This window comes from Mesorhizobium sp. BR115XR7A (assembly GCF_020165315.1).
Classification (GTDB): Bacteria; Pseudomonadota; Alphaproteobacteria; order Rhizobiales; family Rhizobiaceae; genus Mesorhizobium; species Mesorhizobium australicum.
In genome coordinates this window covers 229019-285631 of sequence record NZ_JAIUHW010000007.1, presented here as the reverse complement: position 1 = coordinate 285631, position 56613 = coordinate 229019, and the positions used below count along the sequence as shown (strand labels likewise).

General features: G+C 59.3%; 54 protein-coding genes (2 of these 54 only partly in view). 25 read left to right on the top strand and 29 right to left on the bottom strand.

What is annotated here, in order from left to right:
• Both LB557_RS17415 and LB557_RS17410 read left to right on the top strand, forming a co-directional pair.
• Positions 1-928, top strand: partial view of an indolepyruvate oxidoreductase subunit beta family protein gene (locus LB557_RS17415; protein WP_140723055.1) — the 3' portion only. Its footprint begins 641 nt before the window's first position; the window shows 928 of its 1569 coding nt (coding positions 642-1569); its start codon lies beyond the left edge, outside the window; it ends in the stop codon at positions 926-928.
• 346 nt (positions 929-1274) lie between these two features.
• Positions 1275-4685 (top strand): acyl-[ACP]--phospholipid O-acyltransferase, encoded by a 3411-nt coding sequence (locus LB557_RS17410; protein ID WP_224643804.1) that lies wholly within the window; start codon positions 1275-1277, stop codon positions 4683-4685.
• 53 nt (positions 4686-4738) lie between these two features.
• Here the strand turns inward: LB557_RS17410 and LB557_RS17405 are convergent, their stop codons facing one another.
• The 9 genes from LB557_RS17405 to LB557_RS17365 all read right to left on the bottom strand — a co-directional run bounded on the left by LB557_RS17405 (position 4739) and on the right by LB557_RS17365 (position 10767).
• Positions 4739-5977, bottom strand: coding sequence for a DUF1501 domain-containing protein (locus LB557_RS17405; protein WP_140714111.1), 1239 nt, complete (start codon positions 5975-5977; stop codon positions 4739-4741).
• A 46-nt stretch (positions 5978-6023) separates the two neighbouring features.
• Complete coding sequence (locus LB557_RS17400) at positions 6024-7538, bottom strand: DUF1800 family protein (RefSeq protein WP_224643803.1); 1515 nt, start codon at positions 7536-7538, stop codon at positions 6024-6026.
• Between the two features lie 118 nt (positions 7539-7656).
• Complete coding sequence (locus LB557_RS17395; protein WP_140787061.1) at positions 7657-7938, bottom strand: GCG_CRPN prefix-to-repeats domain-containing protein; 282 nt, start codon at positions 7936-7938, stop codon at positions 7657-7659.
• 108 nt (positions 7939-8046) lie between these two features.
• Entirely contained in the window at positions 8047-8502 is a 456-nt protein-coding gene (locus LB557_RS17390) for a periplasmic heavy metal sensor (protein ID WP_140787063.1), read from the bottom strand.
• Complete coding sequence (locus tag LB557_RS17385) at positions 8499-8951, bottom strand: hypothetical protein (RefSeq protein ID WP_224643802.1); 453 nt, start codon at positions 8949-8951, stop codon at positions 8499-8501. The genes LB557_RS17390 and LB557_RS17385 overlap by 4 nt, the downstream gene beginning before the upstream one ends.
• 26 nt (positions 8952-8977) lie before the next feature.
• Positions 8978-9520, bottom strand: a complete 543-nt coding sequence (locus LB557_RS17380) for an RNA polymerase sigma factor (RefSeq protein ID WP_140714101.1) — start codon at positions 9518-9520, stop codon at positions 8978-8980.
• 45 nt (positions 9521-9565) lie between these two features.
• A complete protein-coding gene (locus LB557_RS17375; protein ID WP_140660611.1) occupies positions 9566-9988 on the bottom strand; it encodes an EF-hand domain-containing protein in 423 nt (140 codons plus the stop codon).
• 213 nt (positions 9989-10201) lie between these two features.
• Positions 10202-10390 (bottom strand): YodC family protein, encoded by a 189-nt coding sequence (locus LB557_RS17370; RefSeq protein WP_015314066.1) that lies wholly within the window; start codon positions 10388-10390, stop codon positions 10202-10204.
• A 149-nt stretch (positions 10391-10539) separates the two neighbouring features.
• The gene (locus tag LB557_RS17365; RefSeq protein ID WP_140660612.1) at positions 10540-10767 is read right to left on the bottom strand and encodes a hypothetical protein; all 228 of its coding nucleotides are present in this window, start codon (positions 10765-10767) and stop codon (positions 10540-10542) included.
• A gap of 566 nt (positions 10768-11333) precedes the next feature.
• Here LB557_RS17365 and LB557_RS17360 point away from each other — a divergent pair.
• From LB557_RS17360 to LB557_RS17325, 8 genes are all read left to right on the top strand, one after another.
• Positions 11334-12215 carry a hypothetical protein gene (locus LB557_RS17360; RefSeq protein WP_224643801.1) on the top strand — a complete coding sequence of 294 codons (882 nt, stop codon included), beginning with the start codon at positions 11334-11336 and terminating at the stop codon, positions 12213-12215.
• A 107-nt stretch (positions 12216-12322) separates the two neighbouring features.
• Positions 12323-12619: a helix-turn-helix transcriptional regulator gene (locus tag LB557_RS17355; protein ID WP_224643800.1), complete on the top strand. Its 297-nt coding sequence runs from the start codon at positions 12323-12325 to the stop codon at positions 12617-12619.
• 12 nt (positions 12620-12631) lie between these two features.
• Positions 12632-14863 carry a phage/plasmid primase, P4 family gene (locus LB557_RS17350; protein ID WP_224643799.1) on the top strand — a complete coding sequence of 744 codons (2232 nt, stop codon included), beginning with the start codon at positions 12632-12634 and terminating at the stop codon, positions 14861-14863.
• Positions 14864-15353: 490 nt separating this feature from the next.
• Positions 15354-15833 carry a hypothetical protein gene (locus LB557_RS17345; protein ID WP_224713079.1) on the top strand — a complete coding sequence of 160 codons (480 nt, stop codon included), beginning with the start codon at positions 15354-15356 and terminating at the stop codon, positions 15831-15833.
• Positions 15834-15960: 127 nt separating this feature from the next.
• The gene (locus tag LB557_RS17340) at positions 15961-16416 is read left to right on the top strand and encodes a hypothetical protein (RefSeq protein ID WP_224642400.1); all 456 of its coding nucleotides are present in this window, start codon (positions 15961-15963) and stop codon (positions 16414-16416) included.
• An 887-nt stretch (positions 16417-17303) separates the two neighbouring features.
• The gene (locus LB557_RS17335) at positions 17304-17915 is read left to right on the top strand and encodes a hypothetical protein (RefSeq protein WP_224642402.1); all 612 of its coding nucleotides are present in this window, start codon (positions 17304-17306) and stop codon (positions 17913-17915) included.
• Positions 17916-18016: 101 nt separating this feature from the next.
• Positions 18017-18382: a DUF3768 domain-containing protein gene (locus LB557_RS17330; RefSeq protein WP_224642404.1), complete on the top strand. Its 366-nt coding sequence runs from the start codon at positions 18017-18019 to the stop codon at positions 18380-18382.
• 110 nt (positions 18383-18492) lie between these two features.
• Positions 18493-18852 carry a hypothetical protein gene (locus tag LB557_RS17325; RefSeq protein ID WP_224642406.1) on the top strand — a complete coding sequence of 120 codons (360 nt, stop codon included), beginning with the start codon at positions 18493-18495 and terminating at the stop codon, positions 18850-18852.
• On the opposite strand, the gene LB557_RS17320 is transcribed toward LB557_RS17325, so the two are convergent.
• Positions 18794-19048 carry a helix-turn-helix domain-containing protein gene (locus LB557_RS17320; protein WP_224642408.1) on the bottom strand — a complete coding sequence of 85 codons (255 nt, stop codon included), beginning with the start codon at positions 19046-19048 and terminating at the stop codon, positions 18794-18796. The two genes, LB557_RS17325 and LB557_RS17320, sit on opposite strands and share 59 nt — an antisense overlap.
• 82 nt (positions 19049-19130) lie before the next feature.
• Between LB557_RS17320 and LB557_RS17315 the strand changes: the two genes are divergently transcribed.
• Together LB557_RS17315 and LB557_RS17310 are read left to right on the top strand one after the other, a co-directional pair.
• On the top strand, positions 19131-19754 hold the full coding sequence (locus tag LB557_RS17315; RefSeq protein ID WP_224642410.1) for a DUF4339 domain-containing protein: 624 nt from the start codon (positions 19131-19133) through the stop codon (positions 19752-19754).
• Entirely contained in the window at positions 19751-20269 is a 519-nt protein-coding gene (locus LB557_RS17310) for a superinfection immunity protein (RefSeq protein WP_224642412.1), read from the top strand. Before LB557_RS17315 ends, LB557_RS17310 begins: the two co-directional genes overlap by 4 nt.
• A gap of 470 nt (positions 20270-20739) precedes the next feature.
• Here LB557_RS17310 and LB557_RS17305 read toward each other — a convergent pair whose 3' ends face one another.
• The 6 genes from LB557_RS17305 to LB557_RS17280 all read right to left on the bottom strand — a co-directional run bounded on the left by LB557_RS17305 (position 20740) and on the right by LB557_RS17280 (position 25822).
• Complete coding sequence (locus LB557_RS17305) at positions 20740-22761, bottom strand: acyltransferase family protein (protein WP_224642414.1); 2022 nt, start codon at positions 22759-22761, stop codon at positions 20740-20742.
• Between the two features lie 689 nt (positions 22762-23450).
• Positions 23451-23786: a hypothetical protein gene (locus tag LB557_RS17300; RefSeq protein WP_224642416.1), complete on the bottom strand. Its 336-nt coding sequence runs from the start codon at positions 23784-23786 to the stop codon at positions 23451-23453.
• The gene (locus LB557_RS17295; protein WP_224642418.1) at positions 23780-24091 is read right to left on the bottom strand and encodes a hypothetical protein; all 312 of its coding nucleotides are present in this window, start codon (positions 24089-24091) and stop codon (positions 23780-23782) included. Before LB557_RS17295 ends, LB557_RS17300 begins: the two co-directional genes overlap by 7 nt.
• Positions 24085-24807, bottom strand: coding sequence for an excalibur calcium-binding domain-containing protein (locus LB557_RS17290; RefSeq protein ID WP_224642419.1), 723 nt, complete (start codon positions 24805-24807; stop codon positions 24085-24087). The genes LB557_RS17295 and LB557_RS17290 overlap by 7 nt, the downstream gene beginning before the upstream one ends.
• Positions 24808-24918: 111 nt before the next feature.
• A complete protein-coding gene (locus LB557_RS17285) occupies positions 24919-25308 on the bottom strand; it encodes a calcium-binding protein (RefSeq protein WP_224642421.1) in 390 nt (129 codons plus the stop codon).
• 13 nt (positions 25309-25321) lie between these two features.
• The gene (locus tag LB557_RS17280; protein ID WP_224642422.1) at positions 25322-25822 is read right to left on the bottom strand and encodes a hypothetical protein; all 501 of its coding nucleotides are present in this window, start codon (positions 25820-25822) and stop codon (positions 25322-25324) included.
• Between the two features lie 1526 nt (positions 25823-27348).
• On the opposite strand from LB557_RS17280, the gene LB557_RS17275 reads away from it, so the two are divergent.
• Positions 27349-27582, top strand: a complete 234-nt coding sequence (locus LB557_RS17275) for a DUF680 domain-containing protein (protein WP_224642424.1) — start codon at positions 27349-27351, stop codon at positions 27580-27582.
• Between the two features lie 351 nt (positions 27583-27933).
• On the opposite strand, the gene LB557_RS31765 is transcribed toward LB557_RS17275, so the two are convergent.
• Positions 27934-28251 carry an outer membrane protein gene (locus LB557_RS31765; RefSeq protein WP_224713078.1) on the bottom strand — a complete coding sequence of 106 codons (318 nt, stop codon included), beginning with the start codon at positions 28249-28251 and terminating at the stop codon, positions 27934-27936.
• Positions 28252-29208: 957 nt separating this feature from the next.
• On the opposite strand from LB557_RS31765, the gene LB557_RS17265 reads away from it, so the two are divergent.
• Positions 29209-29430: a hypothetical protein gene (locus tag LB557_RS17265; protein WP_224642426.1), complete on the top strand. Its 222-nt coding sequence runs from the start codon at positions 29209-29211 to the stop codon at positions 29428-29430.
• 416 nt (positions 29431-29846) lie between these two features.
• On the top strand, positions 29847-30029 hold the full coding sequence (locus tag LB557_RS17260; RefSeq protein WP_224642428.1) for a hypothetical protein: 183 nt from the start codon (positions 29847-29849) through the stop codon (positions 30027-30029).
• On the opposite strand, the gene LB557_RS17255 is transcribed toward LB557_RS17260, so the two are convergent.
• Complete coding sequence (locus LB557_RS17255; protein ID WP_224642430.1) at positions 30016-30207, bottom strand: hypothetical protein; 192 nt, start codon at positions 30205-30207, stop codon at positions 30016-30018. The genes LB557_RS17260 and LB557_RS17255 overlap by 14 nt on opposite strands.
• A 213-nt stretch (positions 30208-30420) precedes the next feature.
• The gene (locus LB557_RS17250) at positions 30421-30855 is read right to left on the bottom strand and encodes a hypothetical protein (RefSeq protein WP_224642432.1); all 435 of its coding nucleotides are present in this window, start codon (positions 30853-30855) and stop codon (positions 30421-30423) included.
• 123 nt (positions 30856-30978) lie between these two features.
• Here LB557_RS17250 and LB557_RS17245 point away from each other — a divergent pair, with 123 nt between their 5' ends.
• Both LB557_RS17245 and LB557_RS17240 read left to right on the top strand, forming a co-directional pair.
• The gene (locus LB557_RS17245; protein WP_224713077.1) at positions 30979-31842 is read left to right on the top strand and encodes an RNA ligase family protein; all 864 of its coding nucleotides are present in this window, start codon (positions 30979-30981) and stop codon (positions 31840-31842) included.
• A gap of 285 nt (positions 31843-32127) precedes the next feature.
• Positions 32128-32847 carry an SOS response-associated peptidase gene (locus tag LB557_RS17240; RefSeq protein ID WP_224713076.1) on the top strand — a complete coding sequence of 240 codons (720 nt, stop codon included), beginning with the start codon at positions 32128-32130 and terminating at the stop codon, positions 32845-32847.
• 233 nt (positions 32848-33080) lie between these two features.
• Here the strand turns inward: LB557_RS17240 and LB557_RS17235 are convergent, their stop codons facing one another.
• Positions 33081-33287, bottom strand: a complete 207-nt coding sequence (locus tag LB557_RS17235) for a hypothetical protein (RefSeq protein WP_224644102.1) — start codon at positions 33285-33287, stop codon at positions 33081-33083.
• 371 nt (positions 33288-33658) lie between these two features.
• Between LB557_RS17235 and LB557_RS17230 the strand changes: the two genes are divergently transcribed.
• Entirely contained in the window at positions 33659-33841 is a 183-nt protein-coding gene (locus LB557_RS17230; RefSeq protein ID WP_224713075.1) for a hypothetical protein, read from the top strand.
• A gap of 305 nt (positions 33842-34146) precedes the next feature.
• Here the strand turns inward: LB557_RS17230 and LB557_RS17225 are convergent, their stop codons facing one another.
• Positions 34147-34593: a MucR family transcriptional regulator gene (locus LB557_RS17225; protein WP_224641331.1), complete on the bottom strand. Its 447-nt coding sequence runs from the start codon at positions 34591-34593 to the stop codon at positions 34147-34149.
• A gap of 35 nt (positions 34594-34628) precedes the next feature.
• On the bottom strand, positions 34629-35237 hold the full coding sequence (locus LB557_RS17220) for a recombinase family protein (RefSeq protein WP_224641333.1): 609 nt from the start codon (positions 35235-35237) through the stop codon (positions 34629-34631).
• Between the two features lie 159 nt (positions 35238-35396).
• Between LB557_RS17220 and LB557_RS17215 the strand changes: the two genes are divergently transcribed.
• Positions 35397-36149 (top strand): Crp/Fnr family transcriptional regulator, encoded by a 753-nt coding sequence (locus LB557_RS17215; protein ID WP_224641334.1) that lies wholly within the window; start codon positions 35397-35399, stop codon positions 36147-36149.
• 12 nt (positions 36150-36161) lie between these two features.
• Positions 36162-36428 (top strand): DUF6894 family protein, encoded by a 267-nt coding sequence (locus LB557_RS17210; RefSeq protein ID WP_224641336.1) that lies wholly within the window; start codon positions 36162-36164, stop codon positions 36426-36428.
• A gap of 366 nt (positions 36429-36794) precedes the next feature.
• On the opposite strand, the gene LB557_RS17205 is transcribed toward LB557_RS17210, so the two are convergent.
• From LB557_RS17205 to LB557_RS17175, 7 genes are all read right to left on the bottom strand, one after another.
• Entirely contained in the window at positions 36795-37946 is a 1152-nt protein-coding gene (locus tag LB557_RS17205) for a hypothetical protein (protein WP_224641339.1), read from the bottom strand.
• Positions 37947-38097: 151 nt separating this feature from the next.
• On the bottom strand, positions 38098-43686 hold the full coding sequence (locus LB557_RS17200; protein ID WP_224641341.1) for a DEAD/DEAH box helicase: 5589 nt from the start codon (positions 43684-43686) through the stop codon (positions 38098-38100).
• Positions 43683-44753, bottom strand: a complete 1071-nt coding sequence (locus LB557_RS17195; protein ID WP_224641343.1) for a hypothetical protein — start codon at positions 44751-44753, stop codon at positions 43683-43685. Before LB557_RS17195 ends, LB557_RS17200 begins: the two co-directional genes overlap by 4 nt.
• The gene (locus LB557_RS17190) at positions 44753-47497 is read right to left on the bottom strand and encodes a hypothetical protein (protein ID WP_224641345.1); all 2745 of its coding nucleotides are present in this window, start codon (positions 47495-47497) and stop codon (positions 44753-44755) included. Before LB557_RS17190 ends, LB557_RS17195 begins: the two co-directional genes overlap by 1 nt.
• Positions 47498-47528: 31 nt before the next feature.
• Positions 47529-48737, bottom strand: a complete 1209-nt coding sequence (locus tag LB557_RS17185) for a Druantia anti-phage system protein DruA (protein WP_224641346.1) — start codon at positions 48735-48737, stop codon at positions 47529-47531.
• Between the two features lie 314 nt (positions 48738-49051).
• Positions 49052-49771, bottom strand: a complete 720-nt coding sequence (locus LB557_RS17180) for a hypothetical protein (RefSeq protein WP_224641348.1) — start codon at positions 49769-49771, stop codon at positions 49052-49054.
• On the bottom strand, positions 49768-51198 hold the full coding sequence (locus LB557_RS17175; protein ID WP_224641350.1) for an NAD(P)-binding protein: 1431 nt from the start codon (positions 51196-51198) through the stop codon (positions 49768-49770). The genes LB557_RS17180 and LB557_RS17175 overlap by 4 nt, the downstream gene beginning before the upstream one ends.
• 878 nt (positions 51199-52076) lie before the next feature.
• Between LB557_RS17175 and LB557_RS17170 the strand changes: the two genes are divergently transcribed.
• From LB557_RS17170 to LB557_RS17150, 5 genes are all read left to right on the top strand, one after another.
• Positions 52077-53450 carry a tetratricopeptide repeat protein gene (locus tag LB557_RS17170; RefSeq protein WP_224641354.1) on the top strand — a complete coding sequence of 458 codons (1374 nt, stop codon included), beginning with the start codon at positions 52077-52079 and terminating at the stop codon, positions 53448-53450.
• 61 nt (positions 53451-53511) lie between these two features.
• Entirely contained in the window at positions 53512-53877 is a 366-nt protein-coding gene (locus tag LB557_RS17165; RefSeq protein WP_224641357.1) for a YybH family protein, read from the top strand.
• Between the two features lie 58 nt (positions 53878-53935).
• Complete coding sequence (locus LB557_RS17160; protein ID WP_224641359.1) at positions 53936-54523, top strand: hypothetical protein; 588 nt, start codon at positions 53936-53938, stop codon at positions 54521-54523.
• A 445-nt stretch (positions 54524-54968) separates the two neighbouring features.
• Complete coding sequence (locus LB557_RS17155; RefSeq protein WP_224641361.1) at positions 54969-55514, top strand: recombinase family protein; 546 nt, start codon at positions 54969-54971, stop codon at positions 55512-55514.
• Between the two features lie 397 nt (positions 55515-55911).
• Positions 55912-56613 carry the 5' portion of a sensor domain-containing diguanylate cyclase gene (locus LB557_RS17150; RefSeq protein WP_224641362.1) on the top strand. Its footprint extends 195 nt past the window's final position, so 702 of the gene's 897 nt are visible here — the first part of the coding sequence; its start codon is at positions 55912-55914; its stop codon lies off the right edge, out of view.

Below are 56613 nucleotides of genomic sequence, written 5' to 3'. Positions count from 1 at the left end.
TCGTGCGCGCGGCACGGCGGCGCCGACGGCGAACCCGGCGATTGTCGGATCTGCCTTGGGTTCGGGACATGTGAGTGGCCCGCGAAACCTGTTGCAGGGATGGCAGGCGCTTGCCGCTCGCATCGACCTGCTGCCGGTTGCCGTGCGCGACATGGCGCTCAGGGGCCTGAGAAAGGTCGTCGACTACCAGGACATCGCCTATGGGCGCGAATATCTCGACCGGCTGGACAAGGCCGTCGCGATTGACAGCTTGGATCCAACCCATGCGCTGTCAATCGCGGCCGCCAAGCATCTGGCCAACGCCATGTGCTATGACGACATGATCCGCGTCGCCGATCTGAAGACGCGCTCGACCCGCGACAGGCGGGTGCGCAAGGAGGTTGGCGTCAAGGATGGTTCGGTCCTGCAAGTGACCGAGTACTTCCATCCGCGCATCGAGGAGTTCTGCGGCACGCTGCCGGCGAGGCTGGGCAGCTACATCGAGGACCGGCCGAAATTGGCAGCCTTCCTCGACCGCCGCATCAACCGGGGCCGCCGCATCCGCACCGACAGCTTTGCCGGCTTCGCCGCTTTGTGGTTCATCGGCGGCCTGCGCCGCTGGCGCCGCCGCCTGCTGCGCCACAAGGTCGAGACCGCGCATCTTGACCAATGGTACACGCTCGCGCTTGGCTACGTGCCGGCGGATTACGCGCTTGCCGTCGAAATCCTCAATTGCCGCCGGCTGATCAAGGGCTACAGCGACACGCATGTGCGCGCCCACTCGAAATTCGACCGCGTGCTGTCGGCGCTTGATCTGCTCGAGGGCAGGGCCGACGCCGCCGACTGGATCCGCCGCCTGCGCGAGGCGGCGCTGAAGGACGAGAAGGGCGACATGCTCGACGGCGCGTTGAAGACCGTGGCGACCTTGGGCCCGGCAACGGGCAACTGAGCCGCACGTCCCGACAGACTTCACCGGGCCATCGGCCCCGTTGGTATGCTCGAAGCCTCGGAGGGTCACCCCGTGGCGCCCTCGGTCCTGCGAGGGCTGGTTTCGACATTCGGACCATCAACCGGTTTGGTGAACGCTGTTCATTTTTCCCCTTGAACGATGTTCAAAGCGTGATAGAGTGCGATTGTGAACGACGTTCATTTCGCAGCGGCCGAAAGCCGCGGATGGGCAAAAGCGCAGCAAGAAAGTTTAACCAGCTCAGGACTATCACTAAAACTGAACAGCGCCTGCAACCCGCAGGGCCTATCGGCACACTGTCGAAGGGTTCCGCCAGATGGAAATCGCCATGAACACGCATCTCATGCTTTCGCGGCGCTTCGCGCCACTTTTCTGGACGCAGTTCCTGTCCGCCTTCAACGACAATTTCCTCAAGAACACGCTGGTGTTCCTGATCCTCTTCACACTGGCCGCCGATCAGGCGGCCTCGCTGGTCACTTTGGCCGGCGCCGTGTTCATGGCTCCATTCCTGCTCCTGTCGGCGCTGGGCGGCGAGATCGCCGATCGCTTCGACAAGGCGCTCATCGCCCGCCGGCTGAAATTTGCCGAGATCGGCGCCGCTGCCGTCGCGGTCGTCGGCATCGCGCTGTCCTCCATCCCCGTGCTGATGACCGCGCTGTTGATGTTCGGCATCATCTCGGCGCTGTTCGGGCCGATCAAATACGGCATCCTGCCCGATCACCTCGAACGCAAGGAATTGCCGGGCGCCAACGCCTGGATCGAGTCGGCGACTTTCGCCGCCATCCTCGGCGGCACCATCGCCGGGGGCGTCGTCTCGGCCGATGGCATCGGCGTCTCGGTCTTCGGGCCGATCATGATGATGCTCGCCGTCGGCTGCTGGGCCGTCAGCCGCCACATCCCTTCAACCGGTTCCGCGGCGCCCGACCTCGTCATCGACAGGAATGTCTTTCGCTCGACCTGGCGCCAGGTCAGCGAATTGCGCACGGACTCACGGATCTGGCGCGCCGGCCTGATGACGTCCTGGTTCTGGCTGATCGGCGCCATTGTGCTTTCGATCCTGCCGACGCTGGTCAAGGATCAGCTCGGCGGTGGCGAGATCGCGGTCACCGCCTATCTCGCGGTGTTCGCTATCTCGATCGCCATTGGCTCGGCAATCGCCGCGTGGATGTCGCAGGGACGCATCGTGCTCTTGCCCGCACCGGTCGGCACGGCGCTGCTGGCGCTGTTCGGCCTCGAGCTCGCATGGACCATCTGGAGCATGCAGCCTTCGCCCAGATCCGAAACCCTTGGCCTCTTCTTCGCCGGGCCAAACACGATCCGTGTTGCGATCGACCTCGCCGGCATGGCCATTTCCAGCGCCTTCCTTGTAGTGCCGACCTTTGCCGCCGTGCAGGCCTGGTCGCCGGAGGCGCGCCGCGCCCGGGTCGTCGCCGCGGTCAGTATCGTCAACGCCGGCTTCATGACCGTCGGCGGCTTGCTCGTCGCCATCATCCAGGCAGCCGGCGTCTCGACGGGAGGCATCCTGTTCGGCCTCGCCCTGGCCAATGCCGTCGCCGCCTGGCTGATGCTGAAATACCTGCCGACCAATGCCTTCCGCGATTTTGTCTCCATTCTTTTCCGCGCCTTCCATCGGCTGGAAGTCGAAGGCCTGGACAATCTCAAGGCCGCGGGCCCGGCACCCATCCTAGCACTGAACCATGTCAGCTTCCTCGATGGACCGCTGGCTCTGACGCTGACCAATGAGGAGCCGGTCTTCGCCATCGACTACACCATTGCGCAGGCCTGGTGGATGAAGCCGTTTTTAAAGCTGACCCGCGCGCTGCCGCTCAATCCGTCCAAGCCGATGTCGACACGCACGCTGATCAAGATCGTGCAGAACGGCGACCCGCTGGTCATCTTCCCCGAGGGCCGCATCACCGTCACGGGCGGGCTGATGAAGGTCTATGACGGTGCCGCCATGGTGGCCGACAAGACCGGCTCGATGGTGGTGCCGATCCGCATCGAGGGGCTGGAGAAAAGCCCCTTCTCACGGCTGACGGCACAGCACGTGCGCCGCCGCCTGTTCCCGAAGGTCAAGGTGACCATACTGCCGCCGGTCAGGCTCAAGGTCGACGACGAGCTGAAGGGACGCAAGCGGCGCGCCGCCGCCGGCGCCGCGCTCTACCAGGTGATGTCCGACCTCGTCTTCCGCACCCAGCATGTCGACAAGACCGTGCTCGAAAGGATCATCGAGACGGCGACCGAGCGCGGCATGAAGCAACTTGCCGTGCAGGATCCGGTCGCCGGTTCGCTGAGCTACGGCAAGCTGCTCACGGCTGTCGCCGTGCTCGGCGAGAAGTTCGAGACGCTCTATGCCGGACAGGACACGCTCGGCATCATGCTGCCCAATGCCAATGGCGCCTGTGCCGCGCTGCTCGGCGTCATGTCCGCCGGCAAGGTCCCTGCGATGATCAACTTCACCGCCGGTGCCGCCAACATCCTGTCCGCTTGCAAGGCGGCGCAGGTAACCACCATTCTGACCTCGCGGGCCTTTGTCGAGCAGGCCAAGCTTGACGCGATCGTCGAGGAGATCGGCCGCTCGGTCGATATCGTCTGGCTCGATGATCTGCGCGCGACCATCGGCCTCAAGGACAAGCTGCTCGGCCTGCTGCGCAAGAGTACGCCCAGGGTTGCCCGCAAGGCCACCGACGCGGCCGTAATCCTGTTCACCTCGGGCTCCGAAGGGACGCCGAAGGGCGTCGTGCTCACCCACCGCAACATCCTGGCCAACGCCGCGCAAGCCGCCTCGCGCATCGATTTCCATTCGGGCGACAAGGTGTTCAACGTTCTGCCGATCTTCCATTCCTTCGGCCTGACGGCGGGCACGGTGCTGCCGCTGGTGTCCGGCGTTCCGGTCTATTTCTATCCGTCGCCGCTGCACTACCGAATCGTGCCGGAACTGGTCTATGCCTCGAATGCGACGATCATCTTCGGCACCGACACCTTCCTCAGCGGCTATGCGCGTACGGGGCATCCCTATGATTTCCGCTCGGTGCGCTATTGCTTTTCCGGTGCGGAGCCGGTCAAGGCCTCGACCCGCGAAACCTACATGGAGAAGTTCGGCCTGCGCATTCTCGAAGGCTACGGCGTTACCGAGACGGCGCCGGTGATCTCCATCAACACGCCGATGTACAACAAATCGGGCACGGTCGGAAAAATCATGCCCGGCATGGAATATCGTCTGGAACCAGTGATCGGCGTCGAGGGCGGTGGACGGCTGTTCGTGCGCGGCCCCAACGTCATGGCGGGCTATCTCAGGGCCGAAAAGCCGGGTGTGCTCGAACCGCTGCAAGATGGCTGGCACGACACCGGCGACATCGTCAGCATCGACGATGCCGGTTTCGTCAGCATTCGCGGCCGCGCCAAGCGCTTCGCCAAGATCGGCGGCGAGATGATTTCGCTGGCTGCGGTGGAAGCGCTGGCGGGCGAGCTGTGGAAAGGTTCGCTCTCGGCGGTCGCGACCGTACCGGACCCGCGCAAGGGTGAAAAACTCGTTCTCATCACCGAGGCCGAGAAAGCGACGCGCGCCGAGTTTCTGGCGTTCGCCAAGGCAAACGGCGCCATGGACCTGATGGTGCCGGCTGAAGTGCGCGTCGTGACGCATGTGCCGGTGCTTGGCTCGGGCAAGATCGACTTCGTCGGCGTGACCAGGCTGGTACGCGGCGAAGCCTTGCAGGCAGCCAAGGTCGAGGCCGCCTGATCGCCGGCGACAGCGAGACGGCGCCACGGTAGGAGACGCGGCGCCGCCAGCCTTCAGGCGATCAGGTTCATCATCGGCTTCACCGCACCTGAGTCCGGAAACACTTTCTCGCCGAGCACCGAGGCCGAAAGTCCGAACTGGTCGGCGAGCAGGCCTTTCAGCACCGCCCTCACGTCGCTGGTCGGCGCAAGGTCGCGCTGCTGGTAAAGTTGCGCGGGCTTCAGCCCCGGCCAGTCGGCGATGACGCGGCCGCCCTTGATGGCGCCGCCGGCGAGCAGCACCACGGTGCCGGTGCCGTGGTCGGTGCCGACCGTGCCGTTGATCCGCGCGGTGCGGCCGAATTCGGTGATGGTGACGATTGCCGTATTCTTCCAGCGCTCGCCGAGGCCTTTTTTGAATTCCTCGAAGACACCGTCGAGGCCGCCGAGCAGGCTGGCGAGGCGGCCGGTCGCGCCGCCTTCGTTGACATGCGTGTCCCAGCCATCGAAGGCGAGTGCCGCGACACGCGGCCCGTCATCGGCGGCGATCAGCCTGGCGGCGCCTTGCGCGGCCTGCCGCATGCCGGCGGCGCTGTCGAGGCCGCCTTTCGGCTTCATCGTCTTGGCGCCCATCTGGTCGTCAAGCGCCATGCGATCGGCGTCGAGACCTTTTTGCAGCGCGACGGCCAGAACCGGATCGCGATGCTGGTAGAGATCGAGAACGCGCGCCGCGAGGTCGCCGGCCGGCGCCGGCAGCGATTGCGGCGCCCAGCCGAGCACGGGAGCCGCGCCACGGATCACCAGCGGCGTCGACGGTCCGACGGCCAGGCCGCCGAGCGTCGCCACGCGGTCGCCCGCCGGCAGGTTCTCCAGCGCCCGATTGAGCCAGCCGGTGGCGACATGGCCGGGACCGGCAAAGCCGCTTTCCAGCACATCCTGGCCATCGAAATGCGAGCGCTCGCGATAGCCGGTCGCGGCGGCGTGCACGACAGCCGCCTGCTTGTTCTTGAACAGCCGCGCAAACACCGGCATCGCCGGATTGACCGCGAAGAAAGCATCGAGCGGCAGTGCCGCGTGCGGGCCGGTGAGCGACAGGGCGATGTCGCCATGCAGGCCGGCATAGTCGGGATCGCCGACCGGACCGACGGTCGACAGGCCGTCCAGCGCACCGCGCAGCACGATGACGATCAGGCGCGGGTCGCGGTTGTCGGCGGCACGGGCGAAGCGCGGCAGATAGGACCAGGCAAACAGCGCGCCGCCGGTCGTCAGCACGGCGCGGCGGGAAGGGTGAGGGGTTTCGCACAGCAGGCTCATGACTTCGTCTCCATGGGAGTTGTCGACGCCGGACCTATCGTTCGATCTATCGTCGCTGGAATTCGGGCGCCATCAGCAGAAGCGCCAGGCCTTGCTGTTTGGACTCGGCGCGGGCGATCGCTTGGCGTGTTTCGGGCGAGGCGGAGGGACCGATGACCGCGTCGAGCATGCCGTTGGGGTTGCCGACGTCCTTCACTTGCCAGGCGGCCTGCCATGCGATGTCGAGGCGGGTCTTCATGCCTTCCGCCGATGCCCAGCTGTCCGCCTGGTCGGAAAAGCCGTTCGGTCCCGGCGGCCGCCAGAGCGGCTCGCCCAGCGCGTTGAGCCAGTTGAGCGACTGGCCAGGGTCGTTCGTCGGACCAGGGCCGGCCGCTCGGCGGATGGCCGCGATATAGTCGAACGGCGAGCGCATCTTGGCCAATGGCGTCGACCACGCTTCCGGCATGTCGACGAGCGCCGCCGCCAGTGCCCTGAGATTGCCGTCGCTCCTGGTGAACACCTTGGCGAGGCGGGCGACCGCCGCCGACGGCGGGTCGTCGGCTATGAAATGGCGGGCAAGTTGCGTGGCGATGTGTTGCGCGGTCGCCGGATGACGGGCGATGTCATTGAGCGCGGCCTCGGCCTGGCCCATGCCGCCAGCCGGATAGGTCTTGCCGAGCAGCACCGCGTCACCCGGCTCATGCGCATTGGCGTTGAAAACGGAACTGCCGGGTTCGCCCAGCCGTCCTTCCCGTCCGGCCATCATCCAGCCGGTCAGGATGCGCGCGAAGCTGGTCACGTCGGCTTGGCTGTAGCCGCTGCCGACACCGAGCGTGTGCAGTTCCAGGATTTCGCGGGCGAGGTTCTCGTTGAGGCCGCGCTGGCGGTTCTTGCCGGCGCGGGAGTCCGGGCCGATCGACTGCTGGTTGTCGAGATAGAACAGCATGGCCGGATGCCGCTCCACCGCCATGAGCATGTCGGCGAAGCGCCCGAGCACGAAAGGCCGGATGGCCTCCCGTTCGAACGCCCCGGCGCTGGCGCGCACGATGTTGTCCTTGGCGACGGAGACGCAGAAATGGTTCGACCAGAAATAGACCAGGCGCTCGACGAAGCCGGCCTCTGCCTGCATTGCCTTGTCGAAGCGCGCCTGTGCCTCGGCCCGGAACGACATAACCTCGACAGGCGGCACAGCGGCGGGTTTGGCCGCGGCCGCGGCCGGGGCGACGGGCGGCGACATGACCGGTGCGGCGGGTGGAGGCATGACCGAAGCCGCGGCCGACGTGGCCGCTGGCGGCTGCTCCGTCGCCATCCGCTGCCGGTCCCGCTTGCGCTGGAGATTTGCCGCCATGCTGGCCTGGATGGCCGGCGTGCTCCCCTTGAGGTCGGCATAGGCGGGATCGTCGAGCGATATCATGGCGACGTCGGGCCGCCGCAGCTCCGCCTTGAGATAACCGCGAGGGTCGCCGGCCAGTCTTTCGCGATCACCCGGCCGGGCTCCAAGGCCGAAGCGATTGAAGACTATCAAAGCGGGATCTGGCAGGGCGGGATCTGGCGTCATGGGCACTTTGGTCGCGACAGCCATGTCAACGCTCCATCGTTGGATCTCACGCGAGGCGCGCGACGCCCGATCGGCTGTTTCCCCAGCGCAAACCGGGGATAGGCGGCCGGGCAGGCGGATGCCGCCCGGCCCTCCCGCGCGCTTACCAGCGGTGCCAGCGGTGCCAGTGGCGGTGCGGATGCCAGCCGTAGTAGGCCGGGCGGTGCCAATAGCGGTAGCGCGGATACACCACGACACGGTTGGGAACGCAGCGCCCCCAGTGATTGGGATGCCATCCAGGCCCGCAACCCCAGGCCACGTGCTCGATCAGCGCCGGGGCGGCCGGCTGCGCCACCATCGGCATGGCGGCGGAGGTCGCGACGGTCGCGGCGGTTCCGGTGAAGGCGAGAACGGCTGCCGCCGCATACTGTGTCAGACGGTTCATGATGTTACTCCGAATGTTCTCCGAGAATGAAAACCTGTGCGTACCGATTGGTCCGGCAGGCTGCCCTTCCTCTGGTTAAACGGCCTTGCGGTCGTTTTCCGTCGGTGGTCACGGCGATTTTTTCGGCTCTGCCGTCGATGGCGGCCCGGCCCGCCTGGCCAGCCCGTCCGCGAGCACGGCGCGATCCCAGGCCGAACCCACCGTCGCGAACTCGACGATGCGCTGCTCAAGCCGTGTGCGCACGGCGATATCGGCATTGCGCGCCCTTTCCAGCGCGGCCGACAGCGCCGTCGTGTCGAGGACGGGCTGGCGCAGCAGGTCGGCTGCCTCGCGCCTGGCCTGCTGGCCATCGAGGATGACCTGGCGGGATTCGCGCCGCACGTCGCGCAGCGCCTTTCGAAACAGCACGCGCTCCTGGTGGGGAAGCCGGCTCCCGGCGGCTTCCAGCGAATAACCCTGGCCGGGCTTGCCGCTTCTTATCCAGACGGCTCCGCCCGCAAGCGCGCCGGCCAGGAAGACATTCAGCGCCACGGATGCGATCACGAGGTTGCGGCGCGTGCTCATAGGTCCTCCTCGATCGTGTCGCCATCGGACCCGACATCGCCGAACGCCGTCGCATTGGCATCGAGCACATAGCGGTCGGGCTGAAACTCTGGCGTGACGACGCTCACCAAGGCCAATCCGGCGATGGCGCCGGCCAGGCCGATGCCGGCGAGTCCAAGACCCAGCCACCAGGCCCGTCGGCGCCGGCGCTGGACGAGCAGCCGGTCGGCCATTCGCAGGATGCCGCCGTGCAGTGCCGCGCGAGGCGCCATGACGTCATAGCTGTCGAGCAAGGCGTCGAGTTTGCCTGCCTGCCCCAATATGGCCGCGCCCATCTCGGTCCTTGCGAACGTCGCGCCGGTCGTGCGGTTGGCCTGCGGCCACCGCCGCAAGTCGCCGCCATAGGCCGCCGCCAGAGCCGCAAAGCGCTCGGCATCCACTGCCGGTTCGTTCCTGGACCCATCAGACATCAGTCTGTCCTTTGATCGCGGCTTTCTCATTCATCGACACTATCCTTGGCCAGGATCACCTGCAGCGCCCGCCGGCCGCGCGAAAGCAGGCTTTCCAGGGCATCGACGCTGATCTCCAGGATCGCGGCCGCCTCTATGTTGGACATCTCCTGATAGTAGACCAGGAGGATCGCCTCGCGCTGGCGCGGCGCGATTGCCTGCAAGGCCTGCTCGACCCGATGCGCCTCCTTGCCGGGATGGGCATCGGGAAGCGGGGCGGGATCGACAATGTCCGGCAGGTCGTCGGTCACCAGCTCGCGGCGCCGGCGCAGCCGGTCGTAACAAAGGTTTAGCGTCACCCGGTGGATCCAGCTGTCGAAGCGTGCGTTGCCGCGCCGCCAGCCCGATGCGTGACGCCAGATGCGCATAAAGGTTTCCTGCGCGACGTCCTCGGCCTCCGCCGCATCGCCGAGCATGCGCGCGGCCAGCGAAAGGATGCGCGGCAGCTTGCGCGCGACGAGCGTCCGCACCGCCGCGGGGTCGCCGGTGCCGACCCGGCGAACCAGCTCCTCGTCCGGGTCGGGGCTCATGGGTTGGCGCACACCCAATGTCCATCATGCGTCATAGCCTCTTGGTCATTGCTCCGGCTTGGGAGCGGATTTGTGGCCCGGCATCTCGTCGCCCGTCAGAATGCCGTCGCCATTCTTGTCCAGCCTGGCAAAGCGCTTGGCGAATAACGCATCGAGCTCGGCCCGGTCGATGAAGCCGTCATGGTTGGAATCAATGCGCGCGAAGGATTTGGCGGGATCGCCCTTGACGTTGCGCTTGGCCTGAAAGGCCTCCCATTCCAGCAGGCTGATCTTGCCGTCGCCGTCCGTGTCGGCGGCCATGATCGCCTTCTCTCGCCGTTTCTGGAACTTGGCCAGCGTGATGTCGGACTTGGCGGCCGACGATGTCGCGGGGGGCGGTGTGGCGGCCGGTGGCTGTGTCCCTGTCTGGGCCAGAGCCGCGGTGGTCAGCAGGCTCAGGGCAGCGGCAAGGATCGAACGGCGTATCATGCTTCACGTCTCCGGTTGGCGCATTGCCATGGCCCGATGCCATGGTCATGCTTCAACCGTTAAACGTCGTGATCGCAGAAATCCGTCGGTCGCCATGCCTATCACGCCGCTTGCCGGCGGTGATGGACTTTGGCGGCCCAGGGTACGGCAGAACACCTCGTCCGGCGCATCTGAATTGCGCCGGGCCGGCCCGCCCGTTGGCGAAGGCGGGAATTACGTCGATTGGTCGGCGGCTATCAACTGATCCGATTTGAAGCCGGCATGCTGCGGGGTCCACACATCGCCGTCTTTGTTGAACCAGTGGCACAGATACATGCCGGAAGCGGCGCCGTCGCTGACCGTCATTTTCGGGCCTCCCGACCTCAGCTTGACGACGTCTCCGGTCTTGAAAGTGTTGGGCATTTGGACCTCCCATGCTGACACCCGACATTTCATACCAAAACGGGGGTCCCGACAATGGCATATGGGTCTTCTGGGCTACTGTCTTATGCGGCAACGCGGAGGCATCGCCGACGGCATCATCGGGGCGAATCGGGCGACCGCCCAACAGGTCAGTCCACCTCGATCACACGCCTGGCCGGCTTCCCAGTCGGCTCCCGTCGGCGCGCAGGCGGGGCCTTGTCCGCCAATGCCTCCTGCTGCAGTCTCTGCTCCCTCAGGCGGGTTGTCTTGGCGTCCCTTGCGTGACGCTCGGCATCCAGCACCAGCTTCGCTTCGCGGTCCGCTCTTGCCAGCTTTTCCTTGTCGACACGCCTTGGCAATTCAAAACCTCCTGTCATGGAACTGTCGGCAGGAAATGTGCAACCCAAGTGTCTGTTCCAAAAAAATAGAAATGAGAGGCCCATCATTTGTTATTGAGATTTGAAAATCCCGGATTGCGTGCTTTCGCGAGTTTCCAGGCCCGGAGGAAGTCGCGACTTGCCTCGCGGATCTTCGGTCGATCTGCACCGGTCCCGAGTTGTTGTCGATCGGCGGGCAGATCCTTGCATCCATAACAAACGCAAACGGCCGGGATTCGAGCCTCTTCAGCGCGTCCAAGCAGCTTCGACCATCGGTTTGAAAAACTGGTGCCGCTTAGGGGCAACAAATAGGCACCTTATCACGCTGAAAAATTTAATACATAACGCTACATAGTTAGTGAACTACCCCCAAAAATACCCCCACAGACATTCAAAGAGCCATGTTCCTGGTGCACTGGCTATCGCGGCTGTGGTAGGAGTGAGATGCGGTAACTGTTATATGATTGATCCCTGCCATGGATGCACGAAAAAGCGCGGGTGAACTCGGAGACCTATGGCAGAGGTTCATCGGCGAACTGAAGAGACGCCAAGCTCCTGAGCTACCTGTGAGCGAGTTCGACTTTGAGCAGCAGGCATGGCTGAAATTCGATCCAGTCGCGATCGCCGATATTCTTTCGGATAATCGGCGGGCGTTTTTCGGGCTTAAAGAGACCTTGCTGCAAGGTTACAACGCCTGGGTCATAGCCCCCGACAATTCCCGGGCTCGCCGAAATTCCATCGCCTTGGCGGTGATCCAACAGATGGTCCGAGGCGAGTCAAAAGTCACTGCGGATTTTCCGCGGGTTCGGATGGCAGTAGATCTAGTAGCCCGGTATGAAGCGATCGGGATATTCTTTTTCGAACAAATATATTACCCTATTGGCGGGGCGAAAGTATTCTATAGGACAAGCGCCAAGCAGGCAAACGTTCGGCATTTGGAGAAGAACAGAAAAGCCATCAGCAATTTGCTGTACGCAGTAAGGGTTCTTCATTTTGTGGCGGAAAATGTCACGGCCCATGGTGGCCGCCGACCGAGCCTCAACGGTGCGATTTGGGTCATGGAAGAGCTGCGTAAATCTGTGACGGGTAACGAACGGTTACTGCAACAAAGGTCGTTGAAGAGTCATTGGGCGAAACATGCGTCCACGATCGCGATCGCATATGGCGCGGCTTCACTACAGTATGACGACGGACGATCACTGCTCGATGCCATATTCGCGGGCATGAATTTCGCAAACCAAACTGACCTAATTGCCGAATGGATCGGCCGAGCGCGCTTTATTGCAGAGACGGTTCTTTCCAATCTCCGGGACGACTCGCTGGGCCGGAAAGGCGTGGACGAGTTGCCAAGGGTCCTGCCTCGCCCCTTTGTGGCGGAGCGTTTCTCGCACAAAGAGGTACAAATAATCGCGCGGCAGTTTCAAGCCGAGCTTGGAGCCATCACCTAATCCCAGCTGGATTGTGCATTGCTGTCTCGCATGATGCAGCAAGGCATTGCAGAATTGTCTCGCTCAATTCCTGCCGCTAATTCTGTGCGGCAAGAATGGAGCTGAAGATGTCCAACGACGCCGATGACAAAAGATTTGCATTTATGCCGTTGCCGACCGAGGGGTTTGTACGGTTGTCGGCAATAATAGGTCCGGGGCGACCTATTCCGATCTCCAGGTCAGCATTTCTTGCGCGCGTCGATACCGGCGAGTTTCCGCAACCGGTGAAGCTGGGTCCGCGAACAACTGCTTGGCGCGTCCAAGATGTGAGGAGTCTGATCGAAAAATTCTCTACTGATACGCAGACGAACGCAATTGAAACCCCACCGACCTTACCCGGTAAAGTGGTGCGCTCAAGCACGTAGGAGAAGCACAGAATGTTGAAACTTAAGAAGGCTAGGTCCGTTGTGAACGCGCAAGAAAAGGTGACAACGCAAGCAGCAAAAATGCCTTTAAGTCTTGCGAAGAGAGCCTTTGAAGATCTGCCAAAGAAACGCCTCCCTCGGCATTTAGTAAGGGATGCAGCTGTACGCCTTTGGATTGATCGAGAAGGCGCTCCGATCGTCCCTCTGGTGCCTCGTGGCAAAGAGCCTCACGGCGGGTACAGCTCGCGGGCCTACGTTCGCTCTGCCACCGAGGCTGCAGCGTTCTTCCAGGACAACGTGGAAGCGAACTACGGTATCGTAACCGGGACGGTCTCCGGTTTAGTGGTGCTTGACGTGGACGGCCAAACAGGTCGCGCATCACTGGCTAAGCTGGTCAAACAGCATGGCTCCCTTCCGCAAACCGTCACTGTGAACACTGGCCGAGGCGTTCACTATTATTTCTCGCATGCTGGGGCTCCGATTCAGGGCCGCACAGGACACCTCGGTGCAGGGTTAGATGTTCGCGCGGAAGGCAACTATGTTGTCGGTCCCGGCTCGATCCACGAAAACGGTCAGCGCTATGAATACGCTGACGGCGCGCGTTTTCCGAAGGTCCGACCGGCCTCACTTCCGGATTGGTTGCTGTCCCTTATGACTGAGCCGTCCTCGACGCCGACGGGCGAGGGGACGGTGGGCTCAGCCATCCCTGAGGGACAGCGCAACAGGACCTTGACAAGTCTCGCCGGCAAGCTCCGTGCGAGCGGATTTGGTCAGAAGGCCATTCTCGCAGCGCTGAAAGCGGAAAACGCGGAAAATTGTTCGCCGCCGCTTGGCGATCCGGAAGTGGAAAAAATCGCGAATAGTATTGCCCGGTATGCCATCTCTGATGCCGGTAAGGATGCGGCCGAAGCAATTGCCCAGGCATTGCTCGATACCCACTATGCCGGAGGTGGTCATCTCTTGCATGTCGCCGATGGCCAGTTTTGGCGATATGATGGGAAAGTTTGGGAGCCAATTGCCGGCAAGGTGATACAGGGCCAAGCATTAGCAGCGGCGAAAAACCTCAATTCGCAACGAGCCTCTACGGCGTCGTTGATCGGTCAGGTCGAAGCTCTGTTGAAGGCGCAAGTCGCGACCCACGAAGACAAGCTCAGATTCACCGCTGAACCGCCTCCTGTGATCAATTGTCTCAACGGCGAAGTCTGGTTGGGCAAGAATGGAACGCACGGCCTGCGACCGCACACAGCTACGTCTTACCTGCGCCACCATCTACCGGCCGAATACCAGCCTGGTGCCAAATGCCCCGAATTCGACGCCGCCCTTGCCGAGATATTTTCGAAGGCTGCCGACCCCGCCGCAATGGTGAGTTTTTGGCACGAGTTGGCAGGCTATGTCGTTCAGCCCAGCCGCCCAATTCCTCTGATCGTTATCTGTCGCGGCGACGGACGAAACGGTAAAACCAGTTTGGTCGATACGTTGATGCGTTTGGTCGGTCAGAACCAAGTCGCCGCGATGCGCGTGCAGGACATCAACCAGAGCCGCTTTTCGATGGGAGCTCTACTCGGCAAGCTGCTGTTTGTTGACGATGACGTTCGCATGGGCACGCGGCTTCCCGACGGTGATCTGAAGCGCATAAGCGAGGAGAAGCTGATCTCGACGGAACGCAAGTTCGGTGAAACGTACAGTTTCATTGTTCGGACGGTTCCGATGCTCCTTTGCAACAATCCGCCTTCGCTCGCGGACCTCAGCGAGGGCATGCAACGCCGCCTTCTCGTTATTCCGTTTGATCGCACGTTCTCGGAAAAAGAGATCGACCGAGGGCTGTTCAAGCGTATCTGGGCGACCGAGATGTCCGGCATACTCAACGCGGCCCTGGCCGGCTGGGCGCGCTTGCAGCAGCGCGATCTGCGATTCGACCCACCCAAAGATATCGGACAAGCCAAGAGGCTTTGGATGCAGTCAGCGAACCCAGTGCCTGCTTTCCTCGCAGAGATGTGCGTTCGGTCGGGCCAATGCCAGACGCGCATGCTCTACGCGGCCTTTCAAGATTGGTCGAGGGAAAGGGGATACACGCTCACCCAACAGCAGCACAGCTTCAAGAAGAGCCTGGAGAACCTCGGCGTTGGTTTCAAGAAGAACAACGTCGCCGACATCGCCATCAATCTGAACCTGAAAAGCGAGGCTTCGAACCCCGGCCCTCGCGGCGGCCACTGGGTGCCCCCCAGTGGTCGGTGGCGAAAGTGACCGCACCAGGTCACACCCACTACCTACAACCCTCAACCACCCATTTAAAGGGAAAAACCAGTCACTTTGGCCACCGGTAACGGACTTCAACCCGAACACTGATTTCCACCCTCACCCTTGGCGAGGGACCATCACCACCGAGACTTCACCACCATCGCTAACGGACAGGGCGAAACAGCAAGGATCACAGGACTCCACCCGCCAACCCAGCCAACTAAGCCTCCTACACACCCATTCAAGGCAACAACCGCTACAACCACCCCCTTTTAATGTGTTCACCTAACCACGGCATATAGGAGGTAATACCAACCTAAGCGTTCACACCTAACCCACTTCGCTAGGTAGCCCCGGAACCAGGGTCAGCTGCCAGCATAATTCGACTACGGCCCACAGAAACCACCTTCAACAGAACCTGAACATGCCCAACCCGGAATGAGGATTCCGGGCGCGTAAACGGTTTTGCCTAACGCCAACCATAAGGGAAAACGAGATGAAAACTTCCAAGAACCGCGTGCAGGTCCTCGACACTCAAGAAGCCGTTTTCGATTGGCTTGGTGCTCAAGCGAAAATGAAGAAACCCATAGGGCACTTGCCACTCAAAATTATCGAGATGTTCGACGACATGATAAGTCAACTCGGCAAAACTGGCTGGTGGGAATTCGACGGTTCGCCCGACGTGTTTGCCAATCGGATGCTGGATGCCTGCAAATCGGATCAGTGGGGCAAATGCAGCGAAGAGATTATCGAATTTGTGTTCGATATGGCTACCCAAGTACGTGACAGGCGTGGTCCTAATGAACTTCGCACTCACTGCTTATACGCGGCGGTTCGTCTCCTAGCTTTCGTGCCAGCGTCCTCAGACGTCACCTTCTGGGAAGAGGAAGCTGACAGCTTCGGCTACATGACGGGCAAGCGCTTTTCACGCCGCAATCACGTCAGCTTCGATCTGACCATCGGTCCGCGCCAATAGACGACCGCGCTCATTAGTGACCGTCACCGCAGCGTCGCGAATGATGACTGATGAAGCCACGGACGCCTGCCCCGGGCGCGTAAGGGTTTTGCCTAACGCCAAGCCAACATTCTAACGGAGAGAAAACATGTCTAAGACTGCAGTGCGTAAGATCACGGACCCGCTTACATTGTTCGAATGGATTGAGGGACGGGCCGAGGCCGGCGATCCAGAAGGCCGGTTCACGATAGCAAACGTTGAAAATTGGAGGCGTGCGACTATCACTGAAGACCACAATCATAGCTCAGATGAAGACGAATACATAGCGGAGACGGCCGACATTACCGATTACGTGACATCAAATGAATTTCTAATACGTAGGGAGAACGATCGTTGGCTTGAGAAGATCTTCGCCGGTGAGACCATCACAATGGCGCTGGCCATTATATATTTGCTTCCCGCCGCAGGGCTCAGGGAGCTCGTAAAGATGGCAATGGAAAGCGAAGAGACCATGTGCTTCAAGTCCATGCCGCGGCTGACCCGTGAGCTCGGTGTGCGTTTCAAAGTTCGAGTCCCTATGACGTGGTACCTTGAACTGCCATAGGGAGCCATTTCATGGCCTGGATTGTGACTGCAAAGGGCTCGCGTCGTGTCGAACGGTCATCCAGCGAGCCCTCCATGCCGGCTTACCGTCACGAGCGACACCGCTGAGCATCAGCTCCGTAAAGGACTAAGCCTGTCACATCTGACGGGCAAATCCGAATAGCAGCGGACCTGCGTCCGGCCAACATCAACGGACGACTGCGGCGTCGCCCTGATGGTGTGCCCATCCAGCTGCCCAATTTTATCTATCCGGAGAGAGCTATGAAAAAGGTCGCTGCCTTAAGAAGGTCGCATACTCGCCGAAACGCCGAAACGCCGACCCCGGCCCAACGCCAGTTACAGCGTTCGTTGTTCTCAGATTTCGGACCTGGTTGGAGCGCATCTGATACAGATGTCCAAGGGTTCCGTCTCGCTCGTCGAGGTGGTCGAGCTCCTCATCGAGCGGTCTTGTCTTGAAAGTTACCTGGAAACTCAAAAGAGGCGACGCGGGGTCACCGCCAGGAGCCGGCCACCACTCCACCGTGACGAGAGCGAGGTAGCGTCGAATTGGACCATCGATCACCGGCGGCCAGCCAACTTGATCCTCCTCAACACCGTTCGTTCCGATGCCTGAGCCGGTCGAGCCTGGCAAGCTCCAAATGGTTGTCGCTCACCTTGATTTTCAAAAAAATCTTGACAATATGTAGTACTATCGCTATAATGGAGGGTAATGAAGTGGTCGATTTTGGCCGCTGAAGGCCGAAAAGGTGGGCTGTTGAGCATTTTCGCGAATGGGCTTTGTGCCCGGGTTTTGCCGCTAGCGGCGCTGCGCCGACACCGCCGACCATCATCTGAAATCGAAACCAAGGGCCCCATCTTCGGGGCCCTTTCCTTTTTGGGGGAACCTGAATGACGAACGCAGCAGTTTCCAACGGCGCATCGAAGGCTTCCGTTTTGCCCGCCCTCATCGTGCTTGGCCTCGATGACGGCGGCAAGGCGCACGCCTCCTGGTTCGGCGAGGCCCAGGTCGGCATGGCAGAGAAAGCCGCGGGGATGATGGGCATGGCCGCGCTACCTGTCGCCGAGGCCGCCGACTTGAAAGGTCTGGCCGACAAGCTGCCGCAAGGGCGTGTGTTCGAGAGCGGCCGGGCTTTCGTGCCGTTCGTCAAGCGCACGCTGTACGACGCAATCGCCACGCACCTGCCGCCCGGCTACCAGTTTCCTTCCCGCGCTGCCGATGACCGCCCGCCGCCCAAGCCTAAGAAGGCCTCCGGTGGTGCTGCGCCAGAGAGTGGGCCGATGCGACCCGAACCTCATCGACCGACCGGTTGGGACAAGATCGAGGTCGGCAGCCTCGTCCTGGCCACGGAGGGCCTGTACGAGGGCTGGTTCGAGGCAAAGGTCACGAAGATCAGCCCTGAAGGTCTGTTCACCCTGCGTTGGCGCGATTGGCTCGATACGCCAGCGTTCACGCGTAAGCTGACCCAAATCGCCTTGCTTCATCCCGATCATCGGGATTGACCCATCGGCTCAGGCGGCGCTGCAAAGGCTGCCGCCCACCCTCCCAACATTCATTGGTATGAACACGGTCGCGGCAGCGGCCAGGATGAAGGATTCGCTAGATGGCAGTGGAATGCAATTTCAGCGGGACATGTGGACTGGGCAACCGGCAACAGCGTATCGCTGGCTTGAACGACAGCCTGCGTAAAACTGGGCAAGGCGGTCGCGTCGTGTTGACCGTCGGCATCACCGGCCTTCCCGCAGAGATCCGTGCCGCCATCATCGCGGCGGTCTCTAGCTTTGATCAATTCGACCAGGACAACGACACCCACGGCGAGCACGACTGCGCCGTGATCGAAGTCGGCGGCGAGACGGTCATCTGGAAGATCGACTGCTACGAAAAGTACATGCAATTTGGCTCGGATGATCCGGCAGACCCAGCGATCACCACCCGCGTATTGACCATAATGCTGGCGAGCGAATACTGATGCTCGGCCGCGCTCTTTCCCGCCGAGCTCTGCTCAGCGCGTTGCCCGTCGCGATTGTCGCCGCATCAGCATCTGTCCCCGATGGCCATTCAGCGTTACCGGATGCTGACTTGACGGACCCGACCGCTGAGGACGTGTCGCCAGCTCTTATGCGAGCCATTTGCGCGCATTGCGCCGCATACGCCGATCTTCGGCAAATCGCCCGGCAATCCGACGCGGTGGTGATCGGCCGCCCAGCCACTGTCGATGAGTACCGCAGCCTCGACGCAGCGAGCGATTTTGAGCAGCAGTTGCTACTCGCGATTTGTGAGTACCGAGCCGCGAACGATGCAGACCGCCACGACAAGGCGATCTACCTGCTCGGTGTCTTTGAAGGCGACGAACGTGAGCCCGAGTTGGTGACCGCTATTCTTAGGTCGATGACCCGGGAGGCGGCTCGGGCGATTGAGCCTCCTGATCGACCGGCCTGACTAAATCGAGATGGCTGACACCAAGGGCTACCGCAATGGCCTGCAGCGTTTCAATAGTGGGGTTCCGCTTACCGCGCTCGAGGCCGCTCACATACTGTTGGCTTATGTTCGCGCGCTCGGCCACCTGCTCCTGCGTGAGCCCGCTGGCCACGCGCAACCGCGCGAAGTTCTGCCCGACCAGTTTGCGCATCTCCATGCGTCACCAATCGAGGAATTCGAGCATTGAGTTTATCAACTATATTATGTAAATGGACCGGGGGCACAGTACGGGGGGGCAAATGACCGAATGGTACTATGAGCAGGATGGCGCTCATCGGGGTCCGGTAAGTGAAGCCGATCTCAACGTGATGCTGGCCAATCGCCTGATCAACGCAAGCACCAGAGTGTGGACGGCGAGTTTTGGGCAGCAGTGGAAGCCTGCGAAGGAGACGCAGTTGCAGACATCGCAGCCGACTCCGCCACCGCCGCTCCCGCCGGTCTCGGGGCCGCCTCAATTGCCGGGCACGGCCGAAAAGAGACGTGCGAGAACCAGTGCATCGGCAATACCAGAGCCATCCAAGGCCTATGCTTACCTCTTGGCGTTTCTTCCCCTCCTCGGCGCGGTCCTGGTCACCGCGATGGCCGTCGCAGGTGGCTCCGATGACCTGCCTAGGACGATCAACGTCGTCCGGTTTGCTACCTTGATGGTGTCGCTGCTGCTGGTTTTCCTCGACGCCAAAGAGCTGCGGCGGGTGAACATCGTCAGCCCTACCAAGGTTATGCTGCCATTTCTGCTCCTGATCCCAGCGGTCTATTTGCTTCATCGCAGTTTCGTGATGCGCCTGTCTTGGACACCCCTTTGGATTTGGCTGGGCAGTTTCGTGGTTTTGCTTGGCGTCACCGGGGCGCTGATGGAATCATGAAACGGAAATGGGAAATCTGGGGGCGTGGCGTAGTGGCGACCGCGGCCGTGCTGATGTCTGGCAGAGCGTGGGCTGCCACCGACGAAAGCCTCGACGCCGGAATCGCTTTCGCGATCTTCCTGCTCCTGATAGCGCTGGTGTACGAACTGCCAGCCATCATCGCATTCTTTCGCGGCCATCCGAACCGGTGGTTGATCCTCGTGCTATGCACGGCGCTTGGTGGCACTGGCATCGTTTGGCTAGGCTGTCTAGTCTGGGCGTTGAAGGCGGTACACATCACTAAAGATCCCGGCGCAACGAACGGCGGTGAGTCTGGGCTGAACCTTCTCGCCAATGACGTTCAGCGGATTCGGATTGAGAATCCTGCGGCCCTGTTGCAACCACCATCCGCACCGTCCTCGCCGCGGGACGCAGTTGAAAAGCTTGAGCGACTGAAAAAGCTTCTCGACAACGGGGCCATTGATAGGGCGCAGTTCGAGCGCCTGCGCGATCTCATCGCGGGCGGCTGCAATTAGGTTGCAGTTAGCACTTTTCGCTCGCGTAAGTTGCAGGCGCTGAAAATACGACAAATCAACCCGTCGTAACGCCTTGATAGGGGTTTTATAGGCCATACAGGGGCCGCCAGCGCGCGAACACGCCAAGCGGGGGTGTTCGGTCGGTCGGGCCGACGCCTTTCGTCGGGCGACCCTTCGCCAACGCCAATCGAAAATCAGTCAAATCGCAGCTAGGGAACCCCGCCTCATCGATTAACGGTGTTACTGCGCATTAGTGGGTCTGAGTTCGACGTAGGCCGGTTTGGCGGCGCACAATAAAGCGTTTCGCTGCCGAGCTTCATCAACAATCAGTACATGTAATCCGGCTAATCTACGAACAATTCGGAACCGGTCTGGAGTTGCATGGAATCCGAATTTGACACAAGGCAGATTGCATAGCGCCTATGCCGTCCAATGCGAGAGTCGAGCCGTGTTAGAGACCGCAGCCTGAGCTAGGCCTCAGGGGCATCCAAGCTGCCTGTGGTCCACAACTGCCTGCTTTCTTCTGGGGTGAGTACGCCTTTTTTATCGACAGCCTTTTGGATGGTGGCGAGCATTTGCTCCGCGCTGAAGGGTAGCCGCGCAAGATCCTCACGAGACAGTCCATTGATATGAGGGACACCAAAGTGATTGGCGAGTTCGCTGATCTGATGGTCATTTCTGCCAGCGCCGACATTGCTCAAGTGCAGAGCCGAGTCCTGCGACCCTTTCCACGGAAACTCAATCCATCGCCCGGGCGTTTTGACGTAAGTGCTCCCTACGCGACGCCCCATCCAGAACAGCCAGAGATCGTCGCCTTGGGGACAGAGCTTCGTGAACATCTCTTCGTCAACGGCTTCTGGCGATAGCGATTTAGGCCCGTAGAGCACTCCCCCCACGCCGGTCGGGAAAAGCATCCCAGCCGTGTCGGCAACGTCATACTTCCACTTATTGTACGGTGCAATTTGCCCGCCATCGTCGAACGCCACTGCGTGGCCTCGGTGGAAGACTACAGTTCGTTCGTCCGCGCGCTCAACGAGTTTCTCGAGCCACTTTGCGGAATAATAGACATCGTCATCTGCCGTGACGATGTAGGCCGTCGGGAAAGCCAGCAGCGCTGGAACGATCTTTTTGTAAGATCGAATGTCCCGGCAAAATCGAATTTCGAGCCCATTAGATTTCAGGTCTGTTACTGACGCGGGCAATTGGACCGCATCCTCGGCAGTAACCCAGAGGATGATGCGGTCAGGTGCGACCGTCTGGGAGAGAAGACAACGCAGCGTCAAATGCAAGGTCGAAAAGCGCTTCGGATACGACGTTAGTGAGACGATCAAATCCGCAGACAGAGAGTGGGGCCTCCCTTTACGCCTGAGCGGCCATCTTAGGGCGATCAAAGCTTTCGCGACTTCTGGCTTCAGTGAACGGACCGCGTCGGCTCGATATTGTTCGAGCCGCCAGCCGAGCCCATTGCGGACCCACGCAATCGCACGGCCCGGCGCACCGGTACCGGTCCCGAGGAACCATGGTGAGAGCCACGCAGACTGTCTCAACAGCAGGTATATAACGTAAGGGCCAGATACCGCCGCGAGCAAGATAACGGCCTCGTTGCCCACTCCCACACTGCGAAGAGAGAATTGGAAAAATTGATGCAAGAACATGATGACCAACGACGCCTCTCCTAGCCTGGCCAGTGGCGCTGAAATTGCAGCTATAGCTGCTGCTCTCTGCACCAACATGAGTACCGCAAGCGATAGGGCCAGCGCGATCAGGAGACCCAGGACAGGAGGGCCGAAGATCGAATACTTCATGTTGAACTGAATGTCGGCGCCATTGGCTGCTGCGGCGAGCGCGACAACGCCAACTGTTGCCACGAAAAGGGACACGGTGCGAGGTCGGAATTGATGCGTTCGAAGCAGATGACCAAACCAGTAGCAGCACAACGCTATGGGCACCGCCGCGACGGCCCAAGGTGAACGGTTGATCGGCCAGTGGATCTGAATTGCATAACCAAGCACGACGCAGACAACGATAAACCCCACCATCCGCAAAGTGCCTGGACCCTTTGCCCAAGTCGCAGCTTCATTGTAGATGATCTGGGTGAGAAACAAACAAGTCACGAACCAGAATACGCCGAAGTCCTGCCATAGGCGCATACCGCCTAGGATGTCGTTGACCACCATTTCTCGAAGTTCCCAAGGCGCGGGAGCGTTGTGCAGCAAGATTCTACGAGCGATCACCGCAAGCGTCAAAAACGACAAAAAAGCCACGTATGGGATGAGAAGGCTCGTGACTTTCTTCCAAAAGAGCTGACTGCGGTCTGCAGGCTTATAAACGTAGCCAGATATTACGAAGAACAGCGGCATATGAAAAAGCAATACCGCGTTTGCAAAAATGCCGTCCCACCGACTGCTGCCAGCCCCTGCAATGTGGGCGGACACGACAAGGAGTATGCCCACACCTTTCGCAGCATCGAGCCAAACCTCGCGATTGGTCATGTTGAGCTCCAGCCCTGCATAGAGGCAATTCTAGATCAGACCCTTCGCATCCGCAACACGAAATTGTGCGTCGCACCATAGTCGAGAGCGCCTCGAAGACATTTAAACTGACGATCAACTCGCCTCATCGAGTCCTCGGTCACCGGCGCTGGTCGAAAAAGGCTCCTGACGACAGCGACCGGCTTCATGAGATCAAATACGAGGCTACCGGACGGAGCCTTGAGCAAGCCGGGCGAGGCAAGGCCAACCCCAGCGGCCTGCCGATAACCGGTACTGGCCGCCCGGGCTTGGTTAGAAGGACAGGCGAGCGACAATCTTCGCTGGCCTGACTCCTGGTACGGTCGGCACCGCTGTTTCAGGAACCCGGAAGGTCCTCAGATTATGAGCTTTGGTAGTTGACCCCGGTATGGCAGCCTCTGCGGCGGCAACGTCCCTCGCGCTAACCTGAAGTGACTTACATGCCCCTTTCTCGTCCCAGAGATTCTTGGCAACGACACTTCCTACAGCCGCCGTTATCGCCCCGGGCGCGACATCATTAGGTGCCACCTGCCGGGTGCCTATCAAGCCCTTGATTGCCTCGCCAAGGATTGCCGCGGACTCGGCAAAGTCCACGCCCCGGACTTGATCGAACCGGCTCTCAGTGCTGCCGTCCACAATGCAGTGATGCGCAATGAATACCCAGTCGTGAATCATGTAGGCTGGTGCATTCCCCAAGGCGAAAGTCCCTTAAACACCTGGGCTATCTTAGGGATCGAGCCGCCGTCCGTGTACATGAGGCCCGGCTGGATCGTCGCGCCGTGAGCGGCCGGATCAGCCCGATGGAAAATCAAAGCATCCCGGGGGTCCGGCACAAACAGGAAATTGCCGTCGCCGGAACTGTTGCCTTCACCGACCCGCATGACGAACAAGCTTCCAGACAAATCGCCCGTCGCGAGCTTCCGATAGTCGACCGAAGTGCATCCAGCGATGAGAATGGCTATACAAAAACCGATTGCGAATGCCCATCCCTTTGGTTCTTTCAACATCCGGAAATTCCCAGTTCGCGCGCGGCCGCACATCGCATGGCGATCCCATTGCCCTCCGCTGAGAAGATGCGAAACGTCTCGTCGTTGTTGCATGTGGCCGTGATCGACCCGTCGCCGAGGCGGCGCGCATCAACCACAAGGGGACAGACGTCGGGAGAAAAGTTGTCTTGGATGATCTGCTGGGCGACTTCCGTAGGTTCGCCATCGGGCGCTCTACTAAATTGCGCCAAGGCCAGCGAGGGCAACACTACGCTCAGTCCCAAGGCGGCGGCATATGTCGTCATCTTGCGCGAATGTTTCAACATAGGCTTTCGCATGGGATGCCATCCTTGTCCCGGTCGAGCTTGCCGCCCCATGAACAGTTCTGCAGGTACCAGTTCGCTTCCTCACATGAGCTTATTTGCGAACAGGTTCGCCGCGGCTCGCATGTATAGCCGCCGCCTTGCGCGACCAGCTTTCTGGTGACTAGGCCGAGCGGTTGGTTCGTCGGCGCCGTCCCATCTGCATGCGACGCTCGCCAATCCCAAGCCGCTTGGAAGTTGCCGACCCACATCCCGATCTTTGCCGCTTCAGCGGCCGCCTGCTGCTGGGCGTACGCGCCGTGGCTGTAGCGCGGCCAATCCAGTGCCTGGCCGTGCTCGACCATCCAGGCGGCCACGCTAGCACCGTCGGCGCGCCGGCAGTCCCCAACGAAGCGATAGCGATCCCAGCTGACGAACGTGCATTGCACCGGCCTCGAGGCCGCCAGGAATGCGTCCAGCGCGTCCGCCGAGCGGCGCCCGCAAGGGTATTCGATTCCCTTGGCGTCGTTGCAATATTGCCGGCTCTCGGGCGCGTCGATGCCGTTGAAGCGGATGCGCTGCCCGTGGATCTCGATCGTGTCGCCATCGATCACGGAGGCGACGCCCGCGATCGCAGCCGGCTTCGGCCCCATGTTCGACAGGTCAAGATCCGGCAGGCCATCGGTGCGTTGCATGACGAACTGAGTGACAAACAACGCAGCCGCTGCGACCGTGCCCAAAACGAGCCGCTTCGGAACGCTGGCCTGTAAGAGTACGCGCTGGCGCTTGGCGCCGGTCCGCTGGCGCCACTGATCAGACCGATTGTCGTATCGAGACCTCTCCACTTTAAGTCAGCCCTCGCAGCCGATGCCATTATGGTTGCGATCAAGCCCGTTTGGATCGGATGGGCCAACGGCGACCGGGCCTTGCACGACCGGATTGTTCCCCTTGCCGCCCGCGCAGTCCAAATCGACCCGGCTGTTAGGAACCTGGCCCGAAGCAGCCGCACGAGGTGGTACGCCTCGATAGCGTTGAATCACCCCGGCCGAGCGTTGCCCATCGCCCTCGATGTGGGTGTTCTGGCTGTTCGGATTGAACGGGTCCACGGTCTGCAGCAGCATGTTTGAACGATTGGCGTCACCAGCCGCCAGAGTCACCGTGTCGTAGTTGTTGAAATAGTCGGCGCCACAGCCGCTGACCGTGATGGCAATGCCGAGATACAGCGAAATTCTCTCTCGCATGGGCCCGCACCCCTTATACCGGAGCCGGGTTGACGCCGGCTGCCCTCAGCTTCGCGGCAAGCGTTGCACGGGTGGCACAAGCGGCTTTCTCGCCTGCAATGCACTTGTTGTTCGCGTCCGACCAGTCCAGCAATGCCGTATTGATCCAGCTGCCAGGTGCGCGGGCTATCCCGTATGGTGTCGGTGGCGCGCCACTAGCGACAGTTGCGGCGGCTGCAGCTCCCTTACCGTGAGGCGCACGTTTCCACCCATTAATGATCAGACAGTTCTTCATGAATTGATCTTCGGCGGCCAAGTTGCCGAGAGCGTTGCCAATTCCGGCACCCGCCACAAAACCCGGCGATCCGATCGCAATATAGCCTTGATCGGCCGAACCCTTTTGAAGTTCGCATTGAGCATGGGCGACGTCGAAACTTGGCCCATAGCCGATCTGCATATAGTCAGCTTGATTACCCGTCTGGCAGCCGCATAGCACTGCAATGGCACCAAGTGCCATCATTGGATTTATTTTCATCCCCTCGCCGCCCTCCCAAGGCTAAGTGGCAGCATCTATCAAAGTTGATTGTCGTGCAAGCGGCGACAACTACTGTCGTTAAATTCAGGCAGAGTGGAGCTTTTAGCCTCTGCTTTAAGAAGCGCCCAGATATAAGGGGTTATTCTCTGTGGGTGAGGGCGGCCGGGCTGCCGGGGGCGTGCTTAGGTTTGGGGGCCGGCAACCGGGCCATGCCGGTGATCCTCCCGGCAGAAAGGATGATGGCTTAATATTAGCATTGTCGCAAATACGTGCATATATCCAGCCCGCTACAGCGTGGTCAATCGCGCTTCCCAAGCCGATTGCGAAGCCCAGGAGCAAGCTCGCTGCCATCTTCCGGGCAGCGAGCTGTAGCGGCTCCCCTGGCTGTTCTGAGGGGCATTCAAGGTGCTGGCGATATCATCGAAAGCGTATTTCATGTCGAGAATCTAGATCGAATCGGGCGAATGTGAATCCCCGGTTTGTTCAGGGCGGAACTGGAGCCGATGCCCCGTCATTTGAGGATGAAGTAGAGTGGAATCAGAATAGAAAACGCAGCGAGCGCTGTGAGAAATAAGTCTGTGATCATGCCGTCGCCGTGCGCGATGACCCCGACGCGTCGGTATCACGCAGCCCCGCCCCAATATTGCCCTAACTGACCATCGCGTAATCAAGACAGGAGTGCAAGCGAGCATTGTCTAATATCGGTCTACGTTGGGTCGATCCCCACAACCAATTTCGCCGCCACCCTTTCACCTGCGCTGGTTGATCCCAGCGCACTCCTGCACTTGCCCGCTGCCGCAAAGTGGCGGGCTTTTTTGTCGTGTGGTAAAGGGCCGCCTGAAGCGGGCTGGGCATGCGCATATTTATTTTCGCGGCAGTGATCTTGGTGTTTATGGCGGCCGGCTTTTGGCTCACGGCCGAGCTCGTGATTCAATCAGCTTGATGGCTACTCGGCGGGCTCTTTCAAGGGCTGCGGAACATGTGTCAGCGGCCAAGGTTCGGGAGCTGGCCGCACCACTCCTGCGGCCTTCCATCTGACCTCGCCCGCTGGCTCCGGCCGGCGGGCTCTTTCAGCCGGGCCTTCGCATGCGGACATTCTATTCGCAATCGTGGTGCTGCTGTTTATGACGAGCGGCTTTTGGCTGGAGATACTGTGGGAAGGACGACAGAGAAAAGCTCGCAAGCGCCCGCTCTTGTTTTTCATGCACGCGCGAGTGCTGCTCCAAAATCGAACCGATCGGTTCAAGTTATGTTGACGAACCGTGAGCGGATGGTCGACCCCGCTCAGGGAATCGCCGCACCATGCGTTAGAATGTTTCTTATAGCGATCTGATATTAAACGATAAAATACGTTACCATTGATCCTTGGCCGAAGTTCAAGATGTGGATCCGGTGCGTGATGGCACATCTTCGTGATTGGAAGTCGACGAACCAAAAACCCAGATCCAGCCTGTCCGAGCGACGCGAAATTCCTCCCAAGGGCACGCCACTTGACGGACATAACTTTGGAATACGGGAATAGAGAAATGACCAAGATCGCACTTACCGCCGCCGCCATCCTCGTTGCCACGGGCAGCGCGTTCGCCAGCAGCGACCATTATGGTTCGGACAACGTCAACCAGCCGGCTATCACCGCGCCCGCGGGCAATATCGACCACAGCTATACGGCTTCGATCCGCAAGCCGGTCGAGCACCACGGTTTCAAGCTGACGCCCGATTCAAACCAGCCGGAGTCCGGCCAGGGCAATTGGGGCAACTAAGCCAACGCTTAGTCGCGCCACAGCAGTCCTCGACAACAAAGAGCGGTGGGCTTGGCCCGCAATCTTCAGACCGCTGACAAACCCCGTCTATTTCAGGCGGGGTTTTGTTCATACGACTGAACGCGTTTGCGATTTCGGGCGGTTGACAAACCGCGTGGTCGCAAGGCCGTTGCTTGGCGCATTGGGGGTGACAGGGATGCGGCCGCCGTGGCCTCCCTGGTCACCGCCTACTGGCAAGACATCTGGTGTGCGTACTGCGGGGCGGCTGACGAAGCCGCCGTACTTCAATCTGAGACAAGAACAGCGTCAGGGGAGCGATGCTCTCTCCTGACGCCGAAGATCCGAGGTCGACTACTGGCCCATTCCGAACTTGTAGGTCAGCCTGGCCATCACGGCATCGACCTTTGCCTTGGCGCGATAGGTCTCAGGATTTGCACCGACTGTACCATCATCGAACACGTTGTTGCCGGTGCTCGTCTTATGACCCAGGTCGACGTGGATGTAGTCCACGCCAAGCGAGATGCTGTTTGTGAGGGCATAGTCGATGCCGGCGCCAAGCGCATAGCCGCTCTGCCAATCATTCTTCTCGTAGGTCACGAGGGAGTCATTGTCTCGAGCGCGGAAATCCACCTTGCCGCCGGCGCAACCCGCCTTGGCGTAGATCAGCACGCGATCGAAGGCGCGTCCAGGCGAGACTGTTCGCGCCGAGCAACGGCCAGAGCGCGGTTGTTGAGCTCCTCGCCTGTGCACCGTCTCTCGATAGCCGCCTGCAACTTTGCAGCGGCAAGGAGAATGCTGTCCGGTATCGGTTCGGGAGCTGCGCCTTTTCCATAAGCCGTATAACAAATGTGAATCCTGATTGCTCCGGCTGTGCACGGGATCGGCCACGGTATGGTTTCCGGTCAACTAATATGCCGGGGATGAAAAAGCCCGCTGACCGGAGCCAGCGGGCAAGCCACTTGGGAAGGCCGCGGGAGTGGTGCGGCCGGTTCCCGAACCTTCGCCGCTGACACATGTTCCACAGCCCTTGAAAGAGCCCGCCACCAGGGAGGCAGCGGCGGATGGTGAGGATAGACCCTTTTCAGTTAGCCGGCAGGCCCTGTGACCGTGATCGACGAAAAGGTTCCTGCCGTAACAGCGGACGCACGTTCACGCTTGGTCAAAACGGGCTTTTCATAAATCGCGCAGCTCACGTCGCGACCGGACCGGATACGATGATCACCTGGGCTGCGATGCTGCCCAGGCGCTCGCGCTTCTTCAGTTCTGGCTTTTCGTATGTCTTCTTCATAACGGTGCTCCCCGGTTACTGGCACGGAAGGGTTCGCTCCTAAAAGCCCTCAAGTGAGATGCCGCGCCATTAGCCCGCTCAGCTATTGGTTGGCCGGCCCTTATTGTCTGCTTTTGCTCCTGCGTTTGAACGAGGCTGGTCAAAGGCAACAATGCTAGCTTAACCAAGCTGGCGCGGTTGCCAGTTAGGCTCGGTGGTTTGGCAGTCTTGCGCCGCCAAACTACTGAGCCGCCCCGGTAGCGGGCCATAGCCCGAAATCTGGGTTGTTGAAACGTTCTTCCTCTTCAGCGGCTTCAAGTATCAGCGGAACCTAATATCCCCGGGCGGCTTGTGTGGTCATGAGCACTCGGGGCGTCAACTTTCTCGACAAGTGGCTGAGCAGCAACGTGTCAGGTCTGGCTAGCTCAGACGTGATTTCGGTAGCCGAGGCTATTCAAAAGCTTTTCGCCGACGCGAAGGCGATCGGGATCAGCAGCACCGAAATCGAGGAGGAGACCGGCAGCGTATATGAAACGGTGCTCGATGCTATCGTTCACCACGATGCCGGGTTGGCGGACTGACTGGTGTTCCATATGTCGTTTTAATACGCACGTCCTGGCAACTCGGAACTATTTTAGCTCGAACTAATTAAATCGCGGTTGGGTAACAATCGCGAGGGCGTGAATGTTTGAGTATCGAGTTGAGATGATGGCCGGCGGGTCTGTTGTGTCTTCGCAGGTGGTCATGGCCCAGGCGCCATTCAAAGCGGCAGAGGCACACGTCGGCCGGCCGGTCACATTGAGGCACCAAGAAGAAAACTGGCTGCGTGTCACCCAAATAACGGGCGGGAAGCGAACCTTCGCATACGTTTGTCGGATGAGGGCGGCGGAGACCACTCGCGGCAGTCAACTTTTTGGACAAGTGGACCCGGTCTGGTCGGCCGCGTGCGGTTCCTGAAGGCGAGGAGATCACGCCTCTTTGGTGGTATGTTCGTGACATGAGCAAGAAGGCGAACCACAAAGCAAAGCAGGCGATTATTGCACTACCGTTGGATGACGAGCTGCAAACGGAAGCCGCCTACTATGCTCGCCTGTGCGGAATTACCCCGGACGAAGCCTTGCGGATCATCGAAGCAGCCAACGGCCCGAAAGGGCCCAGTGAAGGGCTCACACCCGGGTGATCGTAGGCAATCCTAGCCGTATCCGCTGGCCCTCCGCATAGGACAGGGCGTATTTTTCCAGCGCAAATGCTCGGCTAAGTTCTTGGTCTTGTTCGGTGATGCGGACAACCCATTCGCCACAAGCTTCGGCCAACTCGACACAGGCCACAACACTGCGGAGCGGGACCACGTTATCCATCGTATGCCTCCTCAGAGAGCAAGGGTAACGTCAACGTTTATAAGACCACCGAAATCGTTTGATCAAGTGGGATTCGTAATTTTAGGCCGATGGCCATAGTGCATCACGACGCTGGTCTTCCAGAGTGACGCTCAATGCCGGGTGGCGGAAGTGCTGCGTGTTCGTCAGTTACCCATCCCTTTGTCAGCCGGCCATGCGCTCGCGAAAAATTTGTTATTTCCGCTTTGGGAATTCGATCACCTCCGCCTCGGGCTCCGGCTTTAGCTGCTCGTGACCAGGCACTTCATGCCACATGACCTGGCGCATATCGCGCAAGTCGACCCGTTGCCCACACGCGGGGCAGTCGTAGAAGTGATCGGCCTCGTTGACGGGTTCCGGTCCACGCGCCTTGCCATGTATCGGTTGGCCAAGATCTGACAGCTTCGTCCATGCTGCGGGCTCTGGACGTTCGTCGGGCCCGGCCAAGCCGTACTCATAAATGGCGGCCTGCTCTTCATCGACCACCCGGAACCAATGGTCCTGTAGCGCCCTCGGTGAGACCCTTTGACCAGCCGTAACCTCGGCGGCCTTCATGGGATCGTTCCCCACGACGATGCCCGATGACAGCACCGTGTCGCCTTCGATCTCTTCCACCTGGTACTTCGTCATCGCTGCCTCGTTTCGGGTGGCAACGTGGTGCGCTTAGCTTTGTTGCATCGCGCCTCCTATCTGCGGTTTGGGAACCATTTTAGCTAAAGCTAATTAAATGAATCGGGGTTTTGCGAGTGGTTAATGCGTCTGAAGTTCATTAAGCCGATGGAGCCCGAACTGGTCGACACCCCGCCCCAAGGCGATGAGTGGATCCATGAGATAAAATTCGATGGGTACAGGACCCAGGTCATCAAGGATGACGACGGGATTCGGCTGATCACCAAGAATGGCTACGATTGGACAGGCCGCTATATCCAGCTTGCCGGCGAAGCAGCGGCGATCGAGGCGAAAGACTTCATTATCGACGGCGAGGCGATCACCATCAACGAAGCTGGCCTGTCTGACTTCCACGCACTGCAATCAGCCATCACGAGCCGCAAGCCATCGCGGGACCTATATCTCGTGGCGTTCGATCTCCTGCACCTCAATGGCCACGACTTGCGCGACATGCCGGTGGAAGACCGCCGCGACATCCTTCAGGCATTGATCCCGACCGGTGGTCGCATCCAGTTCAGCGAAGCCATGCCTGGGACCGGCGATGCCGTGTATCACCTTGTCGACCAAGCCGGCCTGGAGGGCATGGTTTCAAAGCGCAAGGACAGCACTTATCGCAGCGGGCCGACGATGAACTGGCGCAAGATCAAGTGCTATGCCGAAAAGGAAATGGACATCATTGGCGTTCAACGCGAGGCGGGCAAACCCGCCATGGTCCTCATGGCCGACAAAGGTCGCTATGCCGGCGGCGCCTTTGTCACTTTCAAGGCTGACAAACGACAAGCGCTATGGGACCGCGTACAGGGGAGGATCGGCGGGCCGGCTCCGATGGGCTTGGCCAAAGGAAAGGCAGAATGGCTAAAGCCTGGTCTGGTCGGCCGCGTGCGATTCCTGAAAGGCGAGGAGAAGCTACGTCACGCCAAGCTGCTGGATTTCCGGGACAAGCAATAGCCAATCCCCCAGCCGGGAACTTAAGACACCGATCGAACTTATCGCCGAAAGGGCACACGCGGCGTGGATTTCCTCTGTCGCTGGATGAGCGAAAATAGACCCGAACACGCTTCCGTCGATCCATGGCCGACGCGATCAAGGCGGGTATCCGACCGCGTGAGATAGATGAGGAGGTCGACAGCGTCTTTGCCGTCTTGGCGGAGGCTGTCAGCAATCAGCAGGGTGGCGCGATCGAATAGCCGTCCCGAAGTAGACTCTTGCTTTTCGGGTCCCTATCTCTGGTGCATGTGCGGCCGAGTTTTCATAAAGACCACAATCCCCGACATGGTTCGCCGGTTCGAATTCGCCCATCCTGGCGAGGTCGAACGGCTTGGCAACAGCTTTCCTCTCTGGAACGGTGCGCCCAGCCTGACCTATCCAATCATCATCCGTGAAGAACTGTCGACCAGCATGGCGGGATTTGTTTCGGCGCGCTGGGGCTTGGTCCCCGGTTGGGCTCGGGATGGTGGCGGGCGGCCGCCACCTGTCAACGCCCGCTGCGAGACCGTCGCCAGCAATGGCTTGTTCCGGAAGGCTTACAATTCGCGCCGCTGCCTGGTGCCGGTCGACGGCTATTTCGAATGGCAGAAGCTGGACGCGTCGGGGAAGAAAAAGCAGCCCTACGCCATCGCGATGAAGTCTGATGAGCCCTTCGCCATGGCGGGCATCTGGGAAGAATATGCTGACAAGGTCACCGGCGAGCTGGTGCGGACCTTTGCCATCGCCACTTGCGAGCCGAACGATCTGATGGCGACGATCCACGACCGCATGCCGGTGATCCTGGCGCCGGCCGACTACATGCGCTGGCTTGGGCCGGAGCAAGACCCTCGCGACCTGATGAAGCCTTTTCCGTCCGATCTGATGAAGATGTGGCCGATCGACAGCAAGGTGGGTTCACCGCGCAACAACACGCCCGACATCATCGACGAGATCGGTCGCGGGCCTACTGATCTGTTCGACGTCTAGATTCCGGGCTTTGCAGTCGGCTGCCATGACACATAGGGCATCTGACCCCTTAGACCCGGCCCGGTGCACTCCGTCGGGCAACACGTGCCGTTTGAGTTCAGCCACTTTGCGCATTGAAAAACCTTGCCGGCACCGAGACATTGCCGACACCCAAACTTCCTAAATCCTGCCAAGTACCACCTGCCCCCTACCTGAGACGGCAAGAACGTCAGGGGCATAAATAGTTTCACCGGCTAATCCACGTCCGAGATTTTGCTGTTCGTGAGGTGCGTCTCGATCTTGCTGAGCGCCTTGCGAATTACGTCGACCGCCTGTTGGTTGATGGCGAAATCGAAATTGCCTTCCGCCGTCTCGAAAATCAGGACGCCGATCTTCGTTTCGTCGTCCCCCAGCATGCCCACGCCGATGCCTGTGGGCATATACGGTGGTCTATCTACCATGGGTTTCCTCCTTCAGAGATAGCGCTCGCGTCGCCTCGGTGCCCGAAACAGAACCAATGCGGCTCTTGGCGAGGCCGAGCAAAACCGAACCCTCCGTGCTTCGCGCAACCCGTGTGCTCGCACATGTGCCCTAGCACTCTGGCGCGCTCGCGCGGCGCGGGCGTGATGCCGTCGGGAAGCCTGATTGGATCGTCGCTCATCTGCGGAAAGATTCCATAAGACCGCTTGACGGGCAAGGAATTTGTTCCTTATTCGTTCTCATGGCGCACGATCCGATCGACACGCTGGGGAAGGCGACCCGGCACAATATGCTTGTGAAGGTGGAATGCAGTTGCGGAAACGTCCGTTACTGCAGATCGGCCGATCTCATGATGGTCTATGGCGGCGGGGTTGATCCTTTGAAGCTGAAATTCGACTGCAACCGGTGCAAGCCATCGGTCAAAATCACGCTCATCGAGGTTCATCCCGAGCACCTTCCCAAGCGCCTGATGATCCACAAGCCGATGAAGGTGGACGGCAAGATCACCTGGTACACCGAACGGTTCCGCGGATGACGAAGACCTTGGCTGATACCCTTGCCGCACGGGAGTCCGTTCACGTCACCTGCAGCCACTCGCTGTGCGGCCGCTCAACCAAACTCGATATTCAGGGACTGATCGATAGGCTTGGGCCGGACCACGGCGCCATGCACCAAGACCTCGTTCGGCTCTTCATCTGCGCTGTTTGCAGGGACGCAGGCCGGGAACGCAGGCCCGTTTTCTTCACGATCGTGCCTGACTACAATGGGATTCAGAAAAGGAATAATCGCTGAGCAGCTAACACTAAATGGAATGAGTAGGAGGACGCCCGCCCACCGATCTTATTTTGCCTTTCGCTTCGCGGGAGCCTTCTTTTCCGGCGCAGCCTTGCGCCCCAGTCCGCTCGCCTTGGCCATTTCAGAGCGCACAGCCGCATAATTCGGCGCAACCATCGGGTAGTCAGCTTTCAAGCCCCACTTGGCCCGGTATTCGTCCGGCGTCAGGTCGTAGTGCACACTCAGGTGGCGCTTGAGCGATTTGAACTTCTTCCCATCTTCAAGACAGATGATGTAGTCGGGGAACACAGACCGCTTCGGGTTCACCGCGGGAGACTGAAGTGGCTTCTCGGGTTCGACCGGATGCCCAATTTTCGACAGTGAGGAATTCACACTTTGAATCAGTTCGGGGAGTGATGCGACCGGTACAGCATTCTTGCTGACATAAGCAGAGACAATATCTGCTGTAAGTTCGAGCAATTGGGTTTGTGGGTTCAAAACGTTGTCTGTCACAAATGGCTCCTAAGGTGCGTAGCTTAGGAGATCCTTTACGCACTTTGCTCTGAAATACCAGTCCGCGCGTGAGCTTTAGCGATGGCAGTTGTTGGCGCGTCGTGTTCAGCCAGGATTCGATAGACCTGCATCCTTGAGCAGTTCACAAGCTTAGCGATCTGCGTCGGGCTGCGACCCTGATCGCGGAGGCTGACCAGCTTGGCTCTATCGAGCCGCTGCTTCCCGCCCTTGTAGGCGCCATCGCGCTTTGCTTGCTCAATTCCTTCACGCTGCCGATCCTTGATGAACCGTCGTTCCATTTGAGCGACCATTCCAAGGACCGTTAGCACGATATGGCCCATTTCGCCCCGCGTTGACACATGCGGGTCGAGCACGCTGACAAACGCGCCTCGTTGCTCGCATTCGTGGATCAAGTTCAGTACATCGCGAGTGTCGCGGCCTAGCCGATCGAGGCGAGTGACCATCAACTCATCACCAGGTCGAAGGAATTCCAGGACCGTTGCCAGTTCCGTGCGACCGTCACGGCTGCCGCCCGACACCTTTTCCGAGCGAATAACCTCGCACCCCTCAGCCTTCAACTTCACCAACTGCGTTTCTAGGTCTTGGTCAGCAGTACTGACACGAGCGTAACCAATGCGAGCCATGGCCTGTCTCCTCAAGGTGTAGGCCTGACGCTACCCTGTCACAAATAGTCGACGTCAAGCTAAATGGTGTCAGCTCACGTCAACTACAGCGCTCTTAGCGCGCGGCTCGGAATCAGGCCGGGAACATTAGCACCTCGCCCAAGTTCGGGACGTAACTCAATGTGGTCACGTAATTTGGCACATGTCCCTTCTCCGAACGTTTTGATCCGCAAGCTCCAGAACATCTCTGATCTCACAAGGTCAGATATCGCGATATTAGAGAGCATCCAATGGCAGAAGCGGGACTATGAGGCCGATCAGGACATTGTGCGCGAGGGAGAGCGGCCAACTTATTCATTTGTCATCCTGGACGGTCTGGTGGGGTCCACCAAGCTTACGGGCGAGGGCAAACGGCAGATCACGTCGTTCTTTGTTCCGGGAGACATTCCTGATCTCCATGGAATGCATCTCTCGGTTTTGGATTGCAGTTTCTCGCCGCTCACGCGAGTCAGTGTGGGCCTCATGCGGCACGATGCCTTGCGAGCCATTTGCGGCCAACATCCTTCTATAGCGACGGTATTTTGGCGCTCGACTGTGATCGACGCAGCGATATATCGAGAGTGGGTCACCAACGTCGGAAGACGCGACGCCTATGCTCGCATGGCTCACATCCTGTGCGAGCTCATCGTCCGCCTTCACTCGATGGGGCTCATCAAGGATCATGTGGCGGAGCTTCCGATCACACAGGCGGAACTGGCCGACGCCTTGGGCTTATCAACCGTGCACGTGAACCGGACGCTCCAGGAACTTCGAGGCGACGGGTTGATCGTCACCGAGGGCTCGCGATTTCACGCTGTTGATTGGCCCGGGCTCGTTCGAGCAGGAGACTTCGATACCAGCTACCTGCACCGAAAGAACGCGACAATGCTGTGAAGAGGCGGCTGGATGGCGCGATATTTCTTTGATACCGGCGACAGCGATGCCGTCATTAGAGATGAGGCAGGCATCGAATGCGATGGGGTTGAGGAGGCACGTCGTGAGGCCATGGAAGGCCTGATCGACTTAGCGAGAGAATTTTTGAATGATTTTGATGGCCAGCAATTATTCGTCCAGGTCCGGGACGAGAAGGGCAATAAACTGGCGAAGCTGAGCCTTTCTCTTCGAATGCAGATAGGGACCGATGAGCTAACCGATCCGCGTCTTCCGGCGTGATTTAGGCATTAACAGCGTACGGATGCCCACCCTATCGCCGGTCAAAACTGCAGTTCGCGCATACCTGTCGGGCTTGTCACATCAGGCTTTAGGTTCGATTGCTGGTTGTCACAAATGACCGCCAGCAGCCCAGATGTTACGCAGGTCAGAGTCGGCGCTGTTACGTCACGCGGGGGTATACCCCCATGATGCACACAGTTCACCTCAGTCCCTGCAAGCAAATTTGCCGTCACCTGCAGAAGACCTAGATGCGGCCTGCGGCCGTCCAACCGGTTCTGGCCGATAGCGCAAGAATGCCGACGCTCAATCTAGCCGCCCGAGTTCCCCCGAACCGATCCTCATACGATCCTGGAAAACGGGCGCATCTCAGAAAGCTACCTGCCCCTGGGGCCTGAAGAAGTCCACCGGACCCACGATTGACCCGTCCCGAAGGAAGCTGATCGCGCTGTAGAAGAAGGCAGGTTCTTCGAGGGGCCGGACCGCCTGCGTACTGCCCGTTCTAGCGGCTTGGCACACTGCGCGGAAGACGTGTTCCTCGATACCGAAGAACGTGCCCGAGGCGTAGTCAAGCCGAAGCGGGTTCTCTGGCAGAAAGACCATCTTCCCATCGCTGACTTGGATCGGTTGAGTGCCGCCGGGGCCAGGAAAGTAGCCCCCAACAAAACGCCGGCCGCGAAAGGGCGGCATGATTAATTCCCATACGATACCTAGAATGATTATTTCTTCGGGCACGAGCCCGCCGGTAGCGAGCGCCGCCGATAGGATCGGTTGACGAAGCTTTGCTGCAATGCCTGCGTAGTGGAGTGTCTTAGCGGTCGCGAGCAGCGAACCGTCATCGCGCAGCGGCCCCTCTCCGCGCGTATTGGGGTCTTCAGCGAAAAGCTTCGAATAGACCTTCGGATTGGCCTCGCAGCAGAACCGCGTAGCGACGATGAAGCCCTTCACGGCCCGCTCAACGTCGGACGCGTCTTTGACAACAATCCGGCCGAATTGCCTCCTCCAACGCTCGAACTCGGCGTTGCCGAAGGAGACTGTGGAGGTTCGCCCCTTTGCTTCCGCAAGAAAAACTTCGCCGGCTCTCCCGGCGCAGAGATAGTCCGGCGTGTCTCCCTTTTGCACGCGCTCAACACGTGCATTGCCAAAGTCCTGCAGTGCCCCGCGGTCAAGCACGTGCTCCATGTGTGCGAAGTAGGTGATGTCGAGATGCTCGTAGAGGAACCAACGACAGAAGGCCTGGCCCAGTTCGTTGGATACGTGTCCCTTGTAGGCTGCATGGCTACCGAACCCCTGGCCGCGAGCGCGGAAATCTTTCGTAGCCGCGAGGAGCTTTAGGTGGTGAAACTGCGCCGCGTCAGGATCGGGCGGGGGGGTGCCTTGCGTATCGAGGTAGAAGTGATGAAAGAGCCGCCCAAGGTCGATCTCCATCTCTTCGGCCGGGGCCGGTGGGCTGGACTGCGCGCAAAGCGAAGGCGGGACCGAGGGAAAGTCCTTGAGAGCTACTTTGATCGTCCTGTTCACATTTCCCTCCTTCTTGAGACACAAATCTTTCAACCGGCTGCCTGCAATCCCTGCCAGGTGGCGAACGTGGATGTGCAAGCGGAGCTAAGCCTTTTGGAGGAACCGGCTGCAGGTAGCGAAGTGATGGAAGTTGGCGAAAGGCCATCAAAGCTCAGCCCATAGCCTTCACAACCTGGTCCACCGCTTCGGGCATATGCCGTCTTAGCTTCAACTCATCGATGACCTCGACCGCGGGAGATGAAGAACCAAAGACGCGAATGTTCATGGCGATGGGCGAGTGCACATCCACGAGCGTCTTCTTCCCGTCAGTTTTCCGGATCAGAACAAGCGGCGCCTCGGCGGCGGACGCGTCATAGTGGCGCTCTACGGTCCAATTCGCGCTGAACAAGTGTTCCAGTTCCTTGGCTAGAAGTTCGAGGGAGGCAGCAGCCCGTCCTTTGGGGAACTGCGGTGCCGTATCGAACATCACGTGACGCAGCAGCTGTGCGCCGACGAAGCGGTCTAGCAGGGCATGATCGAGCTTGTTCCGGAAGGTCCTCAGGCACCGGTAGCAGGAGGCGTCGCAGGGACCGGGGCAATCCTCAAGGATCTCCAAAGCTTTATCAAATAGTTCCTGGGCACGCGGCACCATCTGAGGCGAAAAACCAGCACCGCCCGCCAACGTGTCATAGAGGAAGACTTCTACAAGGACGCCATGCGCCCCACTGTCGTTAAGTGCGGGGCGATACTCGGCGAGAATTTCTCCGGCTTCGATTTGGAGCAGCCGGCAGGCCGCAGCAGATAGCGCTTCGCAAATTGTCCGCATCGCCATCTGCGTTTCGGAATTCGCTGGGGGAAGGTGGAACGCAGCGTCGAGTTTCAGCGAAAACAGCGCGATGTCTGTACGAAAGTCGCCGCCTAGGACAACGTGACGTGACACATGCTGGCCCTGGCACTGTTCGTCACCGTTGCTTGGGTAAGGCAGAGGGTGAGGTTGGCTGAGATTCCAGTCCGGCGACGTCGCGGATTCGATGCGTCCGCATACTCGACAGTATGTATAGCCCTCACGCTCCGGGCCCGAATTCGAAATGAGAAGATGATCCCGCACCCGCAAAGCGCGGATGCGCGATCCAACCTCCTCGCCGGCCTCCTCGGCGTTGAGAGCCATAATGAGCTTGGCGCGCGTGGCGTACGCAGTGTCGTTCGGCTCATCCGCCACCGTCGGTGCTTCATCACCCCAGGCGTGGGCGAAGCCGGGTGGCCGGAACCAAGGACGGGCTGGGCCGAAGCTCTTTGGGGAAGCGCAAGCCTCACAGGTCAGTCGCTCGCCGATTTTGCTGAAGTCGAATTCGGGAACCGTTTTCGCATGGCTGCAGCGTTCGCACTCATAGAAGAGTCGGCGACGGCCCCATGCTCGCTTCCTCTCCCCCTTGAATGGCGAGTAGATGGCCTTCGAGGTGTACTGATGGTCCTTGATCCAGACTTGTTTGTTGGGTGCATACTGGGAGAGAGCGACGTTCAAGCCCTGGCTCGGAGAGAATTTGGGGACCGCCCGGTAGGCAGTCGACTTTTCACTGAAGACCGTGAACGTCGCCACGTCGGTGGGGAAAGCGTAGCGCGGCAAGGCACCCCAATAAAGGAGCCGATCAAGGAGATTGTCGCTGGAAGAATCGACGAGTTCGTCATTCACCGGCGATGGATCGGATTCGAGTTCCTCTGTGGTATCGGCTCCAGCTGCCTCCCAACCTTTCGGATCAACGGTAGCTCCGCTGTCCCCAGATTCGTCGTCCTCTGGGGCTGACGGCGGTTCCTGATTTCCGAAAATTGCCTGGTCAAACGCCTTCGTCACGTCGGCGACGAATCCGTTGAGTAAAACTTCGCGTGTAGCCGGGAGAAGCTGATCTGGAAGCCAGCCGTCGATGCCGGCACGCAGCTTGGTCTCGTTCGTCTTCAGCCAGTTGGCGAAATCTTTTCGATGGATTGTGCCGATGCCGTCGCGGAAGTCCTGCACCGTCCCGAGCACCGAGAAGAGGTTCGAGGGCCCCTCGCTCTTCTCATCGAGCTGCGGCAGCCGATCTTCGTGGTAGCGCTGAAGGAGGAAGGCGCGAATGTGCCGCCGGGCAATGTCTGGGTTTTCGAGAGTCAGACGCGGGTCGACGACTGGTCCGCGGATCATCGCCTTTGGGTCTGAAAAATAGTGCTCGTCGTGGCTGTCGGCGCTTCCAAATGCGACGACCGTCGCGACCGCATTACCTCTGCGACCTGCGCGCCCGGCGCGCTGCTGATAGTTCGCGCGACTAGGCGGCATGTTGCGAAGCGCGACTCCTGACAGTTCGCCTATATCGATGCCGACTTCCATAGTCGTGGTGCTGCTGAGCACATCTATGCTGGTCTTTTCGAACTGGTCGATCTCGCGCCAGCCGATGTCAATGTCTTGAAACTCCATTTCGTGCTGCTCGGCCTGCGAAAAGGCTTCATCGGATGCTGCAGTTCCCAACTGCGCAGTGTGTTCGGCCGCGATGATGGACAGGAGGTTGGGCTTGGTGGCGCTCAATGCCTCGATCACTGGATCACGATAAAAGCCCTTGCGGGCCTCGAAGACAGGATCTTTGTCCGGGTCGAACATGTGCACGTCGGTAGAGCCGCATTCGACACACCGATGCAGTGTCGGAAGCGGACGGTGCACGGAGGTGCAGGTGTTGCATCGACGCCACGCGCCACCGATCAGAAGTGAAAGGTTGGATGCCAGCAGGCGGTCGCCTGCGCTCGTCTGCTGACACAGTTGCATCTTGAGAAGCGGCACCCAGTGCTTTAGGAAGAACTTCTTCTGATCTGCGGTCGCCCAGACATGCTTGAGGGCACGGAAGTCTCCCTTGTGGGCACGCACTTTCTTGCCGGTGCCCCACCAATCGTCGGGCATGTCTTTGAACCAAACGCCATTCTTTCTGATCCACGCTCGTACCCACAGCCGGACAAGCGCGACCTTGTCGGGTGGTTCCGTGGCGAGACCTTCAATCGCTGGGAGCGCCTCGATTTTGGATGCGATGTCGGGCGCTTCGACGACTGACGCGACCGCGAGTGGTTCAAGCCCAAGAATGTTGTGACGGATCAGTTCGTGGATCGCGTCCGTGAGATTCTGCGGAGGCGTCGTGTTCATGAGCCCGAAAAGGGCTGCTGTCGTCGGGAGTTCGCCTGACTTGGTGTTTTTCAAGCGCGGCAAGGTTTCTGACGCGTTGGCCAATTTCGGCCTAAGGCGAATGCCGAACTTGTTGGCTGCAACGACTGCTGCGATCCAAGCGTGGTTCAGCCGCAAAATTGGGCTAAAGCTAGGATCGGCTGCCACCATGTTGAAGCCTGCCGGCACCAGCGCGCGCAGCGTGTCCCTCAAAGAAAGATTCTGGAGCGAAGGAGCGAGACGTGCTGCGACTTGCCGAGAGTCGGAGAACGCCAGCACTTTCCGACCCCGAAGAGGAGCAAAGTCAGTGGCTTTTGCGGGACTTGGCGGTTGCACGCTGATCTGTGAGGACACCAATGCCTGGAAAGGTTGATCGCCCTTCGTCTGATGGTCTTGGACGCTGGTTTTTCCGCCTCGAACCTTATTGCCGCAGCAGCCACAGGGGATAAAGAGCCCCTGGCTCGCCGATGCGGTTGCATCTTCCACTTCGTCCTCGTCGTCCGCCTCATCGGTGCTCGGCTTTTCTGTAGAGACGGTGACAAGGCCCTGCGTGAAGGGGGATAGAAAAACAGAGCGCATCTTGGCGCCGGGCGCGTGCTGGTTAAGACGTCCGGTTCCGAGATCATAAGTCGCCTCCAAGCCCATATGATCCTGGGTCGGCGGTTGCAACATGATGTCGAGAGCTTCGAATTCCTCGACAACACCTTCGGCGGTGAAAAGTCGGTGTCCCGCTTCTGGAAACAGAAAGTCGGGCTTCGAGACGTCTCTAGTGTAGGCCCGCGCATACGAGGTGCCGCAGTAGCGACAGGTGAAGTATGGCAGGACTGGCGCCGCGCAGCCGCAGCGGTCCACAGGCTGGGTATAGAGCCGTCCGATAGGACCGCCGCGCTCGGCGGGTTTAAGCTCAGTGCAATCGGGATCCAAGCATGCCCACAGCCCAGGCAATCCTCTGAAGAATGCATGGACACGGCAGGGCAGCAGGCTCGCATCGTCGTCAGTTCGGCGCGCCCTACTCCCCATCGCGATCAGAGAATTTACGGCACGATCTGCCGCAATCGGGTCGGCCTTCGGAAACAAGAGGTCGCGCAATTCATCGAACGACTGCGCTGCCTTCATCGTCGAGTTCACGAGAAGGCTGAAGGGGCCGTAGTCGCTCAAGGCGTCGTATAGTTGTGAGGCGATGTTGCTGGCGTCCGCCACAATTCCGCGAGCGTTCAGAAAATCTGAGACGGCCGCAGCCTGCGTGTTCGCGTCGTCGGAAAAGAACTTGTTCAGATCGACAGTGTTGAGCGCGTGGATGTCGGCTTCGATGCCTGGTGCTTCGGCCGGCCTGAGCTTCAAATCACCTTGCACAGGAACGAAGGAGGCGGCGGGAACACCGCTAAGTTGGTTGCCGAAGGTCCCTGCCTTGTTCTTGCCCTCCTCGCTAAGGCTGGCTGTCGCGCAGATGACCTGGAAGCGCCCTGGCGGAATCCCCAGCCGATCGCGCAGACGGCGAAGCAGCAAGCCGACTTCCGCACCCTGCGCGCCTCGATATAGATGTGCCTCGTCGAGGACGATCAGGAACTTCTCATCGGGACATGCCGCCAGCCATTCGCGGGTTTGATCGAAGATAGTCCTCTCGATCGGGCGGAGCATCATGTACTCCAGCATGGAGTAGTTGGTGATCAGGAGGTCGGGTGCAGTCTTCTGCGCTTCGTAACGCGTTAGGAGTTCGGCATCGTCATCGAGGGTGACAGCGCGGCAAAACTCGCCGCCTTTCCTCCATTCGCCTGACCCATACCATTCGGTGATGTCTTCTTTCGCCGGCCACTTGCCTCGCTTCATGAGTGAGGCACGAAGTTCGAAGGCGCGTTTGTCCTCGTCCGCGATGACTGGTTTGCCGGTTAGATGGCGCTCAGCCGCCTTGTCGATCTCAACAAAGAATTCCCCGATTGACCTGAGCCGTTGGCCATCCTTCTTTCGTGAACGCACGCCAGCGTAAGGCGTCCGACTGGTGTAGCGCGCGAACTTCGCAGTGCGCCCGGACCACTCGATAAACATCGAGCGCACGCGCTCATGGCCGAACAACAGGCGCAGACGTCCAAGCTGATCGTTGACCAACGCGTTCATTGGATAAAGCACCATCGCTCTGACAGCGGAGTAGCCGAGAAACTGTTTGCTTTTCTCCCGGGCTTCGATGGCGAGCTTGCCAAGGATAGGAAGCAGGAAGGACTCGGTCTTACCCGAGCCAGTCCCCGTCATAATCATAAGATTCGCTTGGTCCTTCAGGATCGTGCGGATCGCATCGGCCTGGTGCGTGTAGGGAGGATCGAACAATAGCTGCTTGCCAAATTGCTTGTTCGATAGCCGCAGATAGGCCTCAAGCGCAGCCGCAGGAATGCCCTCCATCTCGGCGTATCTGGCCCCGGTTTGGTAGCGTGGAGTCGATTCCAGATACGGTGACTGAAAGATGCCGCCGGCTTGTTCCAGCAGCGTGTGGCGTTGTGCGACCACCTTCGGGTCGGCGATGTGGTAGGTCGCTTCGATGTAGCCGATCAGGGAAGATTTTAGGCTTTCAATGGTCTCTTGGATGGTGAGCGTCATCGCCGTTCTCCTTCGCGATTTGGCTGCATCCACAGTATTGATTGAAGCAAAGCGATCTCCGCCTTTCGCATCGCCTTTGGCATCGAATATCGGAAGAGACAATTCTCGGCCGGCGACTTAGAGCCGACCAGCGCAAGTCGCCGCTCGGCGAACGACGGAAGCGGGCCGTGAAAATCGAAGTGTGTAAGAGCGCCCTCATCGAGCACATCGAACTGTTGCGGCGAACCGCGTTTGGCGTCGATGGCTGCCTGAAGTCGCCAAGCCAAGTCACAGCCGCGTTCGAATGAGTCAGAAGGCGACAGGTCGATCAAGCGACGTGCTTCGCCCCTCTCTATGTCCACAACAGACCATAGCTTGAACCCGTAGGCTTGTGGCCGACGAGCAACGAACATTCCGCTGTCGGTGGCGAGAGGGGACCGCCATCGCCCCCTGTAGAACCGCGACGATTTTTCGGGCCCAAGAATTTCAAGTCCGTCTACCAGCGGCGCACAGGAACGCGCGACGGTCAGCCGTGCTCTCCAGCTATCAACGTAATCTTTCGTGCTTACTGCCGTAGGCAGCCGCAGCCACGCCGCTTCTTTGAGTTCCGAAAGACCGAGGCTTCGCAAATGTGCGCCCAACTCTTCGTCGTCAGGACGATTCAGGGTGCGAACTGGACCGTCGTCACTGACCAACCTTGCAAGGTCGTCGGGCAGCGCGGATGGGAAATCTCCGGCGACGCCGAGAATGATTGCTTCATGCGGTGAGCGGAGCACGAACGCGGGAGAGGCCGGGCGTAAGGTGACAGCGGGGACGTCCCACTCGTCACCATCAATCTTCCGCATCTCGAGAATGTCGCCGTAAGTGATGAGATCTTCCAACGCTGGTTCGACGGCGTCGCGAATGCTCTGGTTGCCACCCAGAGGATCGCTGACAAACCTGATCAGGTCCGCTGACGAACACGGCGCCAGCAAGTAGCTGCCACGCCGCAACGCTGGCTTCAGTACGCCATGTATGGCGCCAGACGGTGGGAGCCCCAAAGCGACCGATATCAGAGCTACAAGTTCGGCAGGTTCGATCGCACGCATCACGCGGTGTCCTTTAAGATCGCGGTTGCGGGCATTCGTGAAACGGCGTGAGCAAGGAACGCACCGCGCAGCAAATGCCCATGGTCGAGAAGATGGGCGAGAAATTCGGTCTTGTCGTCGATGGCGTCGAGGCGAAGCTTGAGCGGACGATAGGCCAAGGTGAGAGCGAGCCGCGCCAATCGCTCGTCCGACTCTACCTGGTAGTGCCTGGCGAAGTGGACGAACGATGCGGCGGCCGACACGTAGTCAGTGGGCCAGTCGCTCCGCCTCATTCTGTAGCCAAAGCCCTGCGAACCACCGACCTTTGCCTGGGCTTGGTCGAGCGACGGTGGGTTACTCAGCACAAGGCCAGCGAAGTCGCGCCCACAGCAGAGGGCGGTGAGTTCCTCACGCAAACGTCTCACCGTAAGGTCGCGACGAACCAATGCCCAATGTCCGACAGGTTTCGCTTTCTCCCACCGACGCATGCCATCGATCAGCCGTATGACCGCAAGCCCCCGGTGCGGCGGGAGCGATAGGTTCTGATTCGTTCCGAGCGACGAGAAGTCCTTGAACTTCGAGCTGGAAGGAGCGCTTACGAAGATTGACTGCGTCAGGTTCTTATACCGCGCGACGTACAGAGCTCCTTCGCCGTCTGGCCTCACGCCTACGAGCGCGACTTCGAGGGGGAGTGGAGATTTCTCCATCGGATTGCCAAGCGTATAGCAACTGAGCGTGGGCAATTCCTCGTGATCTGTTTCATCAACCAACCGCACAGCCCTATTGGTAGGATCGAACTTCCAGCGAAGTGGTTCGACCGTGCGTGGGAAGCGTTCTGACTGCCTGCCAAGTTCGTCGAGGCTTGCGACGATGTCGATCTGATACGCTTCGTCGATTTGGTCCGAGTACCGGCGACATGCCTGTTCCAGGGCCGTGGACAGTAGGTTTGACGGCTCGTCCACACGCGTCGCACCGAGCTGCATGGTGCACTCAGGATGTCCCGCAGCGTTGTAGGCGACGAGGGACCATTGAACCCCCCGACGCGGGGGTCCAAAGGCTTGCAACGTGGCTTCGCCGCTCACGACCATTTCGAAGGTCGCGTCCGGCGGGTCAAGGATCAGGCGAAATCCCGATTTGCCGCTCATGGCCTCTGGCCAAGGCTTAGGGGCCAAGATTTCAAACTCGAACACATCGGAGGGGGAAGTCCATCCGGCGTTCGCTGTCAGAAGCGGCTTGAAGGCGAGCGAATGCCACCCTGGCTCAAGATGATCAACAGCGATCAACGCTCTAGAGTTAGAGCACGCTATGATTTGGGCTTCGGCGTCGTCAAGCGAGACCATCAGTCGGGCGATGTCGATATCTGCGGATGTGGCGACAAGGACAGGCTCGGTGGTCAGCCACGCGGGTAGATCGCCGGGCCTCGGGCTAAGTCCGACCGGAGCCACACTGACGCCTGTGCGTACGCTGATCCCGAGAGCCTTAAAGGCTTTTCGATGGGGCTCAGTGAATATGGAGGGTGTCTTGGTCGAGTAGGCTTCAACATCCTTCGCGTGCACCACGGCCCGCTGTAGGCCCGCACTCTCCATCATATCGTTTGGCAGGTTTCCTCGAACGAGCAAAAGGTAGTCTTGACCTGATCGTACATGGCCGCCCAGCACCTCTTCATACGCACCATCGAGTTGCCTACGCAGAACCCAGGCTGGTCTTTCGTCGATGCGAGCGACGGCGCCAAGCACGGCTGCCATTCCAGCGCTTGAGTCCTCCGCGGTCACAAGATCGGCATTCGGCGCCGGGAAGACGTCGAGCCGACGTTCACCGCCGCTCAGAGCGAGCAGGACGGATGCCGGCTGGGAGGGTTCATCCTTCCCGGCAAATCGAATGCGCTGGCCTAGGAGGATATCGCGGTTGAGCCCAGCGCTGCGAAAATCTGGAAGCCTGATACCAAGTGCGAAAGGTCCGTCTGGGAGCTTGCGGGCGAGGAGCGTGAAGCGGCCTGCGACAGCCTCCTTTTGCCTGGCGAGATCGCGGCCTGAATGTTTAGGTTGAAGCTCGGTGCCGATCTTGAAGGTGGTGGTCTCAATGAGGCGACGCGCGTCGCGCAAATAGGAACGTGCATCCCGTTTGCGTTCCAAGTCAGTGACGATCTTGCTCAGGACGGATGGCTCGATACGCGTGACTTCAGGCGCCCGCCCCTCGTCACGCAGCGCGAGCAAGATCTGGCTCGTCAATTCCGTTTGTTGGAGGAAGTCGCGAAAGCGCGACGAAGTCCCGCTGTAGCGATCAAGAAGGAGTTGGCCGACTGCATCACCGCCTGTCTGGATGGCTCGGGGTAATGCAAATCGCTGGTCGAAGAGATGATGGGCGAACGGCGTCTGAAGGTAGAGCGGAAGGATTGCTCCGCTGATAGGCCACGCAATGATGTTGAAGTGACCGGCCCAGCGTCCCTTCGGTTCTGGCCCGCCGAACTCCATGCTGAAACGCCGATAAAATTCGCGTAGTCGCTGCCGATAGTCGTTTGTTCGCCACTCGCCCGGATGCCGTTCGAGTGCAGGCCAAAACTCATCTCCAGAATAACGGTAGCCGGCTTCCGCCGCGATTGCGCACCATACAAGCCAGTGCGAGGCTGATGGCGGCATATAGCGAATCGAGGCACTGGCCGAGTTCCAAACTTCTTCGACTTCGTCCGACGTCAGGCCGTGTTCGAGGGCATAGACAGGATACCTGGCCCCGCGCCGCCGCTTGGCGAGCGCGGAAAAGGCCTCCATGAGCCTGTGCTGAACTCCCCCGAGCATACCGCTATCCGGTTCCACGCTTGGTAGCGGTGGGCAACTCGCACTTGCGCTTAATCAGATTGGGAATCTGCTCACGCGTCCAGGATCGGTAGTCGATCTCTCCGCGTTCAGCCCGCGGCACGATCCAGCGTTCGCGTGCTAAGTCGGAAATCTGCGACACGCTCCGTAAGGTCGAAAAGTCGGGCTTCGCCGTGCCATCCTTAAGCACCTCGTAGGCGTTCTCAGCCAGCGTCGAGATAAATACTTCGCGCTGGATGCCGTGCTTCAGGATGTTTTCGTTGACGTTCAGACCGACCAGCGCGGCCCGGATCGCACGCAGTCTCCAATTCGGGCCTTCGCCGAAGATGTGTTTGTCGGCGTAGTCGTGATCACGTTCTCGAAGGTACGCCCGCATCTTTTCGAACAGGCTGTCGGTGATGTGGAAGTGCCCGAAGCCTTTCGTGAAGCCGAGGGGCTTCAGGTAGGTAAGGTCGCCGAGTCTAAGACGATTATAGACGGATGAGCGACCCATCGAAGAGGTGGTCGTGACGGCGAGAAGTTTGGCGTGCTTGGCGGACTTTGAAATCACGCCGATCGATTTGCCGTAGGCACGGTTGAAGTCCTTCAAGACGTCCTTCGAGCGGATGAGGCAAGCCACCGCCTTGCCCCCCAGGAGGAAGCTGTACGGGGGAACCGCGCCCAGCACGTAGGCATCGAGAAGGCCAACAAGGCGCTTGGCGCGGTCGTGAACGTCCCAGCCGATCTCGTTGTCACGGACCGAGAGATTGTAAACCGGATCACCAAGGGCAATAACGCCTGCTAGACGGTTGTGACCATCATCCCAAACGAGGTAGCGTATGCGGCGGCCGAACCCCGGCGATACCGGGACCGACCAAGTCAGGGTGGCGATGCGAAACAGGTCGGCTTCGGCCGTGTCGCTGCGCACCAGGATTAGGCGGAATTTGATCTTCTTTGGATCGATCTCCGCGCCGTTGGCAAAGTGCGGCAGCGCCTGTGGGAGTGCGCGCGCAATTAGAGGCTGAGCGGTGGCCATCTTCTCGCGCCACTGGCTGCGGTGGAGGTTGCGCACCACTTCCTTTCCACCGTCAGGAAGTACTAGGTCGCCATTGTCGTCCTTGCTAAAACCGAGCACGCGCAGATGATTGCGGAGAGCACGCTTTAACTTCGCCTCGGCACTAAATGGCTGCGCTACGCGCGGCTGTTTTGCAGTCATTATCCCCTACTCCCCAGGGTATATTTTGAACATTCTACGGCGCAACTACAAGCCACGATTGTTGTCGCCATATTCGTTTGTTGCCGTACCCCACTGCTAGTTTTGCATAACGGGAGATAGGTGTGCCGAATCGATGGATGGCCTCACCGCTGCTGCATATGATCGCGGCACAATAGCCACGCCGTGAACGATTCGGCAGCTACGACGTTCAAAGCTGCGATCATTTTGCTACTGTTCCCATGACAGGTGCTGAGCCGCCAAGATTGGCGCTCGGCATCGACCTGCTAAGCTTGGGCCGCTTTTCGCTAGAAGCGCTAGCTCGCCGCTTCGAAATTAAGCGATGTAAGCCGAGTGAATTTCGGCGTTGTATGGTTCTCAAGCACCTGCTGTAGTCGTGGGTAAACGGTCGAGGTGTCTTTGACCGGCGCACCTCGCGTCAGTTCAAAATTTTGAATTCCAGGAAGCGATTGCTCGGTCAGCTTGTCAAGAAGTTTGCAAAGCTCTTCACACATACCAACCAAGCAATTAAGTCTGTTGTCATCAGAAAAAGCATTGATCGAAAAGGTATCGGCATAAAGAATCGCGGGGACAGATTTAGTCGATGAGATCATAGGGATTGCAAGATAGGAAAGAGCTACCGTTTTAATATCTCGCTGATCGCCAATGTCTTTCATGTCTTGCTGCAAATCCCTGAGTAGGGCCTCAGCGGTGGGATAGGCTCGGGTTCGAACTATCTTCTGACGTGCAAAAGCTTTTCCCATGATTCCGGTCGTAACAGCGTTCATCCTACCGGCGCCACTCGAATCGTAGTCAATTCCTGAATAGGCACTTAGCTGTTGCAGGTATTCGCCGCCCTCGCGATTGATAGCGCGGTGGAGCACGACCCGCGTTCTGTCTCCTATGCCGACACTGCGAAGATATCCTGCAATAGCTGCAGTGAAGGGTAGAGCCACCAGTTGTGATGCCCCTGGCACCGGTTCCGGGTACTGCACTTGAGTTCGCGTGGGTTCGAACGGATGCGGCGCCGTTGTCATGAGACTAATCCTTTTGGATCAGGAGAGAAGAAGCCCGGCAGCCAAAGCTCGTCAGGCGATTGATCATCATCATCTTTCATTTTCCCGAGTCTCGCTGACACTTTGTTCTGGTCCGAGAAGAGGCCGAGAACGTGAGCGTATGAGCCGGTGCCGTAACGTTGTACGATGTGGCTTTGCGGAATGCCTTGTCGCTTCGCAAATTCGGCAATTGGTTCGAGTGTTATCGCAAATGCCCCTGCGTCATAAAGCAGATAGAGAAGGAACCTGTTCAAGAACGAACTTTTATTTTCGAAGAGTTGGTCAACGCTCCAATCCTCCTCTTGCTCAGGCCTCACGTGCAAAACCGCGCGCACGTCCTTGCGTAGCCGAGATCGTAACGTCTTAGTCGCAGTCTTAAGGTATCTCGACAGCGGTGTGGAGGCCCTGTCAAGCAGCTTCTTGACATTGGCAGGCAGGCGACCACCAGTCGGCCCGACAAGGGCTCGCAGTTCCTTTTCAACCTCCTCAAGATCGTTGGAAAATAGTTCGGCAAGTATGGTGTCTTGGCGAAAGCGCTCGATCGTAAGCCGACAGAGATCTACCAAGCCGCCATCTCCATGGCCTGACACGACGAATACCGGTCTAGCGCCGGTCAAAACCGGCTGTCCCAAAGTGTCATTCCGCCAGTAAGAGCCTGACGCAATGGCCTCCTGAGTTAGCTGACCAGCCTCCAAGCCAAAACCGGCAGCAACTATGATCGTATCAAAAGCTTGGCGATTGCCCGCCGGTTCGCCAGCGCGAAAGTGTCGCCCGGCGCGGTCCCCAGCCAAGCCTAACCATTCCACCTCTCCACGGAGGGCGTCTACTTTGAGGTAACCCAGGCCGAGAAATACATTAGGAACAAGCCGACTATTGCGCTCATTCTCCGTGCAACGGTCACCAAACGCATCAAGCATCTTGGCCGCAACGTCTGAAGCTCTGCCGGCGTTCCAGTTTAGCACGGGTAAGCTGGCACTCGGCCTCCTGCTTCCAACTGCCGGCCAGTGATAAATGAACGGATGGAGCCACCGAGTATCGGAACCTTGCTGAAGTGGGCACAAATCCCACCTTTGCTCGAATAGGGTGACTTGCACGCCGGGGAATGAAGAAATCGCCGAGGCAAAAGTCAGCCCTGCAGCACCGCCGCCAATGACTGCTACCTTGGCGAGGGCCCTGCCTTTGTGAACGTTGAGTTCCCGCAGCGCCCAGGCCAGATTCAATGCTCGGGCTTGTTGTTGGTACACGGTCACACCCTTCGACAAGCTGCCGAGAACGAACACCTTCTCCGTTACCTCATACGTAGAGGCAACATCGGAAGGCGTGTTGATGGATCCGCGCGTCATGCCAGTGAGCATGTGCGGCAACGCAGTCGCAGTATCAAGCCGAAATTTCGTCCTCTGGAACGGCATGGCGCTATTCCTGACATCGCGCGGCCAGTCTATGACCTTTGCTGACGGCAGATTGGCGCGTAGAGCGCCAGTGTTCGTGCACATCAGGGTATACCCCCGTGTTACGTAACGCTGGCAGTACCCGTCTGCGTCACATTTAGGTTGTCACGGGCTATTTGTGACAAAGGTAGCGTGGGGCCTAAACCTCAATGTGACGTCGAGGCTTGGCTCGTGCGAGCAGCTTCAAAGCATCGAGCGCGCCAGCCTAGACTAGCCGCGGGACCAGCCCGGCCGCGCCAAGGCTCTGGTGCACGCGCAAGGAGCCGTGGAAATCGACCTCGGCGATTCTCACGCTCGCGCGGTCCTAGCTTACGTTCAGCTTTATGATCGCAATTGGGATGAAGCAAAACTCCAACTAGATGCCGCCGTTCGACAAAATCCTAACGACGCACATGCGGTTGCGTTGGCGGGTGAGCTTCAATTCTACTTAGGCAATCCGCAAGCGGCGCTGGTAGCTTGTGCGAAGGCATGTGTTTGAATTCTCGTCCACCGGGTGGGTATTTCTGGATCGTGGACTGGGCAAATATCCTCCGGTCAGTACGAAGAAGCTGTAGCGTCCTTGAGCGGGGAAGAAACCTATGGCACGGGTTCGAGAGAGTCTCTGATTGCCGCGCTTGCCCTTGCCGGTCGCGTCTCTGAGGCACAGGAGGAAGCCCGACTATTTCTGCGGTCAATCCAAATTGGAGGTTCGGTGATCTGGCGGCGAACTCTGGCGTCTGGCGGGGTTGCCAGAGTAGCCAATGCGGGTCCCCTCACAAACAGGGTAAAAGCGCGCTCGCATAGGCTACCGGCCACTTCCCATTGACAGGCACTACAACCACCGTAAACTCGAATGGTGGATGAAAGTAGCTTTCGTTATGCCCGACGAAAAGCCAACGCTTACGCTTCCCCTAGTGGGCATAGACCCGCTTCTGTTAGACGCGTTCTCGCAATATGAAGGGCCGTCTCAACAAAACTCGCCAAGACAAGATCGAACCTCTACCGGCGCTGGGGCGGAAATCGTAGACCCTCTGGGTACAGTGCAGAGAGTCGATACGCGACCAGACGCGCCGGTCCCGATTTTGGCGTCCATCGCCGTTCTTCCATTTTCAGATGTGGGAGGCGGATCGGATCACGAATATTTCGCCGAAGGAATTGCCGAGGACATCCTCACCGAACTTTCACGGTTTAGAGGGTTGTTGGTTATCGCGAGAAATTCATCGTTCACGTTCAAGGGCAAGAATCTTAACCTCCGGGCCGTCGCAAAAGAGCTGAACGTCGATTACATCGCCACGGGCAGTGTGCGGCGAGCGGGGAGCAGGATCCGGGTGGCTGTGCAACTGACCTATGTTCCTAGTGGGCATGAAGTCTGGGCCGAGCGTTATGATCGCGATGTCGGAGACATATTTGCAGTGCAGGACGACATTGTCAGGACGGTTGCTGTGACGCTTGAAGCGCGCCTCGGGCAGGCGATTGCAAGTCACGCGGCCCCTAGAAGCGTTCCCAGCTTGGCCGCATACGAATGTCTCTTGTTGGCGCGAAAGTACGCCGAGTTGCACGATTCGGCTCATGCAACGCCGTATGCGGAAAGGGCGCTCGCAATTGATCCAAGTTCGTCCCAAGCTCATTCGGCGATGAGCTATTGTGCATACATTGAGTGGTTGCAGAACCCAGATGAAGAGAACCTCGAAAAGATGGTCGGCTTTGCGAATGCAGCCGTACTGCTCGATAGCGGTGACGCTTCTGCCCAAGCATTTTTGGGCATGGCTTTAACATGTCAGCAAAAGTACGATGAAGCTGGCTCCCATCTCCAACGCGCCCTAACCCTGAACCCCGGTGATACGAAAGCGCTGGCCTATTATGCGGAGTGGCTTGTTCGAACGGGCGATGCCGAAGGAGCCTTACGGAATATGGACGATGCTCTCTTGCGGGACCCTATACCGCCGCCGTGGCATTGGGAGATACGCGGAATGGCTTTCTTAGTGCTGGAAAGGTATGCTGAAGCCATACAAGCTTTCGCGCGTCAGACGAAGCAGTTTTGGTATATTGCTGCCTACCTTGCGATTTGTTTCGCTAGGCTTGGCAGAATGGACGAAGCTGCGGCCGAGCTGGCTAAAGCGCTCAAGGTCGTGCCTGACCACGAAACTCTTCGCATCCAAGTCGTGAACGAGTTTCTCAGCCAAGGCGCTCGCGATCAGCTTTCCAAGGGGCTGTCTCTCGCCGGGCTCGACTAAAGGGGGGAATCTTCGGGCAACTGGAGGGTGTTAGTGCGTGACTTACCTACTGGGGATGCCAATGGCGATTCATGAAGAACTGCAGCGTTTCTGGGAAGCCTACGTCGCTGCCTATCGTGCCGCCGACGCTTCAGCATTGGGAGCAATGTTCACTCCCGACGCCGAGTTGCATTCGCCCTATGCACCACCAGCTCGGGGCCGTGATGAGATTGCGGCCCTCCATGCAACTTGGACACAGGGCCACGGAGAAGCAGGCGACAAGGCAATGAGGGTCATACAAGCAGGTATTTCGGGCGAATTGGCTTGGAGTCTCGCAAGCTATTCGGAAGGCGTCGAAACGGGCAATGGCACATCGCTCAGCGTCTTCGAGCAACAAAGCGACGGCCGGTGGCTGATACGGATGTGTTCCCTCAATAGCACCGATTAACCAGCTCGATTGACTGCTAGGCGCAGGTCTTTAAGCTATCGCTAAAAGGCCAAACCTCGTGAATTGGATCATAAACTACCAAGGCATTTTGGGCACCTTAGTTGCTCTCTTCGCAGCGTTGATCGGGTTCGGAGGAGTTATCTATTCGCAGCGCGCCTTGGCCACGGAGTCTGCTCGGCAAAGGTCGCACGAAGAAGCACGTGCCAAATCGGAGGCCGAGGCGAGCCGCCGACAACAGCTTGCATCAGTCATCAACGCGATTTTGGGAGAAGTGCAGGCTCTTGGCCTTGCCCTCGCCGACGCGTCGCGGCTTTTGGCGGCACAAATCCAGATCGCCGAGGCAATGGCTAACCAAGGCGGAGACCGAAAAACTCGGCCCCGCATCTCGTTCCGCTTCGAGACGCCGATATTCAACGCGTACGTCGGGAGTATTGGATTGCTCGAGCCGGAAATCGCCTTCAGGGTCGCCAATTTCTACGGCCGCCTAATGTCCCTCGGAGTGCATAATGCTGCGGACGCACCGGAGATGGCTGCGAGCTTGGCCGTTCGAGTGATGCGTTCGGTTGAGGGGGCGCTTTCGGGCGTCCAGTCTGAGGCAGAGGGGCTCGTTTCAATGCTGAGAAAGCACCGAGATTCAAAAAACTGACTGGTACGTTGCCTGTATCAATCGTTTGGATTCCCGCCATTCTATAGCCCGGTAGTCAGTGGTTACGGTCTTCCTCTCGCTCGCAGAGATTGGTGTGCACAAGGGCCATCATCGAAGCGTTGTGACTAGGCTTTATGGTTTCGTACCGCTCCATGGCCAGTTTTGCTCGGTCAGGTCGGCCGAGCTGACTTCCGCGGTTTGGCAAGCCACTCGCATTCATGTAATGAAACTGAGGCACCCCCGGCTCCGCGACTGGCCACGGAATGATGGGGCGCTGCTCTAAAAGAGATTTTTCCGATACGCCTGTTCCAAATTTCCTTGCAGCTGCCGTCATTGCTAGCTGACAACCAAGCCGATAACTTCCTAGTCGTTAACCGGCCCCAGCTTGACATCGACTATTTGCAGCAAGGTAGCGTCGAGCCTCAAAACCTTGAGGTGACAGGCTATGGCTCGCATTGGTTACGCTCGCGTCAGCACCGCTGACCAAGACCTCGAAACGCAGCTCGTGAAGCTGAAAGCCGAAGGGTGCGAGGTCATTCGTTCGGAGAAGGTTTCGGGCGGCAGTCGCGACGGCCGGACCGAGCTGGCAACGGTTTTGGATTTTCTTCGGCCCGGCGATGAAGTGGTGGTGACGCGCCTCGACCGGCTCGGCCGCGACACTCGCGACGTACTGAACTTGATCTACGAGTGCGAACAGCGAGGAGCCTTCGTGACCGTCTTGGACCCACATGTCTCGACGCGTGGCGAAATGGGCCACATCGTGCTGACGGTGCTTGGAATGGTCGCGCAAATGGAGCGCCGGTTCATCAAAGATCGGCAGCGCGACGGCATCGAGCAAGCTAAGCGAGCGGGCGTATATCGTGGAGGGAAACGCCGATTGGATCGCGACACTGTTCTGAGGCTCAAACAGGAAGGCAACGGACCGGCAGCCATCGCGAGTGCACTGGGCTGCTCTAGAATGCAGGTCTATAGGATTTTATCAGGCACGTGACGTGTGCTTGCCGGGCGGGCCGGTTCTGTTGACGGCCTTGGTCGTCTCCCCCTTCGGACTCACGCGCTCACTTCAGCGTCTCCGCCATGAAGTGCTGCCGATCACCCGTGAACCTACCACGACCATGCCTGCAGCGAAGCGGAAGGAGTTAAAAGCGGGTCCGCGAACTTGACGTTTTACTTCTCCGCGGATTCGGAGGGCAATTAGGCCCCTTAGCTGCAGAATAGCAACGGCCAATCGATCACGACGCGAGCGACTAGACAGCCGAACCATCGATTAGTTCGCTGGCCGCGTAACGCGATGCGCGCCGACGACTTTGTTCTCGATTGGGTAAGGAACAAAGCGGTCTTCTGCGGCGATTAATAATTCCCTAAGCCGCAAGCGATATACGCTAGGTATGGACGAGCCCCGTCAGCAGCTTGCCGAGCTATACGACGAAACCCCAGTTCTCGTTGCTATCTACGACAGCTTCGACCGCTTGCGCTATGCAAACCGGGCGTTCCGTTCCATCTTTTATGTCGCTAGCGATGAGGCGCCATCGTGGGCGGACCTTATGCGCCGAAATCACGCCGAAGGCAGGGGCACTGTCATCCATGCCGCTGATATGGAGAAGTGGCTGGTGTCGGCGCAGTCCCGCCGCGGAAAGACCGGGTTTCGCGCCTTTGAAACAGACCTCGTCGATGGCCGCTGGCTATGGATGACTGAGACGGTACAGAGCGATGGCTGGATGCTTTGCATCGCCAGCGACATTACCGCTATCCGTGCCGGAGGTCGTTCCCTGCGTCAGGATCGGGACAGGGCAATCAAAGCCTCTCATACGGACGAATTAACTGGGGTGGCGAACCGTCGCTTCGTGACTGGAAGGATAGAGGAACTGATACGCGGAGCCGGTGACGGGTCGGGCTCCATCTGCGTCCTCGACCTCGACAACTTCAAGTGCATCAATGACCGCTTCGGGCACGGCGCAGGCGACATCATCCTGCAAGATTTTGCAAAGCGTATCCAAAAGCAGGTTCGCCGGTCTGACTGCTTCGGCCGTATCGGTGGCGAGGAATTTGTCCTCGTGTTACCCCGGACAGGCATGGAGGAAGCCGAATTG

What these genes read in the sequence shown, in the direction of transcription:
- LB557_RS17410 (WP_224643804.1), top strand. Translation starts at nt 1,275, where the DNA reads ATGAACACGCATCTCATGCTTTCGCGGCGCTTCGCGCCACTTTTCTGG.
- LB557_RS17405 (WP_140714111.1), bottom strand. Translation starts at nt 5,977, where the DNA reads ATGAGCCTGCTGTGCGAAACCCCTCACCCTTCCCGCCGCGCCGTGCTG.
- LB557_RS17400 (WP_224643803.1), bottom strand. Translation starts at nt 7,538, where the DNA reads ATGGCTGTCGCGACCAAAGTGCCCATGACGCCAGATCCCGCCCTGCCA.
- LB557_RS17395 (WP_140787061.1), bottom strand. Translation starts at nt 7,938, where the DNA reads ATGAACCGTCTGACACAGTATGCGGCGGCAGCCGTTCTCGCCTTCACC.
- LB557_RS17390 (WP_140787063.1), bottom strand. Translation starts at nt 8,502, where the DNA reads ATGAGCACGCGCCGCAACCTCGTGATCGCATCCGTGGCGCTGAATGTC.
- LB557_RS17385 (WP_224643802.1), bottom strand. Translation starts at nt 8,951, where the DNA reads ATGTCTGATGGGTCCAGGAACGAACCGGCAGTGGATGCCGAGCGCTTT.
- LB557_RS17380 (WP_140714101.1), bottom strand. Translation starts at nt 9,520, where the DNA reads ATGAGCCCCGACCCGGACGAGGAGCTGGTTCGCCGGGTCGGCACCGGC.
- LB557_RS17375 (WP_140660611.1), bottom strand. Translation starts at nt 9,988, where the DNA reads ATGATACGCCGTTCGATCCTTGCCGCTGCCCTGAGCCTGCTGACCACC.
- LB557_RS17370 (WP_015314066.1), bottom strand. Translation starts at nt 10,390, where the DNA reads ATGCCCAACACTTTCAAGACCGGAGACGTCGTCAAGCTGAGGTCGGGA.
- LB557_RS17365 (WP_140660612.1), bottom strand. Translation starts at nt 10,767, where the DNA reads ATGACAGGAGGTTTTGAATTGCCAAGGCGTGTCGACAAGGAAAAGCTG.
- LB557_RS17355 (WP_224643800.1), top strand. Translation starts at nt 12,323, where the DNA reads ATGTCCAACGACGCCGATGACAAAAGATTTGCATTTATGCCGTTGCCG.
- LB557_RS17350 (WP_224643799.1), top strand. Translation starts at nt 12,632, where the DNA reads ATGTTGAAACTTAAGAAGGCTAGGTCCGTTGTGAACGCGCAAGAAAAG.
- LB557_RS17345 (WP_224713079.1), top strand. Translation starts at nt 15,354, where the DNA reads ATGAAAACTTCCAAGAACCGCGTGCAGGTCCTCGACACTCAAGAAGCC.
- LB557_RS17340 (WP_224642400.1), top strand. Translation starts at nt 15,961, where the DNA reads ATGTCTAAGACTGCAGTGCGTAAGATCACGGACCCGCTTACATTGTTC.
- LB557_RS17335 (WP_224642402.1), top strand. Translation starts at nt 17,304, where the DNA reads ATGACGAACGCAGCAGTTTCCAACGGCGCATCGAAGGCTTCCGTTTTG.
- LB557_RS17330 (WP_224642404.1), top strand. Translation starts at nt 18,017, where the DNA reads ATGGCAGTGGAATGCAATTTCAGCGGGACATGTGGACTGGGCAACCGG.
- LB557_RS17320 (WP_224642408.1), bottom strand. Translation starts at nt 19,048, where the DNA reads ATGGAGATGCGCAAACTGGTCGGGCAGAACTTCGCGCGGTTGCGCGTG.
- LB557_RS17315 (WP_224642410.1), top strand. Translation starts at nt 19,131, where the DNA reads ATGACCGAATGGTACTATGAGCAGGATGGCGCTCATCGGGGTCCGGTA.
- LB557_RS17310 (WP_224642412.1), top strand. Translation starts at nt 19,751, where the DNA reads ATGAAACGGAAATGGGAAATCTGGGGGCGTGGCGTAGTGGCGACCGCG.
- LB557_RS17305 (WP_224642414.1), bottom strand. Translation starts at nt 22,761, where the DNA reads ATGACCAATCGCGAGGTTTGGCTCGATGCTGCGAAAGGTGTGGGCATA.
- LB557_RS17300 (WP_224642416.1), bottom strand. Translation starts at nt 23,786, where the DNA reads ATGTTGAAAGAACCAAAGGGATGGGCATTCGCAATCGGTTTTTGTATA.
- LB557_RS17295 (WP_224642418.1), bottom strand. Translation starts at nt 24,091, where the DNA reads ATGTTGAAACATTCGCGCAAGATGACGACATATGCCGCCGCCTTGGGA.
- LB557_RS17285 (WP_224642421.1), bottom strand. Translation starts at nt 25,308, where the DNA reads ATGCGAGAGAGAATTTCGCTGTATCTCGGCATTGCCATCACGGTCAGC.
- LB557_RS17280 (WP_224642422.1), bottom strand. Translation starts at nt 25,822, where the DNA reads ATGAAAATAAATCCAATGATGGCACTTGGTGCCATTGCAGTGCTATGC.
- LB557_RS17275 (WP_224642424.1), top strand. Translation starts at nt 27,349, where the DNA reads ATGACCAAGATCGCACTTACCGCCGCCGCCATCCTCGTTGCCACGGGC.
- LB557_RS17265 (WP_224642426.1), top strand. Translation starts at nt 29,209, where the DNA reads ATGAGCACTCGGGGCGTCAACTTTCTCGACAAGTGGCTGAGCAGCAAC.
- LB557_RS17260 (WP_224642428.1), top strand. Translation starts at nt 29,847, where the DNA reads ATGAGCAAGAAGGCGAACCACAAAGCAAAGCAGGCGATTATTGCACTA.
- LB557_RS17255 (WP_224642430.1), bottom strand. Translation starts at nt 30,207, where the DNA reads ATGGATAACGTGGTCCCGCTCCGCAGTGTTGTGGCCTGTGTCGAGTTG.
- LB557_RS17250 (WP_224642432.1), bottom strand. Translation starts at nt 30,855, where the DNA reads ATGACGAAGTACCAGGTGGAAGAGATCGAAGGCGACACGGTGCTGTCA.
- LB557_RS17245 (WP_224713077.1), top strand. Translation starts at nt 30,979, where the DNA reads ATGCGTCTGAAGTTCATTAAGCCGATGGAGCCCGAACTGGTCGACACC.
- LB557_RS17240 (WP_224713076.1), top strand. Translation starts at nt 32,128, where the DNA reads ATGTGCGGCCGAGTTTTCATAAAGACCACAATCCCCGACATGGTTCGC.
- LB557_RS17235 (WP_224644102.1), bottom strand. Translation starts at nt 33,287, where the DNA reads ATGGTAGATAGACCACCGTATATGCCCACAGGCATCGGCGTGGGCATG.
- LB557_RS17230 (WP_224713075.1), top strand. Translation starts at nt 33,659, where the DNA reads ATGGTCTATGGCGGCGGGGTTGATCCTTTGAAGCTGAAATTCGACTGC.
- LB557_RS17220 (WP_224641333.1), bottom strand. Translation starts at nt 35,237, where the DNA reads ATGGCTCGCATTGGTTACGCTCGTGTCAGTACTGCTGACCAAGACCTA.
- LB557_RS17215 (WP_224641334.1), top strand. Translation starts at nt 35,397, where the DNA reads ATGTGGTCACGTAATTTGGCACATGTCCCTTCTCCGAACGTTTTGATC.
- LB557_RS17210 (WP_224641336.1), top strand. Translation starts at nt 36,162, where the DNA reads ATGGCGCGATATTTCTTTGATACCGGCGACAGCGATGCCGTCATTAGA.
- LB557_RS17200 (WP_224641341.1), bottom strand. Translation starts at nt 43,686, where the DNA reads ATGACGCTCACCATCCAAGAGACCATTGAAAGCCTAAAATCTTCCCTG.
- LB557_RS17195 (WP_224641343.1), bottom strand. Translation starts at nt 44,753, where the DNA reads ATGCGTGCGATCGAACCTGCCGAACTTGTAGCTCTGATATCGGTCGCT.
- LB557_RS17190 (WP_224641345.1), bottom strand. Translation starts at nt 47,497, where the DNA reads ATGGAGGCCTTTTCCGCGCTCGCCAAGCGGCGGCGCGGGGCCAGGTAT.
- LB557_RS17185 (WP_224641346.1), bottom strand. Translation starts at nt 48,737, where the DNA reads ATGACTGCAAAACAGCCGCGCGTAGCGCAGCCATTTAGTGCCGAGGCG.
- LB557_RS17180 (WP_224641348.1), bottom strand. Translation starts at nt 49,771, where the DNA reads ATGACAACGGCGCCGCATCCGTTCGAACCCACGCGAACTCAAGTGCAG.
- LB557_RS17175 (WP_224641350.1), bottom strand. Translation starts at nt 51,198, where the DNA reads ATGCCGTTCCAGAGGACGAAATTTCGGCTTGATACTGCGACTGCGTTG.
- LB557_RS17170 (WP_224641354.1), top strand. Translation starts at nt 52,077, where the DNA reads ATGAAAGTAGCTTTCGTTATGCCCGACGAAAAGCCAACGCTTACGCTT.
- LB557_RS17165 (WP_224641357.1), top strand. Translation starts at nt 53,512, where the DNA reads ATGGCGATTCATGAAGAACTGCAGCGTTTCTGGGAAGCCTACGTCGCT.
- LB557_RS17155 (WP_224641361.1), top strand. Translation starts at nt 54,969, where the DNA reads ATGGCTCGCATTGGTTACGCTCGCGTCAGCACCGCTGACCAAGACCTC.